Source organism: Flavobacterium chungangensis (genome assembly GCF_042654045.1).
GTDB lineage: Bacteria > Bacteroidota > Bacteroidia > Flavobacteriales > Flavobacteriaceae > Flavobacterium > Flavobacterium chungangensis.
On the sequence record NZ_JBHSFY010000014.1, the window covers coordinates 1 to 57,671 of the forward strand.

60 protein-coding genes (1 of these 60 running past the window's edge) are annotated in these 57,671 nt (G+C 32.9%); 18 read left to right on the plus strand and 42 right to left on the minus strand.

Annotation, left to right across the window (positions count from 1 at the left end):
- Positions 1-4 precede the first annotated feature (4 nt).
- Positions 5-91, plus strand: coding sequence for an IS3 family transposase (locus ACFO3N_RS19240; RefSeq protein ID WP_379798166.1), 87 nt, complete (start codon positions 5-7; stop codon positions 89-91).
- Between the two features lie 70 nt (positions 92-161).
- Here ACFO3N_RS19240 and ACFO3N_RS19245 read toward each other — a convergent pair whose 3' ends face one another.
- The 7 genes from ACFO3N_RS19245 to clpB all read right to left on the minus strand — a co-directional run bounded on the left by ACFO3N_RS19245 (position 162) and on the right by clpB (position 8,246).
- Positions 162-1,052 (minus strand): carbon-nitrogen hydrolase, encoded by an 891-nt coding sequence (locus ACFO3N_RS19245; RefSeq protein ID WP_095927649.1) that lies wholly within the window; start codon positions 1,050-1,052, stop codon positions 162-164.
- A gap of 77 nt (positions 1,053-1,129) precedes the next feature.
- Positions 1,130-1,603: a DUF6169 family protein gene (locus ACFO3N_RS19250; RefSeq protein ID WP_379800487.1), complete on the minus strand. Its 474-nt coding sequence runs from the start codon at positions 1,601-1,603 to the stop codon at positions 1,130-1,132.
- Between the two features lie 316 nt (positions 1,604-1,919).
- On the minus strand, positions 1,920-2,330 hold the full coding sequence (locus ACFO3N_RS19255) for a hypothetical protein (RefSeq protein WP_379800489.1): 411 nt from the start codon (positions 2,328-2,330) through the stop codon (positions 1,920-1,922).
- Positions 2,331-2,669: 339 nt separating this feature from the next.
- On the minus strand, positions 2,670-3,554 hold the full coding sequence (locus ACFO3N_RS19260; RefSeq protein WP_379800491.1) for a DUF808 domain-containing protein: 885 nt from the start codon (positions 3,552-3,554) through the stop codon (positions 2,670-2,672).
- 395 nt (positions 3,555-3,949) lie between these two features.
- Complete coding sequence (locus tag ACFO3N_RS19265; RefSeq protein ID WP_379800493.1) at positions 3,950-4,990, minus strand: hypothetical protein; 1,041 nt, start codon at positions 4,988-4,990, stop codon at positions 3,950-3,952.
- Positions 4,991-5,013: 23 nt separating this feature from the next.
- Positions 5,014-5,505, minus strand: a complete 492-nt coding sequence (locus tag ACFO3N_RS19270; RefSeq protein ID WP_379800495.1) for a T9SS type A sorting domain-containing protein — start codon at positions 5,503-5,505, stop codon at positions 5,014-5,016.
- Positions 5,506-5,648: 143 nt separating this feature from the next.
- The gene (gene clpB, locus ACFO3N_RS19275) at positions 5,649-8,246 is read right to left on the minus strand and encodes an ATP-dependent chaperone ClpB (protein WP_320492669.1); all 2,598 of its coding nucleotides are present in this window, start codon (positions 8,244-8,246) and stop codon (positions 5,649-5,651) included.
- A gap of 202 nt (positions 8,247-8,448) precedes the next feature.
- Here clpB and ytxJ point away from each other — a divergent pair, with 202 nt between their 5' ends.
- Entirely contained in the window at positions 8,449-8,838 is a 390-nt protein-coding gene (gene ytxJ / locus ACFO3N_RS19280; protein ID WP_379800497.1) for a bacillithiol system redox-active protein YtxJ, read from the plus strand.
- Positions 8,839-9,030: 192 nt separating this feature from the next.
- Here the strand turns inward: ytxJ and ACFO3N_RS19285 are convergent, their stop codons facing one another.
- Positions 9,031-10,194 carry a hypothetical protein gene (locus tag ACFO3N_RS19285; protein ID WP_379800499.1) on the minus strand — a complete coding sequence of 388 codons (1,164 nt, stop codon included), beginning with the start codon at positions 10,192-10,194 and terminating at the stop codon, positions 9,031-9,033.
- Positions 10,191-11,192 (minus strand): DUF2157 domain-containing protein, encoded by a 1,002-nt coding sequence (locus ACFO3N_RS19290; protein WP_379800501.1) that lies wholly within the window; start codon positions 11,190-11,192, stop codon positions 10,191-10,193. The genes ACFO3N_RS19285 and ACFO3N_RS19290 overlap by 4 nt, the downstream gene beginning before the upstream one ends.
- A 257-nt stretch (positions 11,193-11,449) precedes the next feature.
- On the opposite strand from ACFO3N_RS19290, the gene ACFO3N_RS19295 reads away from it, so the two are divergent.
- Positions 11,450-12,766 (plus strand): pectate lyase family protein, encoded by a 1,317-nt coding sequence (locus ACFO3N_RS19295; protein WP_379800503.1) that lies wholly within the window; start codon positions 11,450-11,452, stop codon positions 12,764-12,766.
- A 75-nt stretch (positions 12,767-12,841) separates the two neighbouring features.
- Here the strand turns inward: ACFO3N_RS19295 and argH are convergent, their stop codons facing one another.
- The 12 genes from argH to ACFO3N_RS19355 form a co-directional block, all read right to left on the minus strand.
- Positions 12,842-14,122, minus strand: coding sequence for an argininosuccinate lyase (argH, locus tag ACFO3N_RS19300; protein ID WP_379800505.1), 1,281 nt, complete (start codon positions 14,120-14,122; stop codon positions 12,842-12,844).
- Positions 14,123-14,153: 31 nt separating this feature from the next.
- On the minus strand, positions 14,154-15,155 hold the full coding sequence (locus tag ACFO3N_RS19305) for a virulence RhuM family protein (protein WP_379800507.1): 1,002 nt from the start codon (positions 15,153-15,155) through the stop codon (positions 14,154-14,156).
- 12 nt (positions 15,156-15,167) lie between these two features.
- Positions 15,168-16,238 carry a M20 family metallo-hydrolase gene (locus ACFO3N_RS19310; RefSeq protein ID WP_379800509.1) on the minus strand — a complete coding sequence of 357 codons (1,071 nt, stop codon included), beginning with the start codon at positions 16,236-16,238 and terminating at the stop codon, positions 15,168-15,170.
- A gap of 256 nt (positions 16,239-16,494) precedes the next feature.
- Positions 16,495-17,268: an acetylglutamate kinase gene (gene argB / locus ACFO3N_RS19315; protein ID WP_379800511.1), complete on the minus strand. Its 774-nt coding sequence runs from the start codon at positions 17,266-17,268 to the stop codon at positions 16,495-16,497.
- Between the two features lie 95 nt (positions 17,269-17,363).
- Positions 17,364-18,317 (minus strand): N-acetylornithine carbamoyltransferase, encoded by a 954-nt coding sequence (locus tag ACFO3N_RS19320; protein WP_379800513.1) that lies wholly within the window; start codon positions 18,315-18,317, stop codon positions 17,364-17,366.
- Between the two features lie 93 nt (positions 18,318-18,410).
- Positions 18,411-18,800, minus strand: coding sequence for a GxxExxY protein (locus tag ACFO3N_RS19325; RefSeq protein WP_379800515.1), 390 nt, complete (start codon positions 18,798-18,800; stop codon positions 18,411-18,413).
- A gap of 108 nt (positions 18,801-18,908) precedes the next feature.
- Positions 18,909-19,670, minus strand: coding sequence for a glutamate 5-kinase (gene proB, locus ACFO3N_RS19330; RefSeq protein ID WP_379800517.1), 762 nt, complete (start codon positions 19,668-19,670; stop codon positions 18,909-18,911).
- A gap of 210 nt (positions 19,671-19,880) precedes the next feature.
- On the minus strand, positions 19,881-21,074 hold the full coding sequence (locus ACFO3N_RS19335) for a glutamate-5-semialdehyde dehydrogenase (RefSeq protein WP_379800519.1): 1,194 nt from the start codon (positions 21,072-21,074) through the stop codon (positions 19,881-19,883).
- 96 nt (positions 21,075-21,170) lie between these two features.
- Positions 21,171-22,310 (minus strand): aspartate aminotransferase family protein, encoded by a 1,140-nt coding sequence (locus tag ACFO3N_RS19340; RefSeq protein ID WP_379800521.1) that lies wholly within the window; start codon positions 22,308-22,310, stop codon positions 21,171-21,173.
- 165 nt (positions 22,311-22,475) lie between these two features.
- Complete coding sequence (gene argC / locus ACFO3N_RS19345; protein ID WP_379800523.1) at positions 22,476-23,453, minus strand: N-acetyl-gamma-glutamyl-phosphate reductase; 978 nt, start codon at positions 23,451-23,453, stop codon at positions 22,476-22,478.
- Positions 23,446-24,639: an argininosuccinate synthase gene (locus tag ACFO3N_RS19350; RefSeq protein WP_248726407.1), complete on the minus strand. Its 1,194-nt coding sequence runs from the start codon at positions 24,637-24,639 to the stop codon at positions 23,446-23,448. Before ACFO3N_RS19350 ends, argC begins: the two co-directional genes overlap by 8 nt.
- Positions 24,640-24,694: 55 nt before the next feature.
- Positions 24,695-25,342: a GNAT family N-acetyltransferase gene (locus ACFO3N_RS19355; protein WP_248726406.1), complete on the minus strand. Its 648-nt coding sequence runs from the start codon at positions 25,340-25,342 to the stop codon at positions 24,695-24,697.
- Positions 25,343-25,543: 201 nt separating this feature from the next.
- Between ACFO3N_RS19355 and ACFO3N_RS19360 the strand changes: the two genes are divergently transcribed.
- Entirely contained in the window at positions 25,544-25,711 is a 168-nt protein-coding gene (locus ACFO3N_RS19360; protein WP_162615021.1) for a hypothetical protein, read from the plus strand.
- Between the two features lie 101 nt (positions 25,712-25,812).
- Here the strand turns inward: ACFO3N_RS19360 and ACFO3N_RS19365 are convergent, their stop codons facing one another.
- Positions 25,813-28,083, minus strand: coding sequence for a M1 family metallopeptidase (locus ACFO3N_RS19365; RefSeq protein WP_379800526.1), 2,271 nt, complete (start codon positions 28,081-28,083; stop codon positions 25,813-25,815).
- Positions 28,084-28,269: 186 nt separating this feature from the next.
- Between ACFO3N_RS19365 and ACFO3N_RS19370 the strand changes: the two genes are divergently transcribed.
- The 3 genes from ACFO3N_RS19370 to ACFO3N_RS19380 all read left to right on the plus strand — a co-directional run bounded on the left by ACFO3N_RS19370 (position 28,270) and on the right by ACFO3N_RS19380 (position 30,341).
- Complete coding sequence (locus ACFO3N_RS19370; protein ID WP_379800528.1) at positions 28,270-29,121, plus strand: aldose 1-epimerase family protein; 852 nt, start codon at positions 28,270-28,272, stop codon at positions 29,119-29,121.
- A gap of 8 nt (positions 29,122-29,129) precedes the next feature.
- Positions 29,130-29,678, plus strand: a complete 549-nt coding sequence (locus tag ACFO3N_RS19375) for a GNAT family N-acetyltransferase (protein ID WP_379800530.1) — start codon at positions 29,130-29,132, stop codon at positions 29,676-29,678.
- 108 nt (positions 29,679-29,786) lie between these two features.
- Entirely contained in the window at positions 29,787-30,341 is a 555-nt protein-coding gene (locus ACFO3N_RS19380) for a DUF3575 domain-containing protein (RefSeq protein ID WP_379800533.1), read from the plus strand.
- Between the two features lie 2 nt (positions 30,342-30,343).
- Here the strand turns inward: ACFO3N_RS19380 and ACFO3N_RS19385 are convergent, their stop codons facing one another.
- Together ACFO3N_RS19385 and ACFO3N_RS19390 are read right to left on the minus strand one after the other, a co-directional pair.
- On the minus strand, positions 30,344-30,568 hold the full coding sequence (locus tag ACFO3N_RS19385; RefSeq protein ID WP_320492653.1) for a VF530 family protein: 225 nt from the start codon (positions 30,566-30,568) through the stop codon (positions 30,344-30,346).
- Between the two features lie 110 nt (positions 30,569-30,678).
- Positions 30,679-31,317 (minus strand): hypothetical protein, encoded by a 639-nt coding sequence (locus tag ACFO3N_RS19390; RefSeq protein WP_379800535.1) that lies wholly within the window; start codon positions 31,315-31,317, stop codon positions 30,679-30,681.
- A gap of 141 nt (positions 31,318-31,458) precedes the next feature.
- On the opposite strand from ACFO3N_RS19390, the gene smpB reads away from it, so the two are divergent.
- From smpB to ACFO3N_RS19405, 3 genes are all read left to right on the plus strand, one after another.
- Positions 31,459-31,914, plus strand: a complete 456-nt coding sequence (gene smpB / locus ACFO3N_RS19395) for an SsrA-binding protein SmpB (RefSeq protein WP_095927676.1) — start codon at positions 31,459-31,461, stop codon at positions 31,912-31,914.
- An 82-nt stretch (positions 31,915-31,996) separates the two neighbouring features.
- Positions 31,997-32,635 carry a putative periplasmic lipoprotein gene (locus ACFO3N_RS19400; protein ID WP_250835699.1) on the plus strand — a complete coding sequence of 213 codons (639 nt, stop codon included), beginning with the start codon at positions 31,997-31,999 and terminating at the stop codon, positions 32,633-32,635.
- A gap of 86 nt (positions 32,636-32,721) precedes the next feature.
- Positions 32,722-33,771: a Fic family protein gene (locus tag ACFO3N_RS19405; RefSeq protein ID WP_379800537.1), complete on the plus strand. Its 1,050-nt coding sequence runs from the start codon at positions 32,722-32,724 to the stop codon at positions 33,769-33,771.
- 30 nt (positions 33,772-33,801) lie between these two features.
- Here the strand turns inward: ACFO3N_RS19405 and ACFO3N_RS19410 are convergent, their stop codons facing one another.
- Positions 33,802-34,443, minus strand: a complete 642-nt coding sequence (locus tag ACFO3N_RS19410) for a protein-L-isoaspartate(D-aspartate) O-methyltransferase (protein ID WP_250835697.1) — start codon at positions 34,441-34,443, stop codon at positions 33,802-33,804.
- A 293-nt stretch (positions 34,444-34,736) separates the two neighbouring features.
- On the opposite strand from ACFO3N_RS19410, the gene ACFO3N_RS19415 reads away from it, so the two are divergent.
- The 8 genes from ACFO3N_RS19415 to ACFO3N_RS19450 all read left to right on the plus strand — a co-directional run bounded on the left by ACFO3N_RS19415 (position 34,737) and on the right by ACFO3N_RS19450 (position 42,080).
- Positions 34,737-35,702 (plus strand): Gfo/Idh/MocA family protein, encoded by a 966-nt coding sequence (locus ACFO3N_RS19415; protein ID WP_379800539.1) that lies wholly within the window; start codon positions 34,737-34,739, stop codon positions 35,700-35,702.
- A 93-nt stretch (positions 35,703-35,795) separates the two neighbouring features.
- Positions 35,796-36,683, plus strand: coding sequence for a 3-hydroxyacyl-CoA dehydrogenase family protein (locus tag ACFO3N_RS19420; RefSeq protein WP_095927681.1), 888 nt, complete (start codon positions 35,796-35,798; stop codon positions 36,681-36,683).
- Between the two features lie 15 nt (positions 36,684-36,698).
- Positions 36,699-37,193: a hypothetical protein gene (locus ACFO3N_RS19425; protein ID WP_379800541.1), complete on the plus strand. Its 495-nt coding sequence runs from the start codon at positions 36,699-36,701 to the stop codon at positions 37,191-37,193.
- Positions 37,194-37,198: 5 nt separating this feature from the next.
- A complete protein-coding gene (locus ACFO3N_RS19430) occupies positions 37,199-37,852 on the plus strand; it encodes a YggS family pyridoxal phosphate-dependent enzyme (protein WP_379800543.1) in 654 nt (217 codons plus the stop codon).
- A gap of 98 nt (positions 37,853-37,950) precedes the next feature.
- Positions 37,951-39,312, plus strand: coding sequence for an exonuclease domain-containing protein (locus ACFO3N_RS19435; protein WP_379800545.1), 1,362 nt, complete (start codon positions 37,951-37,953; stop codon positions 39,310-39,312).
- Between the two features lie 30 nt (positions 39,313-39,342).
- Complete coding sequence (locus tag ACFO3N_RS19440; protein WP_379800547.1) at positions 39,343-40,182, plus strand: ion transporter; 840 nt, start codon at positions 39,343-39,345, stop codon at positions 40,180-40,182.
- A gap of 152 nt (positions 40,183-40,334) precedes the next feature.
- Positions 40,335-41,255 (plus strand): tRNA (adenosine(37)-N6)-dimethylallyltransferase MiaA, encoded by a 921-nt coding sequence (gene miaA / locus ACFO3N_RS19445; RefSeq protein WP_379800549.1) that lies wholly within the window; start codon positions 40,335-40,337, stop codon positions 41,253-41,255.
- A 78-nt stretch (positions 41,256-41,333) separates the two neighbouring features.
- Positions 41,334-42,080, plus strand: coding sequence for an acyl-[acyl-carrier-protein] thioesterase (locus ACFO3N_RS19450; RefSeq protein WP_379800551.1), 747 nt, complete (start codon positions 41,334-41,336; stop codon positions 42,078-42,080).
- A gap of 96 nt (positions 42,081-42,176) precedes the next feature.
- On the opposite strand, the gene ACFO3N_RS19455 is transcribed toward ACFO3N_RS19450, so the two are convergent.
- The 17 genes from ACFO3N_RS19455 to dapA form a co-directional block, all read right to left on the minus strand.
- Positions 42,177-42,719 (minus strand): hypothetical protein, encoded by a 543-nt coding sequence (locus ACFO3N_RS19455; protein ID WP_379800553.1) that lies wholly within the window; start codon positions 42,717-42,719, stop codon positions 42,177-42,179.
- Positions 42,706-43,395 (minus strand): peptide chain release factor H, encoded by a 690-nt coding sequence (prfH, locus tag ACFO3N_RS19460; protein ID WP_379800555.1) that lies wholly within the window; start codon positions 43,393-43,395, stop codon positions 42,706-42,708. The genes ACFO3N_RS19455 and prfH overlap by 14 nt, the downstream gene beginning before the upstream one ends.
- Positions 43,383-43,988, minus strand: coding sequence for a hypothetical protein (locus ACFO3N_RS19465; RefSeq protein ID WP_379800557.1), 606 nt, complete (start codon positions 43,986-43,988; stop codon positions 43,383-43,385). The genes prfH and ACFO3N_RS19465 overlap by 13 nt, the downstream gene beginning before the upstream one ends.
- A gap of 12 nt (positions 43,989-44,000) precedes the next feature.
- On the minus strand, positions 44,001-45,392 hold the full coding sequence (locus tag ACFO3N_RS19470; RefSeq protein ID WP_379800559.1) for an RtcB family protein: 1,392 nt from the start codon (positions 45,390-45,392) through the stop codon (positions 44,001-44,003).
- A complete protein-coding gene (locus ACFO3N_RS19475; RefSeq protein WP_379800561.1) occupies positions 45,382-46,143 on the minus strand; it encodes a hypothetical protein in 762 nt (253 codons plus the stop codon). Before ACFO3N_RS19475 ends, ACFO3N_RS19470 begins: the two co-directional genes overlap by 11 nt.
- A 514-nt stretch (positions 46,144-46,657) precedes the next feature.
- A complete protein-coding gene (locus tag ACFO3N_RS19480) occupies positions 46,658-47,374 on the minus strand; it encodes a response regulator transcription factor (RefSeq protein WP_095927693.1) in 717 nt (238 codons plus the stop codon).
- A gap of 3 nt (positions 47,375-47,377) precedes the next feature.
- Entirely contained in the window at positions 47,378-48,964 is a 1,587-nt protein-coding gene (locus ACFO3N_RS19485; RefSeq protein WP_379800564.1) for a sensor histidine kinase, read from the minus strand.
- Between the two features lie 59 nt (positions 48,965-49,023).
- Complete coding sequence (gene coaE, locus ACFO3N_RS19490) at positions 49,024-49,620, minus strand: dephospho-CoA kinase (protein WP_379800566.1); 597 nt, start codon at positions 49,618-49,620, stop codon at positions 49,024-49,026.
- A 2-nt stretch (positions 49,621-49,622) separates the two neighbouring features.
- A complete protein-coding gene (locus tag ACFO3N_RS19495; protein WP_379800568.1) occupies positions 49,623-50,621 on the minus strand; it encodes a glycosyltransferase family 2 protein in 999 nt (332 codons plus the stop codon).
- Positions 50,622-50,747: 126 nt separating this feature from the next.
- Positions 50,748-51,938: an enoyl-ACP reductase FabV gene (gene fabV / locus ACFO3N_RS19500; protein ID WP_379800570.1), complete on the minus strand. Its 1,191-nt coding sequence runs from the start codon at positions 51,936-51,938 to the stop codon at positions 50,748-50,750.
- Between the two features lie 21 nt (positions 51,939-51,959).
- Entirely contained in the window at positions 51,960-52,481 is a 522-nt protein-coding gene (locus ACFO3N_RS19505) for a tetratricopeptide repeat protein (RefSeq protein WP_379800572.1), read from the minus strand.
- A gap of 8 nt (positions 52,482-52,489) precedes the next feature.
- Positions 52,490-54,142 carry a DNA repair protein RecN gene (recN, locus tag ACFO3N_RS19510; protein WP_379800574.1) on the minus strand — a complete coding sequence of 551 codons (1,653 nt, stop codon included), beginning with the start codon at positions 54,140-54,142 and terminating at the stop codon, positions 52,490-52,492.
- Between the two features lie 59 nt (positions 54,143-54,201).
- The gene (porD, locus tag ACFO3N_RS19515; protein ID WP_379800576.1) at positions 54,202-55,086 is read right to left on the minus strand and encodes a type IX secretion system protein PorD; all 885 of its coding nucleotides are present in this window, start codon (positions 55,084-55,086) and stop codon (positions 54,202-54,204) included.
- A gap of 69 nt (positions 55,087-55,155) precedes the next feature.
- Positions 55,156-56,370, minus strand: coding sequence for a bifunctional phosphopantothenoylcysteine decarboxylase/phosphopantothenate--cysteine ligase CoaBC (coaBC, locus tag ACFO3N_RS19520; RefSeq protein ID WP_379800578.1), 1,215 nt, complete (start codon positions 56,368-56,370; stop codon positions 55,156-55,158).
- 7 nt (positions 56,371-56,377) lie between these two features.
- Positions 56,378-56,695 (minus strand): DNA-directed RNA polymerase subunit omega, encoded by a 318-nt coding sequence (locus tag ACFO3N_RS19525; RefSeq protein WP_008463064.1) that lies wholly within the window; start codon positions 56,693-56,695, stop codon positions 56,378-56,380.
- A gap of 9 nt (positions 56,696-56,704) precedes the next feature.
- Positions 56,705-57,499 carry an outer membrane protein assembly factor BamD gene (locus ACFO3N_RS19530; protein ID WP_095927702.1) on the minus strand — a complete coding sequence of 265 codons (795 nt, stop codon included), beginning with the start codon at positions 57,497-57,499 and terminating at the stop codon, positions 56,705-56,707.
- Between the two features lie 141 nt (positions 57,500-57,640).
- Positions 57,641-57,671, minus strand: partial view of a 4-hydroxy-tetrahydrodipicolinate synthase gene (dapA, locus tag ACFO3N_RS19535; protein ID WP_250835676.1) — the 3' end only. 851 nt of this gene lie beyond the right edge of the window; 31 of the gene's 882 nt are visible here — the last part of the coding sequence; the start codon falls outside the window, past its right edge — the gene reads right to left on this strand; the stop codon is at positions 57,641-57,643.

Genomic DNA, 57,671 nt, shown 5'->3' on the forward strand with positions numbered 1-57,671 from the left:
GTATATAAATTATTATAACAATGACAGAATTAAACTTAATCTAAAAGGAATGAGCCCGATACAATATCGAGCTCATTATTATAAAACTTAATTATTAATTTGTCTAAACTTTTGGGTGCAGTCTATTGAGACAGCTCTTTTTTTATATAATTTTAATCTAATTATTTATCAATTGCTCTTTTTGTAATATCTCCAAAAGCATCGATTCTTCTGTCTCTGAAGAACGGCCAGTTTTGACGAACGTTTTCTTGCAAGTCCAAATCAACTTCAGCAATTAAAATTTCTTCTTTATCATGAGAAGCTTGAGCTAAAATTTCTCCTTGTGGTCCAGCAATAAAAGAAGCTCCCCAGAACTGAATTCCTTCTGTTCCTTCAAGATATTTTTCTAAACCAATTCGGTTAGCTGCTGCCACGAAAACACCATTTGCTACTGCATGTCCTTTCATAACATTCATCCAAGCACCATATTGGTTTTCTCCGTATTGTTCTTTTTCTTTAGGATGCCATCCAATTGCTGTTGGGTAAAATAAAACCTCAGCACCTTTAAGCGCTGTAATACGAGCTGCTTCTGGATACCATTGATCCCAACAAATTAAAGTCCCGACAGTACCTTTTTTAGTTTCGATTGCTTGGAAACCTAAATCACCTGGAGTGAAATAGAATTTTTCGTAAAAATGAGGATCGTCTGGAATATGCATTTTTCGATACAAACCAGCTTCTGTTCCATCAGTATCAATGATATAAGCACTGTTATGATAGATTCCCGCCATTCTTTTCTCAAAGAAAGGAACAATAATTACTACTCCTAATTCTTTTGCCAATTCGCTGAATGCAATAAATGAAGTGCTGTAAAGTGGTTCTGCTAATGCAAAATTGTCTACATCTTCGCTTTGGCAGAAATAATGACTGCTATATAATTCAGGAAGTAAGATTACCTCAGCACCTTGACTTGCAGCATCTCTTACCCAGCTGATACATTTTTTAAGATTGTTTTCGGCAACATCATTCAGATTTAACTGAATAACCGATATTTTATACTTTCTTTTCGCCATGACATAAAATTTAGAGTGCAAAAATAATACTTTTTAAAGGAATGGCAAAGTGTTGGTAATTGATCCTTACTTTAAGATTATTTGTAACTTGTAAATGCTTCTAATTTCAAATTTACCTCGTCAATAATATTATCCATTTTATAAAAATCCGTTTTAAATATAAAGCTTAAATGATAAATCATTTTTTCATTTGGAATATGATATTGAAAGTTCACTTTTGAAAATTCATCGCTTTTAATGTTATGATACCATTTATCAAATAATTTTTGTCTAAAATCTTGCTTAAAATCTACACTATCACAAACATAATTTAAAATAATATCTGGATTATCTTTAAAATATTGATTTATGATGCTGGTGATTGTAATTTCTATTGATGGATCATTAAAAAATTTTTGATTATTTGCTTCGTAAAAGTCGATGCTATAAAGTTTATTAAAGAAGGCATTTTCAAAATTCATTTTCTGAAAACTGACAAAATATTGCAAACCATGCTTTGTTGTAAAATAAAAAAGAGGGTACAAACCCTCTTCTGAAATATATTGATACATAAAGAAATATTATTTTTTCTTTAATCTTCCTAAAACTTCTTTTCGATGTTGTTCTTTTAAATCAACCATTTTTTTTAGAACAGAAACTGTCTTCTCATTTGGTTTTATGATTATCGTTTTTTCCATAAGTGTTTTTGAATTGCATTGCAAATGTAAGAAAAAAACTTGTATTCATTTAATTTAATGGAATTAAAAATCTTAAAGCCTTTAATAATTCTTACAATTTCATCAATACAAAAAAACCATTTCACATCCATTTAAAATAAACTTCTGCAAAATGGTCTATCAACCTAAAAAAATTCAACTAAGCTTATTACTATTCGATCACTACTTTTTGAGTAAGGAATTCTGTTTCTGATTTTTTAAATTTGATTTCGAAAGTTCCTTTTACTTTAGATGAAAATTTGTAAACTGTTTTCTTAGGATCTGGAACTTGTTGCGTGCAAACTTCTGATGGGTATTTTGCAATTACTTGAAGACCTTTTTCAGTTCCGATAGTTACTTCCGAGATCTTATCAAATTCAGCACAAGCGTTATCTACTACATAAGTTACATCATAGCTTAATTCATCGTTTACTTTCCCTGTTGCCGGCCCTTTAATTTCGGTTACCAAAGCTGCTTTTGTTGTTGGAGCTTGTGTGTTGTTATCATCATCGTTACTGCATGAAATAAATCCAATTGATAAAAATAATACTACTAAAACTGATTTAAATCTAAAACTTTTCATATAAAATAATAATTAATTGTTAATTACTATGAAGACGTGAGAAAATTGCTTTGGTTGCTTTCATAAAATGTTAAAAGTTCTCATTAAAACATTAAACATTTGTAAATCAAAAACTTATTTATTAAAAAAAAGATTAAAAAACACCATTCTTTCTTATGAAAATAAAAATTTCTAGACTAGTCAAGATCAAAATAATATCCTTTTCCATGCTGTCACAAGCCGAAAAAGAAGTAATCTAGAGGACAAAATGTTGTTCAAAATATAATTTGATTTGTCCCCTAAAAACAAAAAAACACCAGTGCTAACTGATGTTTTCTTTAATGTATGTTTTGAATTTTATTAAGCTGCTTTCTTCTTAAAAATCTTTTTGATAAGATTTACAAAAACTAAAACAACAAATCCTAGAGCTAATCCAACTGTAAATTCTTTGATGATAGAAGGGATTTTAATTTCTTCTGATAAATGATGGAAATAAGGAATATAATGAACAAAGATTCCTCCTGCCACCAAAAGCAATGCAATTGTACCCACTACAGTTAAACCTTTTATAACAAGTGGTAACGCTTTTACTAATAAATTTCCAATAAAACGTGATGGACTTTTTTCGCTTTTGCTATATTTTATAAGTTTGTAACCAGCTTCATCCATACGAACAATAAGCGCTACAATTCCGTAAACTCCTATTGTCGCAACTAATGCGATTATAGAAGTTACAAGTATCTGCTGTGTCAGCGGTTCTTCTATAACAGTCCCCAATGCTATAATCACGATTTCTACAGACAAAATAAAATCGGTAACAATTGCTGATTTTATTTTTCCTTTTTCCATTACTAGAATTTGCTCTTCTGTTAAATCCTCATTGGTAATTCCTTCTGATTCATCGTGCTTGTGAGGAAAGGCAAATTCGTAAATTTTTTCAGCTCCTTCGTAAGCTAAAAACAATCCCCCAAGTACTAAAATTATTATAATTGCAATTGGTAAAAAAGCACTTAGTAAAAATGCAATTGGAAGAATAATGATTTTATTTAATAACGAACCTTTGCTTATTGCCCATAAAACTGGTAACTCTCTTGATGAAGCAAATCCAGAAGCTTTTTCGGCATTTACTGCCAAATCATCTCCTAGAATTCCAGCTGTTTTTTTTGCAGCAACCTTACTCATTACTGCAACATCATCCATAATTGCTGCGATATCATCTAATAGAACAAAAAAACCTGAAGCCATTTTTAAAAATTTATTTTTTAGTGATGCGAATCTAGACATTTTGACTTAATCTTCCCAATAATCTTACATCAAAATTTGTGTTTTTTATTCATAATTTCTGTATTGTGATTTTAGCTACATTGTCCTAAAAGAACCCACAAAATGATGAAAACGATAATAGTTCCAAAACATCCTCCACCAAGCTTTTTAGCTCCGTAACCTGCCAATAGTCCTCTAAATATATTGTTCATAATTTCTAATTTTAATTAATAATTTGCTGATTTTTATTTGTTTAAAATTCATCCTTTTTTGAGAATATCTTGTTATATGAAATAGGTTAAAAGTTTCAAAATTTTGGGCAAAAAAAAGCATCAGCTAAAAAACTGATGCTTTATTATAATTACTTTTTTTTTAAATTAATCGGTAGAAATACTGTAACCTTTGTTTATTAAAGTTGCTTTATCAAGAATTCCTTGCCCTGTAGGAGGAGCAGGAGGATTTTGATCTTGCAACTGAACATAGCTTTTTGCATTAGGAGAAAGATTAAGAAGTCGCTGTAAAATTAAATTAACTTGTGAACTAGAAAGCGCATTTTTATTAAAATTAAGCGATAAACTTTCATCTGTAATCTTTGTTAACAATGGCAAGTCAATGGAAGTAAGAATTGAATTATTTTGAAAATAAAGCCCTTTGCTTGACGTCAAAATAGGAAATGAAATCGATGTTAAAGATGGATTATTTAAGATTCCAGTGTCGTATGAATGCAATATTTTTAATGCAGGAAATGCAACAGAAGCTAATACTTCATTGTTTCCAACATCTAAATCATTATATACTTCAATAAGATTACTTAAATTAAAGTTTACTAATTTTAAATTATTTTGAATCTTTAAGTTTACCAGCTTTTTTATTGCGCTTAAGTCTATAGTTGTAAGATTTGTTGTACTGGTAATGTAGATATTTTCTGTATAAGGGCCAAATTCGGCGGTTATTTGTGCCGCTGCCTGTGCATCTGTAATATCTCCTGTTATTATAATGCTCGTTTTTCCTTGACTTTGACTACTTCCGGCGTACAAAGCATAAGGCACACTTAAAAGCTGACTTGTTCCGCTAATTGTATAATTGGTTCCTCCTTCTGGATCAATTTCTGTTTTTATAAAATGAGTACCTGCACCCCAATTTATTCCTGCAAAAGTTCCTGTAACTGGCGTTCCTCCACCAATTACTATTGTTGCTAATCCGTTAGGGTTTGTTGTGGTAGTTTGAGTTTCGACATAAGATGCTGTTCCTGTTTCAGAGCCGAATAAAACACTTGTTCTGATCCCAATTAAGGTATTGGAGAGCAATGTTCCATCTGTTTTACGAATCACAGATTGATAATTCATTTTCTGTGGTGCTTGCGCAAATAAAATGGTAAAAGAACTTAATAATAAAAACGCTAGAGTAATTTTTCTCATATACTTTTCTGCTGTTTAAAATTTTATTTTTTAATGATTTTAAAAGTTTTGATTGCTTTCGAATTGTTATTTACTGAAAGAAAATAAACTCCTTGCGCCAATCCCTGCATAGGTACTTTCGTTTCTGAAGAAGTTATATTAGAAGCTTTTGATAGTATTCGCCCGTTAATCTCAAATAAATTATAAGACAAGTCTTCAAATTTATTGTTTACAACTATAAGATTTAGTTCATCAATAACAGGATTTGGAAAGGCTGTCATGACTAAACTAATTTCATCGAATTTGTCATTACTTAGAGTGGCTATTTCGTAAGGTTGCTGAATGCCTTGTTGTGCAGAACCTCCGCTTCCTTTCAATTGTATATCTGCAATTTGCCCAACCGAATAACTTGCTGCTCCGCCAGAGCCAGTGCCTTTGCCTCCAGTAACAACAATGCTTTCTTGTGCGTACGAATTAGTTACAAATGAAATACTGGCAAGAAATAAAATTAGAATTGCCCTTTGGTTTCTTTTCATATATTTGATTTAATAGTTGCGAATCAAATATATACTATTTCTTACATAGAATAAAAGCCTAAAAGGATTAAAACCAATTAAATATTAACAAAAAAAAGCACCAGTTAAAAACTGATGCTTTTTTAAGATTAACATTAAAAAAATTAATTAGCGGTCTGGTTTCTAAAAACCAATTGGCCATCGAAAGCATCTAACAAAATGATGCTATCTGTTGTTATATTTCCTGCCAGAATTTCTTTTGACAGTTGATTTAAAACTTCTCTCTGCACGACACGTTTTACAGGTCTTGCTCCAAAATGAGGATCATAACCTTTATCTGCCAAATAAGCAATTGCTTCTGGTGTTGCATCCATTGTAATACCTTGCAATGCCAGCATTTTTGTAACGCTTTTTAACTGCAGCCCTACAATTCTTGAAATATTCTCTACTGTAAGCGGTGTAAACATTACAATTTCGTCAATACGGTTGATAAACTCCGGACGGACAGTTTGCTTCAACAATCCTAAAACTTCGTTTTTCGCTGCTTCTGTTGCGGCTTCCACTCCACCTTTTAGATTTTCAAATTTCTCCTGAATAATATTACTTCCCATATTTGAGGTCATAATAATAATCGTATTTCTGAAATCAGCCAAACGTCCTTTGTTATCCGTCAATCGACCTTCGTCTAAAACCTGCAATAAGATATTAAACGTATCTGGATGTGCTTTTTCGATCTCATCTAACAGCACGACAGAATATGGTTTTCTACGAACAGCTTCTGTTAACTGACCTCCTTCATCATAACCTACATATCCTGGAGGTGCACCAACTAGACGGCTCACGCTGTGACGTTCTTGATACTCACTCATATCAATACGCGTCATGGCATTTTCGTCATCAAAAAGATATTCGGCCAAAGCTTTTGCCAATTCGGTTTTACCAACTCCGGTTGTTCCTAAGAATAAGAATGATCCAACAGGTTTTTTCATATCCTGTAAACCAGCACGGCTTCGACGAACAGCATCACTCACGGCTTCTATCGCTTCTTCCTGACCTACTACACGCTTGTGCAATTCGTCTTCTAAATGCAATAGTTTTTCTCTTTCTGTCTGAAGCATTTTGGTTACTGGAATTCCAGTCCATTTTGCTACAACTTCTGCAATGTCTTCTCTGGTAACTTCTTCTTTAATTAAAGAATTTCCAGATTGAAATTCCTGCAATTGTTTTTGCAAAGTTTCCTGACGTTCCTGCGCTTCTTTTATTTTTCCGTAACGTATCTCCGCTACTTTTCCGTAATCACCATCACGTTCTGCACGTTCTGCTTCGTATTTAAAGTCTTCTATTTCATGTTTTACAGCCTGAATTCCGTCAACGATATCTTTTTCCTGTTTCCATTTCGCATAGATTTCGTTGCGTTCTTCTTTCAGGTTAGCCAATTCCATACCCAAAATTTTCAGCTTGCTTTCTTCTTTTTCACGTTTAATAGCTTCAATCTCAATTTCCAACTGCATGATTTTACGATCCAAAACATCTAATTCTTCAGGTTTTGAATTGATCTCCATACGCAATTTAGAAGCCGCTTCGTCCATTAAGTCAATCGCTTTATCTGGTAAGAAACGATTGGTAATGTAACGTTGTGAAAGTTCAACTGCTGCAATAATTGCCTCATCTTTAATTTGAACTTTATGATGCGTTTCATATTTTTCTTTAATTCCACGAAGAATCGAAACTGCACTTTCTGTATCCGGTTCGTCAATAAGAACTTTTTGGAAACGTCTTTCAAGTGCTTTGTCTTTTTCAAAATATTTTTGATATTCATCCAAAGTGGTAGCGCCAATTGCTCTCAATTCTCCACGAGCCAAAGCTGGTTTCAAGATATTCGCCGCATCCATTGCGCCTTCACCTCCACCCGCTCCAACAAGCGTATGAATTTCATCAATAAACAAAACAATATCTCCGTCTGCAGCTGTAACCTCTTTTACAACCGATTTTAAACGTTCTTCAAATTCTCCTTTATACTTCGCTCCGGCAATCAAAGCTCCCATATCAAGAGAAAAAACGATTTTATCTTTTAAGTTTTCTGGAACGTCTCCGTCCACAATTCTATGCGCTAGACCTTCTGCAATAGCGGTTTTACCAACTCCAGGTTCACCAATAAGCATTGGATTGTTTTTGGTTCTTCGAGTTAGAATCTGTAATACGCGACGAATTTCTTCATCACGCCCAATAACTGGATCTAATTTTCCTGTACGGGCTAATTCATTTAGGTTCTTAGCAAATTTATTTAGCGAATTATAGGTTTCTTCTGCCGAAGCCGAAGTTACTCTTTCGCCTTTTCTTAGTTCCTCAATAGCAGCTTTCAAGCCTTTTCCTGTAACTCCCTGATCTTTTAGAATCTGAGAAACTTTACTTTTTGAGTCAAAAATGGCTAAAATTAAATGCTCGATCGAAACATATTCGTCGTTCATTTTTTGTGCAATGATTTCTGCTTCATTCAAAGCTTTGTTTGCGTCTCTAGAAAGCATAACATCTCCTCCAGAAACTTTTGGAAAACTTTGAATTGTGCTATCTAAAATTTGTAAAAACAACGGCACATTTACATTTAATTTTTTTAGAATAAATGGCGCCACGTTTTCGTCAACTTCAAAAATAGCTTTAAAAATATGCTCATTTTCAATTTGTTGCTGACCATTTCGTTGCGCTAATTGCTGCGACAACTGAATGGCTTCCTGCGATTTGATTGTAAATTTATTTATATTCATATCTTTTGATTTGATTGATTTAACTGTTTAAAATATATAGGATTAAAGTTACGATTTATTGAGGTAAATAGTTCGCTCAAATAATTTAACTTTGTATTCGAATAGACAAATTATATTCCACAGTAAAAAAACAGACAAAAAGACAGTTAAAATCAGTTTTTAATGCTTTTAACACGTCAAAAAGTCATAAAACAAGCCAAATATGAGTTTTTTTAATTCAATCTTCGGAAGTTCAGAGAACTCAGAAGCATCAAAAAGTAAAGTAAACTGGACTGAATTAACAGATATGCTTCAATTAATGGAAATAGAAGCAATCTCAAATGAAAAACCAGTTGTCATTTTTAAGCATAGCACCAGATGCAGCATCAGCCGAATGGCTCTAAAACAATTTGAAAGAGAATATGATCTTGAAGGTGTTGTCGATGCTTATTTTTTAGACTTGATAGCACACAGAGATATTTCAAATGAAATTGCAAGCAAATTTGGAGTCTATCATGAATCTCCACAATTGATATTGATCAAAAACGGAAAAGCAGTTTACGATGTTTCGCACAGCGATATTGATGCAGAAGCATTGAAAACTAAGGTATAGTTTTTTTCTTGCCACAGATTAAAAGGATTAAAAAGATTTAAAGTCTTTATATACGCACTTTGAGTACAAATAATTAAAATAAAAATAAAAATTAATTAGTGGAAATTCGTGAAATTGCTTCGCCTGTTCGCTATAGCTCGCGTCGTGGCGAAAAAAAATCTTTCTAATCCTTTTAATCTGTGGCCAAATAATTTAAAAACTTCCATCAGAGCCTCCACCGCTGAAACCTCCTCCTCCAAATTCCATCGGAGAAGCTGTCTTAACTCCCGGCTTCATTCCAAAAGTTGAAGCTACAACTAAAGCTTCTGCATTCAATAAACTATCTGAATGGTTTATTCTATCTGGTTTAAAAGTCAGACCGCTTTCTTTTTCCTTTAATTTTCTAATTGAAAAATATGCTATTGCAAATAAAACTACACCACCAAGCGTAAGCGCTACTTCGATTGGTAAAACCGAATGATAGAATCGAATAGTATAGATTGAAAATGCAATCGCCAAAAAGCTCAACCAAAGCATTATTCGGTCTTTTGTTTTTAAAGCCTGTACCAAATAAACAATCGGTACAATAAAAGTAAACGCATAAAAGAAAAAAGCAAATGGAATATCTGTTCCTGGTTTTACTTCTGTTCCTAAAAGTTCTGCAGAAAGTTCTCTCACAACCAAATAATTACAAGAAAGATAAAACAAAACCAAGCAAAAACTATTTGCCAATAATAATCCGTTGTAATAGTAACCTTTGCTTTGATGATTCATTCTCTTTTTTGTCAAAAAATAAAACAATCCTGCAAAAATCATTGCTACAAATGGCAAAATAGCTTTTCCAATATCTCCAAATTTAAACATTCCGAAAAACAAAAAGGCGGTTGCCGAAATGCAAAATACAAGCATTGACAATACGTGTAGATACCTCAAAAACATAAAAAGTGATCCAATTGCTACAAAAAAAGCAATTACTATTTCATGACCTTCAGTTGTTATTGCTATTGCTACGCCCAAACATAAAAGCGCATTTAATATAAAAGCATCATCTAAACCATGATTATGATAATTTTGATTTGCAAGCAATTCTGCTCCTGCAAATCCAACTATAGTAAAAATATAGCAGCAGATTTGAAAAAACACATTTTCTGCGCTTAATCCAAATAAAGAAATTCCTCCACAAATTGAACCATACAACAAGCAACCAAGCAAAAAGAAGCCTATTCTAACCAGAACATTACTCTGACTTTTTAAAACGGGCAGTTCTTTTTCTATAAATTTCTTCTGTTCTTTACTAATAAAACCTCCCTTGTACAAAGAATCTGCTTCATCGACCAAAATTTCATTATCTAATAATTGTTTGCTGTATACTATCATTCTGCTATCTCTTTATGAAATTTTTTAATCAATTTAATGAACATTACAATCGAACCAACAAAATAAGCTGGCAGTAAGAAAATTAATAATTCCCAAATATCAGAGAAATCAACGTTTTCAAAAATTCTGAACAAAACAATATTTCCACCGATATAAGCATAAACAATCATAAATACATATAGCGACATTGCTTTATATTGGTAGCTCGCTTTATAAAAATAATAGGTTGAACCAGCTAAAACGAAAGCAAATATTACCCATATTAAGGTATCATAACCTGTTAAGTTACTAATCGCAACGATACTTACAATGTGCAATGCAAAAGTGAGAAAAACTAAACCAAAATGGGTTTTAAGCGAAATTCGACTACTGTAGATAGTCCATAAAATCAGTAAAACTCCCAACATTACTGCTGAATAGCTTAAATTTTGACTTGCATACAAATTATTGCTGTCATTAAATATATCTTGTGGCGTAACAGAAAGTCCCACATAAGCCGCCAGACCCGTAATTGCAATAGTTAAAACACTTCTATTATCAAAATAATAAGCGCAAAAGAAACTCACAACAGTGGGCACTAAAGTCGCTAATCCGTAATGTTCTCCAAATGGTTTATATTGAAACTGAAGATATCCAATAAAAATACAAGTCAAGATATTGCCCGCCAAAACCAGATATTCTAAAACAGGATGCTCAAAAGTTGTTTCTGCTTTCTGAAAACCTTTAGAATGCTTGAAACAATAAAAAAAGCAAACTACAATAACAATTAAAAGTAATGATAGAATAGCGATGTGTCCTATAGTGTCGATATTTTCATAAATCAAAACTCCAATTCCTGAAGTAAATAATAATACTGATAAATAAAGGAATAACTTTAATTCTGCATTTAACGAAAAGATATTTAGGCTTCGATAGGTTTTCACTTCTTCGAGCTGGTTTTGTGTAATTAAACCCTTCTCGAAAAGATGAAGCGCAGACTGATCTTTGAATTTTTCCATTGGTACGTTTTAAACTGGTACATCAAATATATGTATTTAGCATGAATTTTCTCCTTTTACTTTAAAACCTTTCCTATCTTCTAAAACATCTGTACAGATCGTATTACAATTAATAGTGTAAAAACAACACTTATAAATCTATAAATCAAAACTTTAAAAACATAAATATTTGCAAAATTAATTTGAAATTCTTTTAATTCTTTTACATTTGTGCAATCGATTACATTGACTATTAAACCACAAAAAACCACACTTAAATGAAAACAAAACTTATTGCATTGGCCTTACTTCTGCCTTGCTCCTTTCTGTTTGCACAAAACTATTTTATGAGTGCGCCAGAAGGATTTGGAGCTTCTGCCACTGGCGGAGGAAGTGCAACTCCTGTAACAGTAACTACTTTAACCGATTTAACGGCGAAATTAAAACTGACTACTCCACAAGTTATTTTGGTTTCAGGAACCATAAATTGTTCCTACACCAGCCTCCTAGTGAATGACAAAACCATTATTGGTCTTCCTGGTGCTAGATTAGTCAATCTGGATCAGACTGCTACGGGTTCTGGAATTTTAAGTTTAAAACCGGGATCAAATAATATTATCATTAGAAATCTAATTTTTGAAGGCCCAGGTGCGTATGATGTAGACGGACGTGACAATCTTACCTCAGAAGCTACTAATCTTTGGGTAGATCATTGCGAATTTCAGGACGGAATGGACGGAAATTTTGACAATAAAGGCGCTGCTGATAATATAACGGTTTCTTGGTGTAAATTTATTTATTTGAAAGCACCGAAAGCTGGAGGTTCTGGCGGAGCCGATGATCACCGTTTTTCTGATTTAGTTGGCTCTTCTAAAACTGATGCTCCCTCTGACGGACATTATAGCATCACTTTTAAAAACTGTTATTGGGCTGAAGGCTGTAAAGAAAGAATGCCTAGAGCAAGAAATGCCGAACTCCATATTTTAAACTGTTACTACAATACATCCGTTTCGGGTTCACTTGCAATTGGTTTAGGCGGTGGAAGCAACAACACAACTTGTTATGTAGAAGGAACTGATTTTGCCAAAATCGGAACAGCTTTTAAAAACTATGTGAGCACAGATGGCGGAACAATTGGAGTTGCTTTTACAGATTGTTTAAATGCTCCTGCAAGTTCAGGAACAACTATTGCAAAACCTTCTTATACTTATAGCGTTTTACCAATAGCCAATGTTGCTGGATTTATTTCAAACGCTTCTTGCGGAGCTGGAGCAACGCTTCAAGTTACTACTCAAGGCGCTGTATCTACGAGCTGCAACAATTTGGGCTTAAATGATAATGTAAACAATCTGGATTTAAAATATTATCCGTCAGTTATCAATCGTCTTTTGAATATTGATTTTTTAAGTTCAGATAATGGTTTGGCACATGTTGATCTTTTTTCTTCTAATGGCGCAAAAGTATATTCAAATTCCAAAAATATTGCTCCAGATGAGAAATTAGAATTAAGCGTCGGAAATCTTGCAAAAGGTATTTATGTATGCAAAGTTCAGATAGAAAACCGAAGCAAAACTTTTAAACTGGTAAAAAACTAAATTTGTACCATAAAAAAAGGTCATTGAAAAATCAATGACCTTTTTACATTTTATATCTTACTTTTCACATCTCACTTAAAAAGCAGCTTTCATTTTATCTTTAATCGCATCAAGACATAAATTATTAATACTGCCTTCGTGCGTATGTTTAGTTTCTTTTGGAGATTTGTATATTCCCGCTTCCAATTGTTCGGCAACAGCTTTGTAAGCATCTCTAAATGGCATTCCTGCAACAACCATTTCGTTTAATGTATCTACAGTAAACAAATAATCGTATTTTTTATCTTCTAAAATATGATCTTTTACTGTAATATCTTTAATTGAGAAAATTGCAATATCCAAACAAGCTTTCAGGTTTTGAATCGCTGGAAATAAACCTTCTTTCAAAAGCTGTAAATCTCTGTGATAACCGCTTGGGAGATTATTAGTAATTAAAGTGATTTCGTATGGAAGTGCCTGAATCTTATTGCATTTTCCTCTGATCAATTCGAAAACATCCGGATTCTTTTTATGAGGCATAATACTAGAACCCGTTGTAAGATGCGCCGGAAGACCAATAAAATCAAAGTTTTGGCTCATATACAAACAAACGTCCATCGCAAATTTTGATAATGTTCCCGCAACGCTTGTCATGGCAAAAGCAACTGTTTTCTCTGCTTTTCCACGGCTCATTTGTGCAGCTACGGCATTGTATTTTAAGGTTTCGAAACCTAATTCCTGAGTTGTAAATGTTCGGTTGATTGGAAAAGAACTTCCGTAACCCGCAGCAGAACCTAACGGATTCTGGTCTACAATTTTAGAAGCTGCATTCAACATTGTGATGTCATCAATCAAACTTTCGGCGTAAGCAGAAAACCACATTCCGAATGACGATGGCATCGCGATTTGCAAATGCGTATAACCTGGCAACAAAACGTTTTGGTGTTTTTCTGCCGATTCCATCAAAAGGTCAAACAAAGTTTTTACTTGTTCTTTTATTGCTTTTAATTCGTCTTTTAAATACAAATGAACATCTACCAAAACCTGATCGTTACGAGAACGCGCGGTGTGGATTTTCTTTCCTGCATCGCCTAGTTTTACGGTTAGAAGATATTCGATTTTAGAATGTACGTCTTCGAAACTGTCTTCGATTTCGAAATTCCCAACTACAATATCAGCAATGATTTCGTTTAATGCATCAACTAAAGATGTTGTTTCTTCTTGCGTTAATAAACCAATCTGTCCCAACATTTTCGCATGAGCAATTGAACCTAAAGCATCATATTTTGCTAAAACCAAATCCAGTTCACGATCGTTTCCTACCGTAAACTGTTCGATTTGTTTATCTGTTGGTATTCCTTTTTCCCAAAGTTTCATAGGTCATGTTTTTTACCGTCAGTTTTTTTATTTAATTAACTGACTTTTTTTTTACTTTTAAAATTTCTTTATCAAAATCCGAAATGTAATTTTTATCTTGAATTATCCTGAATTTTTCAAACTCAGATTCTGCTTTTATTTTTGCTTCTAATTGCGATATTTTTCCGTTATCCAATAAAATTGGGTAATTAGAAAGTTGAAGGAAATTATCTAAAAAATTACTCCAATCTTCCATTTTCATCAATAACTGCCTTTTAGCATTGTTTTCGGCTAAATCTAAATATGCAGAAACAATCCTATTTAATTCCTGAATATGATTTTCACTTAAATAATTCTTTGCTATTATAACATCTGTTCTTTGAATTTTTCCATGTGGAGCATCTTTCCAAGTAGACAAACCCATATGAATCTTTTCTGCATCTGCTTCTGTATAAATAATTTCAGCAGCAGTCTTACCAGAAATTGCCCAATGCAATTTATTTTGCACAGACGCGAAAAAGTTTTTTGTCGTTATTGCAGCATTATCATAATCTGCTGAAAGAGCATAGATATCGGTTATTTTCTGATAAAATCTTCTTTCAGATGATCTTATCTCTCTAATCTTACCTAGTAATTCCTCAAAATAATCTTTTCCAAATGATGAACCATTTTTTAGCATTTCATCGTTTAAGACAAAACCTTTTCTAATGAATTCATTTAAAGTCTTTGTTGCCCAAATCCTAAATTGAGTTGCTTGTTTTGAATTTACTCTATAACCAATAGCAATAATCGCATCGAGATTATAAAAATCAATTTCACGATTTACTTCACGATTTCCTTCTTTTTGAAGTACTCGAATTTTTCGAGTAGTTGAAATTTGCTCTAATTCCTCACTTTTAAAAATTTCCTTTAAATGATATGTAACAGTATTTGACTCAACGCCAAAAAGTTGCGCAATAGCTTTTTGATTCAACCAAAAGCTCTCATCAATATATGTTACTTCAACATTTATATTGCTGTCTGCTGTTTGATAAAGTAAAATAGGCTTTTGCATATTTAATTGTAATTATAATTTAAAGAAATCTGTTAGTATTTTGATATACAGGTCAACTCCTTCTTCTATTTCATTTACAAAAATAAATTCGTCTGCCGAATGCGAACGCAAAGTTTCTCCTGGCCCTAATTTTAAAGACTGACAGCTTAAAACGGATTGATCTGAAAGTGTTGGCGAACCATAAGTTGTTCTTCCTAAAGCAATTCCTGCTTGAACTAAACCGTGCGCAACTGGAATTGAAGATGCATTTAAATGCATAGATCTTGGCGTTACTTCGGCATTTACATTTGCTTTTACAACCTCCAAAATTTCAGCGTTTGTATAACGGTCTGTTACACGAATGTCAACCACCAAATCACATTCTGAAGGAACCACGTTATGCTGTTTTCCCGCATTAATCTGCGTTACGGTCATTTTCACAGGACCTAAAACGTCTGAGATTTTGTCGAATTTATAGTTTTTAAACCATTCCATTACCGGAATTGATTTGTATAATGCATTATCGTCGTTTTGATGTGCAGCATGGCTTGCGGTTCCTTTTACTTTTACATCCAAAACTAATAAACCTTTTTCAGCAACTGCCAATTGCATTAAAGTTGGCTCTCCCACAATAGCGCAATCTAATTCTGGCAAATGTTTTAAAACACTATTTAATCCATTTTTTCCACTGCTTTCTTCTTCTGCAGAAGCCACAATAACAATATTATGGGATAAGTTTTGATTTTCGTAAAAATGCACAAAAGTCGCCAGTAATGAAACCAGACATCCGCCTGCGTCATTACTTCCTAAACCAAATAATTTCCCGTCTTTTTCAATTGCTTTAAACGGATCGTTGGTATACGCTTGATTTGGTCGTACAGTATCGTGATGTGAGTTAAGTAAAAGTGTTGGTTTGTTTTCGTCGAAATATTTGTTGAAAGCCCACACATTATTGTTTTCTCTCTTGAAGGGAATTTCATTCTGATTGAACCAATTTTCGATTAAAAGAGCTGTTTGATCTTCTTCACTTGAAAATGAAGGGGTTTTGATTAAGCTTCTTAATAAACTAATTGCTTCTTGGGTAAGCGTATCTATACTTTTCATAGGTTTTGTTTCTTTGCCACGAAGGCGCGAAGTCACAAAGTTTAAGTTAAATCTGTGACATTTTTAATTGGCGCAAATTTCTAAAATTAATATTTAAAAGTACTGCGCAAATCTGTTTTTTTGCCACTAATTACACGAATTTTCGCAAATTATTCTTTTGTTGTAGATTTAAAATCAAAATGAACTTTTTAGTGTACATCTAAAATTATTTTCTCTTTTAACAACAAAAATTAGTGTCAATTCGTGGCAACATTTTTTATAATGTAATCGTTGTATGCAGAATATCTGAATTTTGGAGCATTTTGTGATGTCCGATTTTGATTTTCTGCACGCCTCTTGATAAACTATTGAAACAGTTATCCAATTTCGGAATCATTCCGGAATGGATTACTTTTTCTTCTTTTAGCTTTTTGTATAATACTTCGTTGATTTCTGTAATCACAGACGAATCGTCTTCTGAATCCTGTAAAACACCTTGTTTTTCAAAACAATAGGTTAGCGTAACATCAAAAACTTCTGATAATGCAATTGATAATTCGCTTGCAATGGTATCAGCATTGGTGTTTAACAATTGTCCGTTTTTGTCGTGTGTGATGGCACAGAAAACAGGAACAACTCCAGCTTCTAATAAAGTTGCCAGTAATTTGGTGTTGACTTGTTTTACATCGCCTACAAATCCGTAATTAATTGTTGGATGATTTCTTTTTGTGGACTGAATTAAATTCCCGTCTGCTCCAGAAAAACCAATTGCGTTATTGTCTTTTGCCTGCAATTGCGCCACAATATGTTTGTTGATTTGTCCAGCGTAAATCATTACGACAACATCAAGCATTGGAGCATCTGTAATTCGGCGTCCGTCAATCATCTGCGGAACCAAACCAATACTCTGCGCCATTTTTGTAGCCGATTTTCCACCGCCGTGAACTAAAACTTTATAGCCTTCTATTTTAGAAAAATCGGTTAAAAATTGCTCTAATTCTGCTGGATTGTCGATGATGTTTCCACCTATTTTTATTACTGATAATTGCATAAGATTCTAAGGTTCTGAGATTCTAAGATACTAAGTTTTTTGTGCAAAGTTTCTTAGCATCTTAGTAGCTCAGAATCTTAGCAACTTTAAAAAAATTACATTTTTTTAAGAATCTTTTGTAAAACTAATTGTGCTGAATACGTTCTGTTATTCGCTTGTTCGATTACGATTGAATTTTCTCCGTCTAAAACTTCGTCACTTACAATTACATTACGACGAACTGGAAGACAGTGCATAAATTTTCCGTTGTTGGTTAAAGCCATTTTTTCGGCTGTAACGGTCCAATTTGGATCGCTGTTGGTTACTTTTCCGTAATCGTTGAAATTACTCCAGTTTTTTACGTAAACGAAATCGGCATTTTCAAACGCTTTATTTTGATCGTATTCGATTTTACAGTCTTTTGTAATTTCTGGACTTAACTCGTAACCTTCTGGATGTGTGATTACAAAATCCATCTCTTTTTGCATCTGCATCATTTCTACAAAAGAATTTGCAACCGCCTGAGGCAACGCTTTTGGATGCGGAGCCCAAGAAAGAACTACCTTTGGTTTTTCTTTGTGTCTAGGTTTGAATTCTTCCATTGTAATCGCATCTGCTAATGACTGTAATGGGTGACGAATAGCACTTTCCATATTAACAATTGGCACTGTAGCGTATTTCAAAAATCCTGAAATAACAGTTTCCTGATAATCTTTTTCTTTATCCACTAAACCAGCAAAAGCACGGATTGCGATAATATCACAGTATTGCGAAACGACTTCTGCTGCTTCTTTAATATGTTCTGAAGCGCCCGAATTCATCACTGCTCCGTCTTCAAATTCTAAAGTCCATCCTTCGTTGGTAAAATTCATTACCATAACGTTCATTCCTAAATTCATTGCCGCTTTTTGAGTACTCAAACGCGTTCTTAAACTTGGGTTGAAAAATAACATTCCAAGAGTTTTATTCTTTCCTAAACTTTGATTTTTAAGCGGATTCTTTTTGATTTTTATCGCTTGTTTTACCCATTTTGATAATGAGTTGATGTCTTTTATTGAGATATAATTCATTTGTTTTGTTTTTGTTTTTATTTTGTAATGTCAAAATTAGACGCGGATTAAACTGATTCGCTATCGCGAAGACGCGGATTAACACAGATTTTTTTATATTCTTACTTTCTTGCTATTTTCAAAAATCTTTCTTCGAAACTCTGGTTTTGTTCCAAAATTCAGAAGTAAACCTACTTCACAATCCGTACCGCGCAAATAGTTTAAAATTTGATTTTCAAATTCCACTACTATACAATCTGCTGCTTTTAATTCTAAAATAATTAAATCCTCCACTACCAAATCTGTATAATATTCGCCTACTTTTATTCCTTTATAATATACGATGATTTTCTTCTGCGATTCAACGTTAAGTCCTTTTTTCTTTAATTCTAAATACAATGAATTTTGATAAACTCTTTCTAAAAATCCATATCCCAACTCATTATAAACTTCATAAAAAGTTTTGATAATTACTTCAGTTAACTCTTGATGCAATAATTTCATAAAAAACAAATTTGAATGAAATATACTACATAAATTTTAAAACTAAATATAAAATCCGTTTTTAATCTGCGTCTTCGCGATAGCGAATCCGTTTCATCCGCATTCTATTTACACAATCTTAGTAAATTCAATTTCATCTTTTAATGCCTTTAAAATAAAATTATCATTTAATCCATTTACAATCCAGGTTTCAATGTTGGCTGCTTTTGAAATTGCTGCGGCCTCTATTTTAGACTGCATTCCTCCTGTTCCGTGTGATGATTTTGATTCGCCAATTTCTTTCTCCAGCGACTTCAAATCATTTACCAATTTAATTGTTTGAGGAACTTCATCATGAATAGAATCTTTAGTGTAAATTCCGTTTGTATTGGTCGCAATAATTAGAATATCAACATTTAATAAAACCGCTGTTAAAGCTGCTAATTTGTCATTATCTCCAAACCGAATCTCATCTGTGGCAACGGTATCATTTTCATTGATAATCGGAATGTAATTATTTTTAACCAATACATTAATCGTATTTACAATGTTCTTTTTGGTCTGTTCTTTCTCGAAATCAGAATAAGAAAGTAAACACTGCGAAGTATTTAATCCTAAATCCTTAAAATTTTCATTGTAAATCCGCATTAAATGAGGCTGTCCAATTGAAGCCAAAGCCTGCTTTACAAAAACATCTTTATCTTGATTGTCCAGCTTCACAAACTGCTTTGCCGCCGCAATTGCTCCAGAACTCACTATGATAAATTCATAGTCGTCGTTTAAAGCTGCAATCTGTATTCCGAGGTCTTCAATCTTTCCCCGCGAAATATGATTAGTTTCTTTGGTTAAAGTATTACTTCCTATTTTTAATAAAATCCGTTTTTTTGCCATGTCTTTTGTTTTTGCCACGAAGGCGCTAAGGCACTAAGTTATTTTTAACGCAAAGAGCGCAAGGTTTTTTATATTGTTTGTGTTTACAAACGCTAAGTTCGCAAAGCTTCATCTATAGTTAAATTCCAAAAAATAAATTCTAAATTCCAATAATCTTAAATCAAAAATCGTCAATCATCAATCTAAAAATCTGAACTCCAAAATCTAAAATTACCTAATTTGTCCTTCTCCATACACGTACCACTTATTGGTTACAAGATGTTGTAAACCAATTGGCCCTCTTTGATGCAATTTATCGGTACTTATTGCTAATTCGCCACCAAGTCCGAATTGTCCTCCGTCTGTAAAACGGGTTGAGGCATTTTGGTATACTGCTGCAGCATCTATTGCTTCCATAAATTGTTGTGCTGTTTCGTCGTCTCTTGTTATAATTGCTGCAGAATGTCCTCCACAGTATTTATTAATCATATCGATTGCATGATCCTGAGAATCGATGGTTCCAATTACAATTTTATAATCTAAAAACTCTTCGTACCAAATATCTTCGTTTTGAAGTGTTTTCGTGTTTTCGAAATTCTCTAATGATTTATCTACAATAACTTCCACTTTTGCTTCTATTAAAGCCTCAATCAGCATTGCTGTGAAGCCTTCAAAATTAGGAAGTTTCGAATCTATTAAAACTTTATCCAAAGCATTACAAGCTGAAATTTTAGCTGTTTTAGCATTTAAAATCACTTTTAAAGCCAAATCTGTATCTGCTTTTTCATGAACGTAAACAAAATTATTTCCTCGTCCGCTTACAATTACAGGACACGTTGCATGTGCTTTTACAAACTCAATTAGTTTTTCGCCGCCTCTTGGAACTATTAAATCAACTTTTTGAGTTGGTTTTTCTAAAAATGCCTGAGTTTCAGTTCGGTTGTAATTCAGATATTCCACCCAGTCTTTTGAAACCCCGTTTTCTTCTAAAGCTTTGTGCCAAAGACTTACTATTTTCAAATTTGATTTTAAAGACTCTTTCCCTCCTTTTAATAAAATCTTATTTCCAGATTTAAAAGCGATTCCGCCCGCTTCGATTGTAACATCTGGACGAGATTCATAAATAATTAAAATCGTTCCAAAAGCGGCAGTTTTATTCACCACTTTTATTCCATTATCATGAGTAAAATGAAAACGCTCAACGCCAACAGGATCTTCCTGTGAAGCTAGTTGGTTTAATGATAAAATCATTTCGTCAACTTTTTTATCATCTACTTTTAAGCGTTCTTCCATCGCTAAATCTGAACCGTCGTAATCAGCAAGATCTTCTTGATTGGTCAAGATAATCTCATTCCGCTCCTGCTCTACCAGATTTGCCATAGTCCGCAAAACCGCATTGCGTGTTTCAATTGATAATGGTTTCATAATTTCAAGTTGGTTGGTTGTTTTTCGGTTGTTTCTTTTTATAGAAACTTATTAATACCTAACAGGTTTCTAAAACCTGTTAGGATAATTGTGTGCTTAGTTTTTTAATTCTTCTAAACTTTCTTTTAAAGCTTTTACAAACGTATCTATATCAGCTTTTTTCACAGTCAACGGCGGTAAAATTCTTAATAGATTTTTATTGTTGGCGCTTCCTGTAAAAATGTGTTTTTCGATGATTAATTTCTTTCTTAAAGCTGCAACATCAAAATCAAATTCTACTCCAAGCATTAATCCTTTTCCTTTTACTTGTTTGATTCCGTCAACTTCTTTGATTTTTTCTAAGAAATATGCATAAACTTCGTTTACGTTTTTCTGTAAATCTAGTTTCTCAATTACATCAAGAACTGCAATTCCAGCTGCACAAGACAAATGGCTTCCGCCGAAAGTTGTCCCTAATAATCCGAAACTTGCTTCGAATTTTGGAGAAATTAAGATCGCTCCAACAGGAAATCCGTTCCCCATTCCTTTCGCAACTGAAATTATATCAGCGTTGATTCCGTGATGTTGGAACGCGAAAAATTTCCCGCTTCTTCCGTATCCTGATTGTACTTCGTCTAAAATTAAAACAACATCGTGTTTTTTACAAGCTTTTTCTAAAGCCTGGAAAAACTCGGTTGTTCCTTGGTCTAAACCTCCAACTCCTTGAATTCCTTCGATAATTACTGCTGTAACATCTCCTTTAGCCAATTCAGCTTCAACTAATTCGATTTGGTTTAGAGGTAAAAAAGTAACTTCCTGCTGTGCGTTAATTGGTGCAACAATCTTTTTATTATCTGTAACTGCAACAGCTGCAGAAGTTCTTCCGTGAAAAGAATTATCAAAAGCTACCACTCTTGATTTTCCGTTATGGAAAGAAGCTAGTTTTAAAGCATTTTCATTGGCTTCAGCACCAGAACTGCATAAAAACAATTCGTAATCTTCAAGACCAGAAAGCTTTCCTAATTTCTGAGCCAATTCTACCTGTAAAGGATTCTGAATTGCATTCGAATAAAATCCTAAATGATCTAATTGATTTTTAAGTTTTGCTACATAATCCGGTTGTGTGTGACCGATAGAAATCACACCATGTCCGCTATATAAATCTAAATATTCTACTCCTTTGTCATCAATAATGGTACAATCTACTGCTTTTACTGGAGTTATGTCGTATAATGGGTAAACGTTGAATAAGTTCATTTTGTTTTGTTTATTTTGTTTCAGGTTTCATGTTTCATGTTTCAAGTTACTCACTGAACGTGAAAACTAAAACTTCAAACCTTAAAACTAGTTATGTTTCTTCGTATCCATTTCAAGTCACGCACAGAACGTGAAACTTGAAACTTTAAACTTGAAACTAAAAAATTAAAATCCGCTTGGTTTCAAATGTAAACCTGTGGTTTCTTCTAAACCGAACATTAAATTCATGTTTTGAATTGCTTGTCCTGAAGCACCTTTGGTTAAGTTATCGATAATTGATGTTATGAGAACCCGGTTTCCTTTTTTCAATAAACTAATAATACATTTATTCGTCTGCACCACTTGTTTCATGTTGATGTTTGTTGTGGTAACGGTTACAAAAGGCTCATTTTTATAAAACTCTTCGTATTTGGCAACCAATTGCTCCAAACTATCATCACATAATGTATATAAAGTTGCAAAAATTCCTCTTGGAAAATCTCCTCTGTTCGGAATAAAAAGCAATTCACTGTCAAAATCGTCTTGTAATTGAACCAAACTTTCTCCGATTTCTCCCAAGTGTTGGTGTTCAAAAGCTTTATAATGTGACATATTATTGTTTCTCCAGCTGAAATGTGAAGTTTCTGAAAGACTTACTCCTGCTCCAGTACTTCCGGTTGTGGCATTAATATGAACATCATTATTCAATAAATTATGTTCTGCTAAAGGTAATAAAGCCAATTGAATAGCAGTTGCGAAACAACCTGGATTTGCGATATAATTTGCTTTTTTGATTTCGGCTTTATTGATCTCAGGCAATCCGTAAACGAAATCTTTTCCTTCAAAATGAGCGTCTTTATTCAATCTGAAATCATTTCCTAAATCGATGATTTTGGTATGGCTTGCAAACTGATTTTCTTTCAAAAATGAAATCGATTTTCCGTGACCTAAACACAAGAAAACAACGTTCACATTTGGATTTATTTCAGCTGTGAAATTCATTTCGATATCGCCCATCAAATCTTGGTGCGCCACAGAAAGAGGCTTTCCTGCATTTGTTGTACTGTAAACAAAATCGATGTTTACTTTGGGGTGATACATTAAAATTCTGATGAGTTCTCCGGCCGTGTAGCCCGAACCACCAATAATTCCGACATTAATCATGATCTAATTTGTTTACAGATGAGAAAATATTTTGTGCATTTCCTAAAATCTTAATAAATCCTTTTGCATCGTCAGATGTCCAGGCATTGTTCATTTCTCCGTATTGACCGAAACCTGTGTTCATTAAATCGTTTTCAGATTCGATTCCGTCAAGTGAGAAATGGTATGGTTTTAATGAAACTGTTACGGTTCCATTTACTGTTTTTTGTGTGTCTTGCAAGAAAGTTTCGATGTTTCTCATCACTGGATCTAAGAACTGACCTTCGTGGAATAACATTCCATACCAGTTTCCTAATTGTTCTTTCCAATATTGTTGCCATTTTCCAAGAGTGTGTTTCTCCAATAAATGGTGCGCTTTGATGATAATTAACGGAGCTGCTGCTTCAAAACCAACTCTTCCTTTAATTCCAATAATCGTATCTCCAACGTGAATATCTCTACCAATCGCATAAGCACTTGCCAATTTTTCAAGAGCCACAATATTATTTGAAGGTTTATCCGTTTTTCCGTTTAAACCAACTAATTCCCCTTGTTCAAAATGAAGCGTTACTTTTTCTTCTCCTTCTTTTTGTAATTGCGAAGGATACGCTTCACTTGGCAATGGCTGACTAGAAGTTAAAGTTTCTTTTCCTCCAACGCTTGTTCCCCAAAGTCCTTTATTGATAGAATATTGTGCTTTTTCCCAAGAGTAGTGAACTCCGTTTTGCGCTAAATAATCAACTTCTTCTTGTCTTGAAAGTTTTAAATCTCTAATTGGAGTAATGATTTCGATTTCTGGAGCAATAGTCTGAAAAATCAAATCAAAACGAATTTGGTCGTTTCCTGCACCTGTACTTCCGTGAGCGATTGCTGTTGCGCCTACTTTTTTCGCATATTTTATAGCCTCAATTGCTTGAAAAACACGCTCTGCACTTACTGATAACGGGTATGTATTGTTCTTTAATACATTTCCGAAAATCAAATATTTTATAGCTTTATCGTAATATTTATCTAAAATTGTTAAGTTGGCGTGCTGTGCACTTCCTAACTCGTAAGCTCTTTTTTCAATAGCTGATAATTCTTCTGCACTAAATCCTCCTGTATCAACAAGAACGGTATGAACTTCATAACCCTTTTCGTTTTTTAAATATTTCAAACAATACGAGGTATCTAATCCTCCGCTATAAGCTAATACTACTTTTTTCATTTTTTATAATTTAGGCTAATACTTTCGTATATAGCAGTTTGAGATTTCTTTTTAATTAAATTTTGAATAAAAAAACAAATGACAATAATTTGTTTAAGAATAAAGCCTGTTTTATTTTTTTTAGTCTGCTTAAAACAGCCTCGTTAAAAGGATGTCTCGGTGGTGTTTTTTGTTTTTCTTTTGGATCGTATAACATTCCAGTACAAAGACACATTTTGTTTTCTTTGCTTTGCAAAATTGGGAAGTTAGTACAGGTTTTACAGCCCGCCCAGAAACTTGGATCGGTTGTCAATTCTGAGAAAGGAACTGGTTTATAGCCTAATTCAGAGTTAATTTTCATAACTGCCAAACCAGTTGTAATTCCAAATATCTTAGCATCTGGAAATCTTTTCAAAGAATAATCAAAAACTTTGGATTTTATTTTTTTTGCCAAACCATGACTTCTATAATCTGGATGTACAATTAATCCTGAATGAGCGACAAATTTTCCGTGCTGCCAGCTTTCTATGTAACAAAAACCAGCAAACTTTCCATCAGCCAAAGCAATCATTGCATCACCGTTTGCCATTTTTTTCTGAATGTACTCAGGAGTTCTTTTAGCAATCCCCGTACCTCTTAATAAGGCAGACGATTCTATCGTATCGCAGATTTCCTGCGCATACTTAAAATGTTCTTCTTGAGTTACAACAATAGAGATCTTCATTTCAATTATTGAAGTTAGAGTTAAAAATTAAAGCATATTGATTCGCTTGAAATCTAGAATTGAATCCAATAAAATTAAGCATAAAAGAAGTAACACCTTCAAAACCAAAACATTGATTAAGAAAATTTACAAAATAATAAATACTTTTAGGATGTGTTTGTCCAATGGACAAATTATGTGATTTCAAAATGAAAAATGGATATGAATAAATATACGGCTATAAAACTCAGTGAACACTATAGAGATAGTGTCCGTACTTCGGGAGAAGTAATCGGTGAGTTTGTCCGTGACAAAGAAGTTATATGTAAACTTATTTTATTCATCGGTGCAAAAGTACATTATTTTTTTATTTACAAAACAAAAAATTAAAATTCTAACATTTTTTTTAGGTTTTGTTAATATATACAAAAACAAAAACCCGATAATTATTTCTAATTATCGGGTTTTAAAAAGGTTACACCTCTATAATTTTACTTCTTAGTAAACTGCATTATTTGTCCATTATCTAAAATTGTCATGTCAAACGCATTTTTAGCTTCATTAAATTTAAATTTTAATCCCGCTCTTTTCGATTCAAATGTGTCTTTTTCGCCTGCTACAGGCTCTAATGTAAACTTAGGATAATTTGGAAGTTCTGCAACTAAAGCGCTGTTTTTTTCTGTCAGTTCAATAGTTAAAGGAGATTTTGCCGTAGCATATTTACCTAAATATCCATCTAAAATAATATCTTTTTCTAATTTACCTTTTGCTGCTGTCCAAACATTATTTGAGTCGTTGTTGTCTGGAAAAACATGATCAGGATCTAGCGTAATGCTTTCTATTTCTTCTGTAGAATTGTGTTTGAAAGACCAGCTGTTATTACGTTGCCATACTTCTACCGGAAGATTAACTCTAGTTACTTTTCCGCTTTTTGTTTTCACATCTAAAACAATTGGCATTGGCATTTTATCAAAATTTTCAACTGTGATAATAGCACCTTTAGCAGGATCATTTTTTACATATTTTACAGAATTAACGCCTTGATCAAAACGCCAATTATTTACGTACCAGCTTCTCCAGAACCAGCTTAAGTCTTCACCAGCCACATTTTCCATAGATCTAAAGAAATCATCTGGTTGTGGATGCTTATATGCCCAACGCTGAATATAGGTTCTAAAAGCAGTATCAAAACGCTCTTTTCCTAAAATCTGTTCTCTTAAAATCACTAAACCTGCGCTTGGTTTAAAGTAGCATAACATACCAATATTAGCTTCCTTCATGTTATCAGGAGAGCTCATAATTGTTTCTAAGTCGGGTCTAGTAAACGGTTCTGCTTGCTCGTGCAAATCTGTTGGCTGTTCTTTGTACTCTCCATTATTAAATGCAGCAGTGCTTAACGAGTTAATAAAAGTGTTAAATCCTTCATCCATCCAAGCAAATAATCTTTCATTTGAACCTACAATCATTGGGAACCAAATATGTCCAAATTCATGATCTGTAACTCCCCATAAATCTGCTCCTTTAGATTTCCATCCGCAGAAAACAATTCCAGGATATTCCATACCACCTTCGTTACCTGCAACGTTTGTAGCTGCTGGATAAGGATATTCGAACCATTGTTTAGAATAATGTTCGATTGAAGCTTTCACATATTCTGTAGAACGTCCATACGCACCTTGCCCATCACTTTCAACTGGATAAGCAGACAATGCTAATGATTTTTTACCACTTGGAAGGTTAATTTTAGCTCCGTCTAAGATAAAAGCTGGAGAAGATGCCCAAGAAAAATCACGTGCATTTTTGATTTTATAATGCCATGTTTTTTCAGTTCCTGAATTGCTATTTGCCGTTGCGTTAACTTCATCGGCAGTACGGATCATAACTGTTTTGTCACTGTTTGAAGCGTCTTTATATCTTTTTAATTGCTCAGCAGAAAATACTTCCTGACCGTTTAGCAATTCTCCTGAAGCTACAACATAGTGATTTCCTGGAACTGTAAGTTTCACATCAAAATCTCCATATTCTAAGTAGAACTCAGACGCACCTAAATAAGGAGCTGTATTCCATCCTCTAACATCATCATACACACACATACGTGGGTACCACTGTGCAATCGTAAAGATTTTTCCGTTTTTAGTTTCCAAAACTCCCATTCTATCAGATCCCTCGAAAGGCGCGATGAAAGAAAATTCGATTTTAACTTTTACAGAGCCTCCTTTTGCAGCTAATTCTTGTGGAAGAAAAATCTGCATTCTTGTGTCTGTAATTATATATTTAGCAACTGTTTCTGTTTTAGTTTTTCCACCAGTAATTACTTTTACAGATTTAATTTTATTTCCACCATCAAAAACTTGACCTTGGGCTCCGTTACGGCTTCCTGTCAAAGGCACGATAGCGTTTCCTCTAGAATCTTCTTTGAATAAGTTCTGATCTAAATTCAGCCAAAGAAATGATAATTTATTAGGGCTATTATTCGTATAAGTAATTTCATCTGTCCCTACAATCTCATTTGTAGTTCCGTTTAATTTTGCCGTAATCTGATAATCGGCTCTATTCTGCCAATACTCAACTCCTGGTTCACCACTTGCAGTACGAGTTGATGTAGCATTTTTAGTGTAAAAATGAGGTCCAAAGGCATCATGATAATTGTAATTGTTTACCGGATTTGCTGCTGTCGCTGACGGAGTTTGCTGCGCCCATACTGAAGAAATCCCAAAAAATAAAGCCGCGGTTAAAATGGCTCTTGCAGATTGCTTTTTCATATTTTTTAGCTGTTTATGTAGCAAATTAATGAAAAAAAAAGCTATTTACAGAGAAACTTTAAAACATAAATTCAATTTTAGCAAAATTTTATCAATAAAATAATTTAAGCCTTTTTCTTAAAAAACTAAATTTTATAAAATATATTTACATCTCTATAAAAAACATTCATTTTATATTTCAACATTGTGACTACAACTATTTCAAATTCAATATTAAAAGCTTCCATTAAACATGCTGGAGCTGAATTATTTTCATTAAAAGACAATCAAGAAAACGAATATATCTGGGAAGGCAATCCAGATTTTTGGGGCAAACATTCTCCCGTACTTTTTCCAATTGTAGGAACTTTAAAAAATAACAGCTATACAATCAATGAGAAAGAATACCATTTGCCACGACATGGTTTTGCTCGTGACATGGACTTTGAATTGATTGAAAAAACGGAAAACAAAGCCGTTTTCTCTCTTAAATCTTCTGAAGAAACATTACAGAAATATCCTTTTGAATTTGAATTACAGCTTATTTATACGCTTAATGAAAACGCATTGGAGCTTGAATACAAAGTCATTAATAAAGGAAAAGAAAAGATGCCTTTTTCTATTGGAGCGCACCCAGCAATTGCTCTTCCCGATCATTTTGAAAATTATGCGCTTCAATTTGAAAAAGAAGAAAGTTTAAAATATTACCTTCTTGAAAACGATTTGATTTCGTCTAAAACTAAAATTTTAGAAACAAAAAACAATTTAGTTCCTTTAAATTATGAGCTATTTAAGAACGATGCTTTAATCTTTAAAACACTAGAATCAAAATCTTTAACCATTTTAAACAATTCAAAACCTTATATAAAAGTTGATTATAAAGATTTTCCAAGTCTAGGAATCTGGACAAAAGAAAACGCACCTTTTATCTGCATTGAACCGTGGCTTGGATATTCTGATACTGATGAAAATACAGGTGATTTATACCACAAAGAAGGAATTTTGATATTGGAAGCAAACAAAGATTTCAGTGCAAAATTTAGTATAACAACATTATAATAAAGAAAATGTTAGATTTTAACTTTACTCCATTTCCTGCAATAGAAACAGAACGCATAATTCTAGACCGCCTTAACAACAAAGACGTACAGGAAGTTTTTGAACTACGTTCTAATCCTGAAATCATGAAATTTATTCCAAGACCTTTAGCAAAAAATCATGAAGATGCTTTGGAACACATCAAAATAATCAATGATAAAATTGACGATAACACTGGAATAAATTGGAGTATCAGACTAAAAGGAAATCCTAAATTGCTTGGAATTATTGGTTTTTACAGATTGCAACCTGAAAATTACCGAGCAGAAATAGGCTATATGCTTTCACCTGATTATCATGGAAAAGGAATTATTCCAGAAGCTGTAAACCGACTAATTAAATTTGGTTTTGAAGATTTAAAACTTCACTCCATAGAAGCTGTAATTGATCCAGAAAATTATGCCTCAGAAAAGGTATTACAAAAATGTGGATTTGTTAAAGAAGCTCATTTAAAAGAATCAGAATTTTGGGAAGGAAAATTTCTTGACAAGGTAATTTATTCATTATTAGAAAAGTAGAATTTTACCCTTGTTAAAATAATCTTATAGGCACTTGTTCTCTAGCATTATACGTTATATTTGCGCTCGAAATCAGCTAAAAAGCTGTTTGAAATCCAAAACCTTTTTATGAAAAAAATACCCGCCCTACTTGTTCTTTTATTTTGTATGCAATTACAAAGTCAGACATTTGTAAAATTTAACGGAGCAACTGCTTTGTTTTTAGTTCCTAATATTGGAATAGAAACTAGCATTGGAGAGAAAACAACTTTTAGTGCCGATGTAATGGCTTCTTTCTGGGAATCGTTTAACGGACACAATCCAATGAAATTTATTACTATTACTCCAGAAGTACGTTACCATTTTAAAGAAAAATATAACGGTTTTTATGTAGGAGGACATATTGGAGCTGATAAATACGAATTGCAAAAATGGAACTATTGGAACAGTAACCGTTATGAAGATGGTTTTGGATATAGACTTGGTGCTACTGTGGGTTACAACCTAAAACTAAGTGATAAGTTTTTACTTGACTTTTTTGTAGGCGGTGGATGGCACCAAGGTTTTTATAAAGGATATTATAATGATGGAACTCCGGGAAGATATGAAAAAGCCCCGAATTATAATAAAAGTGGTGAATGGCTTCCGTACCGTGGAGGTGTTATGATTTCATATAAATTATAAAATCAGCTTAACTTAGGAAGCGTTTTTACATAAAGCTCTTCTACTTTTTTACGAGCCCAATCTGTTTTTCTCAAGAATGTAAGACTCGATTTTACACTCGGATTCGAATTAAAGCATTTTACTGGAATTAATTCTCCTAAAGTATCAAATCCATAATGATTGACTAAAGTTTCGACAATTTTTTGAAGCGTAATTCCGTGAAGGGGATCTTTAGATTGATTTTGCATTTTATACTTTTTAGATAATAAATCAAAAAGACCGTACTAGGAAAAGTACGGTCTTTTCTTTTTGCAAAATTACTAAAATAGAATTTTACGATAATCAAATAAAGAATAAATTAGAATACGAATTTAAATCCTACAGAAACAGGAGAAGTCAAATTTGGGTTACTTCCTGCTAATGCTGTATTGTAAAACGGATCTACATTGGCAACATGTGCTAAACCAAAATTGGTAACTGTAGTTTTGTCTCCAGTTTTAGGATCAAGTGTAGTTGATGTAAAGTTGGCCAAATCATAAGAAAACTCCACAGAGAAATTTTTGGTTACGAAATAATCAAATCCACCTGATAAAGACAATCCAACTTGATTTACTTTTAACTCACTTTCTTTTTCTTTACCGGTAATAATAGGCACTGCCAATTGTCCGAAGAAATAAAGTGAGCCAGCAACATTCCAGTATTTTCTAACTAAAGGCTGCGCTACAAATAGATTTGTTTTTGCTGCAGTTCCAGCATCAGAATCTGCTTTAATGTTGATAAAACCAACTCCTGCACCTACAGCAACAGATGGCGTTACAAATGTTCCAACAATTGGCAATACAGATAATGTAGTGTTTTTTTCATCTGCCGTTTTCGTTTGTTGATAACCGAATTGAGAGGTTGCAAACCATGCTCCTTTTAGTCCTTGAGTTGAATCCTGGGCTTTAGCGGTTAAACCCATAATTACAACGCCGACTAGCGTTACAATTTTTTTCATTATTAAATTTGTTTTAGAAATTATGAGACAAACTTAAAAGGAAGCGTTTTTGTCCTAGATGATTAAAATCATAGATTAAAAAAAAACTTTAATTATCTTAGCCCTCATGAAATTTTTCAATTTTGTCTTACATTTGCAGCTATGATAAAATCAGTCAATATATTAAACAAAAGAGCCCGATTCGATTACGAAATAATCGATACATACACTGCTGGAATTGTTTTGGCAGGAACAGAAATTAAATCTATACGTTTAGGGAAAGCAAACATTACCGAAAGTTTTTGTGAATTCAGTGGTATGGAACTTTTTGCCATTAATACTTATATTGAAGAATATTCTTTTGGAAATCAATTCAATCATAAATCTAGAAGTGAGCGAAAATTACTTTTAAATAAAAAGGAGTTAAAAACGCTACATAAAAGTGTACAGGCAAAAGGACTTACTATTATCCCTTTGAAATTGTTTACAAATGAAAAAGGTTTAGCCAAATTACAGATTGGTCTTTGTAAAGGAAAGAAAAACTATGACAAACGAGAATCTCTAAAGGAGCAAGATACCAAACGAGATTTAGACCGCATTAAAAAAGCTTACAACTAGTAAGCTTTTTTATTTTTATACAAAACACTTATAATTAACATTTTATAGTTATTTTTACTTATAACCAATTTAACTGTAAAATATGAAAAAGTACTTAGTTTTGTTTTTCGCTATTGCAGCGTTTTCAAGTTGTAGCAGTAATACTTCTATTGTAAACAGCTGGAGAGATCCTGATGTAACGATTGCTCAGGAACAATTTAAAAAAGTTTTGGTTGTCGCTTTGGTCAAAGATGAAGCTTCGAGACGAATTACAGAAAACAGAATTGCTGCAAGCAATCCAGTATTTAAAACGTCGTATCAATACTTAAATGCAACTTCACAATTATCACAAGAACAAAAACTAAAGGTTTTACAAGACGAAAATTTTGACGGAGTAATCAGTATGCGATTAGTCAGCAAAGAAAAAGAAGTTAATTATGTTCCTGGCACTTATACAGGAATGTATTATGGCGGTTTTGACGGAATGTATACAGGAATGTACGGTTATGGATTTGGAAACTGGTACGGAATGTATTCTCCAAATTTTTACGATCCTGGATATTACCAAGAAACTACATCTTACATGGTAGAAACCAATGTTTTTTCGCTAAAACAAAACAAATTAATCTGGACAGGAACTACAGAATCGCAATATGTTACCGATTTAGGGCAAACCGTTGATGCAATAATGCAAGCTGTTGTAAAAGAAATGAGAAAGGACGGATCGCTTCCTCCAAAATAAAATATCGAAGCAGTATACTTTTGAAATACTGCTTTTCTTTCACTTAAAAAATTGACTAATTTTGTCAAGACTAAATATTTCATAAAATGAAATCGCTTTTAAAAAACGCTAGAGAACAAAAAGGTTTAAAAACTCGTGAATTAGCTCAGCTTGCTAATATTGATCAAGCTTTGATCAGTAAATTTGAATCTGGAACTCGAAGACCTACCAAAGACCAAGTCATTAAACTTTCTCAACTTTTAGAGATTGATTATGAGACTTTAATGGTTGCTTGGCTTAAAGAGAAAATTCTTTATGAAATTGGGGGTGATGATCTTGCTTTAAAGGCGCTAAAAGTTGCCGAAGACGAAATCAAATACAATAAAACGGTTTCGAATCTTAAGTTATCTACTTCGTTAGAGAAAATTCTAAAAGAGATTGATGCTTTAAAAGAAAAATTAGATTCTTATAGACAGTACGACAGTTTTAAGATCAAACAAGCTCTCGAATTAGAATATACTTTTGAAAGTAATAGGATTGAGGGAAACACAATGACTCTTCGTGAAACAGATATGGTTATCAATGAAGGCTTAACAATTTCTGGCAAAAGCATGCGCGAACATCTTGAAGCCATTAATCATCAGGAAGCTATTGGTTTTATAAAAGAGTTAATGAGCAAAAACAATTCATTAAACGAACGTGATCTTTTATCAATTCACAATTTAATTTTAAGAGGAATAATTCCTGAAGATGCTGGACGTTATAGAAAAGTTCAGGTCATGATTCAAGGAAGCAGTCACATGCCTCCTCAATCTTTAATGGTTCCACAAGAAATGGAAGAATATTTTAATTGGTATGAAATTAATAAAAATAAATTACACCCTATTATTCTTGCTGCTGAAATGCATGAAAGATTAGTTACAATTCATCCATTTATTGACGGAAACGGCAGAACTTCAAGATTAATTATGAATTTAATACTAATGCAAAAAGGTTATCCTATTGCTAACATTAAAGGTGATTATGAAACTCGAATGCAATATTATCAGTCTTTAGAAATTGCTCAAACCAAAAAAGACAAAGAAGATTTTTTTCTGTTTATAGCTCAAAAAGAAAAAGAAAGTCTGGAAAGATATATTTCAATTCTTACACAATAAAAAAAGCCCAGCTAAAAACTGGGCTTCGTATTAATTTTTATCTTCTAATAAAGGAACAAATCTAAACTCTCCAAACTCATGTTTTTCAAATTGAGTTTCATTCTTTCTGATTAATAAAGTCATAATCTGAACATCTTCTCCTAAAGGAATAACAAGCCTTCCTCCTATTTTTAACTGAGCCATTAAAGGCTGCGGAATAAAAGGCGCACCTGCTGTAACTATAATACTATCAAACGGAGCAAAATTTGGCAATCCTTTATAACCATCTCCAAAAGAAACATGCTTTGGACGGATATTTAACTTTGGGAACAAATTAGAAGTTGTTTTAAACAATTCACTTTGTCTTTCAACGGTAAATACTTTAGCGCCTAACATAAATAAAACGGCAGTCTGATAACCAGAACCTGTTCCTATTTCCAAAACTTTATGATCTTTCTTAACTTCAAGCAATTGCGACTGGAAAGCCACCGTATAAGGTTGAGAAATGGTTTGTCCTGCGCCAATAGGAAATGCCTTGTCTTGATAAGCGAAATCTTCAAAACTTGAATTTAAAAAAAGGTGTCTTGGGATTTTTTTAATGGCATCCAAAACCGCTCTATCAGTAATTCCTTTTTGTTCTAAAGTGGTTACTAATTGATTGCGAAGTCCTTGATGTTTGGCAGTGTCTTTCAAAATGGGTAGGTTTTATTTTCGCAAAAATAAGAAACAAAACAGGATTTCAAATATTGATTTTTAAATATTAAATTAATAAAGATAAAAGTTGAAAGTCAAAAGCCAATATTTGTCAGGCTAAGCGTAGTCAAAGCTCTTCGTGTTCTAAACTTTACGCCTTTCGACATCTCTCAAGACGATAAGCTAGAAGCCGAAACACTCAACCAATAAACTAATAGCTCACAACTCATAATTAGTTAAATTCATTTTCACGTTAAACAAATAAATTATATTTTTGTTTAAAATACATTCTCATGTTAAAAGTAGGAGTTTTAGGTGCTGGTCATCTTGGTAAAATACATTTACGCTTATTACAACAATCTGACAAATACGAATTAGTTGGATTTTACGACGAAAATCAAGAAAATGCCGAAAGAATCTCTAAAGAGTTTGGCTATAAAAACTTCAGCACAATTGCAAAACTTATTCACGCTGTCGACGTGATTGACATTGTAACTCCAACACTTTCACACTATAAATGTGCAAAAGTTGCCATCAAATCAGGAAAACACATCTTTATTGAAAAACCCATCGCTAATACGGTTGAAGAAGCCGAAGAAATTATTGCTTTGGCAAAAGAGTACAATATAAAAGGGCAAGTTGGTCACGTAGAGCGTTTTAATCCCGCTTTTATCGCTACAAAAAACATGATCGAAAACCCGATGTTTATAGAAACACATCGTTTGGCTGAATTTAATCCTCGTGGTACAGACGTCCCTGTGGTATTAGACTTAATGATTCATGATATTGATGCCATTTTAAGTGTAGTAAATTCAAAAGTAAAAGATATTCACGCCAGTGGTGTATCTGTAATTAGCGATACTCCAGATATTGCCAATGCCAGAATTGAATTCGAAAATGGTTGTGTAGCGAACTTAACAGCAAGCAGAATCTCATTAAAAAACATGCGTAAGTCACGTTTCTTCCAAAAAGATGCTTACATTTCTGTTGACTTCTTAGAAAAGAAATGCGAAGTGGTCCGTATGAAAGATGCGCCAGAAGTTCCTGGAGATTTTGACATGATTCTTCAAAACGCTGAAGGAGTAAAAAAACAAATCTATTTCACCAATCCAGATGTGGAGCAAAACAATGCAATTCTGGACGAATTAGAATCTTTTGCAAATGCAATCAATACAGATACTACACCAGTTGTAACATTGGAGCAAGCTACAGATGCTTTGCGCGTGGCTTATCAAATTATTGATTGTTTCGATAAATAATTTAAAGAATTTTAAAAATAAATTAGCCACGAAATTCGCGATCAAGTTGCGAATTCGTGGCTAAATCGTAAAATATAATATACTAAAGGTAATATGAAAACAATAGCTGTAATTGGAGCAGGAACAATGGGTAACGGAATTGCACATACTTTTGCGCAAAGCGGATTTACTGTAAAATTAATAGATGTTTCTGAAAAATCATTAGATAAAGGAATGGCAACCATTGCTGCTAACCTAGATCGTATGCTTTCTAAAGGAACAATTACTCAAGAAGATGTTGCTAAAACTATCACCAATATTATTACTTACACAGATATAAAAGACGGTGTTGTTGGTGTAGATTTAGTAGTTGAAGCAGCAACTGAAAATGTTGAATTAAAACTAAATATCTTCAAACAATTAAACGAATATTGCTCGCACAATACCATTTTAGCAACCAATACTTCTTCTATTTCAATTACACAAATTGGAGCTGTTGTAGCACATCCTGAACGTGTTATAGGAATGCACTTTATGAATCCGGTGCCGATTATGAAATTAGTCGAAATCATCCGCGGATACAATACAAGCGATGAAGTAACTAAAATCATCATGACTTTATCTGAAAAATTAGGTAAAGTTCCTGTTGAAGTAAACGATTATCCAGGTTTCGTAGCAAACAGAATCTTAATGCCAATGCTAAATGAAGCAATAGAAACGTTATACAACAAAGTCGCAGGAGTTTACGAAATTGACACTGTAATGAAATTAGGAATGGGACATCCAATGGGACCACTTCAATTAGCTGATTTCATAGGTCTTGACGTTTGTCTAGCCATCTTAAATGTAATGTATGACGGATTCAAAAATCCAAAATATGCCCCTTGCCCACTTTTAGTAAACATGGTGAGAGCAGGTAAACTTGGAGTAAAATCTGGAGAAGGTTTTTACGATTACAGCGAAAGCAAAAAGGCTGAGAAAATCTCGAAGCAATTTTTGTAAAATCTGATTTGTTCAATGAAAAAAATAATCTTTCTAGTCATTCTAATAATTTTTAGTTTAATTACTCTTTATTATTACAAACCAGTGACTATTGATTATTTATTTGGAATAACTAGAACTTTAAAGCAAGAAAATGGATATCAACTGGATATCAACAACAAAAGGTATGACAATTGTGTCTTTAAAAGTACCGAGAGTTTTGATAAAAAGCGAAAACACAATTTTTTAATTTTATATTTAAGAGATTTAAATATAAAATCAGACTTTAAAATAATCGTTGTAAATCTTGATGATAAAGTAGTAGGCTATTTTTGTGGTTCTGATAAGTGCTATGACAAAGTATTTGGCACTCTTTTTCAAAGTGATATGGGTTCTTTTTATACTCCTTTAGAGGATGATGCAAAAGGGCCTGGATTCGATACTAAATTAAAAATGGAAAGTAAAAAAATAGATTTTTACATTCCATCAGAAAGAAATGAAAGCTTACATATTCAGCTTTCAAAAAAATAAATAAAATGTCAATAGCATCAAACTTAAATACAATCAAAGCAACTTTACCTGAACAGGTAACTCTTGTTGCCGTTTCTAAAACAAAACCTGTTTCAGACTTATTACAAGCGTACGAAGCAGGCCAACGCATTTTTGGAGAAAACAAAATTCAGGAAATGACGGAGAAATGGGAACAAATGCCAAAAGACACTCAATGGCATATGATTGGTCATGTTCAGTCGAATAAAGTCAAATTTATGGCTCCGTACGTGACTTTGATTCATGGTGTTGACAGTTTAAAATTATTACAGGAAATCAACAAGCAAGCTTTAAAAAATAAAAGAATTATAGATTGCCTTCTTCAAATTTATATTGCAGAAGAAGAATCTAAATTTGGTTTGGATGAAAACGAATTAAATGAACTTTTAACTTCTCCAGAGTTTAAAGAGTTAAAAAATATTCGTATCTTAGGTTTAATGGGAATGGCAACTTTTACCGAAGACCAAAACCAAATAAAGAAAGAATTCACACATTTAAAATCTATTTTTGATTCTATCCAAAAACTGCAAATTGTTGATTTAAAAACAATTTCAATGGGAATGTCTGGTGATTATCAATTGGCCATAGAATGCGGGAGCACAATGGTAAGAATTGGAAGCAGCATTTTTGGCGGACGTTAACATCAAAGACCACAATCGTAAGACGCCCTGCGGTGCGCCTCTACGGAAAAACTGAACACTAATTCGATAACATCGAAACTGAACACTGAAGAATAAATTTGTACGCAATACTAGACATAGAAACTACAGGAGGACAATTTAATGAAGAGGGAATTACTGAAATCGCCATCTACAAATTTGATGGGCATGAAGTAGTAGACCAATTCATCAGCCTTGTCAATCCTGAAATTCCGATTCAGCCCTTTGTGGTAAAACTAACTGGAATTAATAATGCGATGTTGCGTTCTGCTCCAAAGTTTTACGAAATTGCCAAACGCATTATCGAAATCACTTCAGACTCTGTAATTGTGGCTCACAATGCTTCTTTTGACTATAGAATCCTTAGAACAGAATTTCGCCGTTTAGGCTACGATTTCGAAGCCAGAACACTTTGTACAGTTGAATTAGCCAAAAAACTAATTCCAGAACAACCTTCATACAGTCTAGGCAAACTAGTGCGTGCACTCGGAATTCCTATGGCAGACAGGCATCGTGCAAGCGGAGACGCTATGGCAACGACAAAGCTGTTTAAAATGCTTTTGGAAAAAGACACCGAGAAAACAATTGTAAAAGATTTTATAAAACTTGAAGTCGAAAAAGGAATTTCTCCAAAACTCTTAGATATCTTAAATCAAATGCCAGCCAAAACAGGCGTTTATTATATTTATAACGAAGGGGGAACTTTGATCTATATTGGCAAAAGTCAAAATATCAAAAAAAGAGTCAATCAGCATTTTACTGGAGTTACAACCAAAAGCAAAAGAATTCAGACTGAAGTCTTTACCATAACTTACGATGAAACTGGAAGCGAATTAATCGCCCTTTTAAAAGAAAGTCAGGAAGTAAAAATAAATCGTCCGAGATACAATCGTTCGCAAAAGAAAACGGTTTTTCCTTTCGCCTTGTATGCCGAAAAAGATGAAAACGGATACATCAATTTAAAACTTGAAAAAGCAGACGGACGTAAAAAAGAAATAACCTCTTTTGCTTCTTTGCAAGAAGGTAAAAATGCACTTTTTAGGTTTACAGCAAAATATCATTTGTGCCAAAAACTAACTGGTTTATATCAAACCAAAAAAGAGTGTTTTCAATATAAAATCAAAGAATGTGACGGCGCTTGCATTGGCGAAGTTACACCAGAAGTTTACAATTTAAGAGTACAGCAGTTTATCTCAGAAAATAGTTTCGATAATAAAAGCATGATATTAATAGACAGAGGCCGAAATGTAAACGAAAGAAGTGCTATTTTAATAGAAAACGGAACCTATCAAGGTTATGCTTATTACGATTTGAATCATCAAATCACCAATATTGATATCCTGAAAAACATTCTGATTCCAATGCAGCATAATCGTGATGTGAAAAATATCATTCAGAATTACATCCGAAAAAGCAAATCATTAAAGATACTTCATTTTTAACAAAACAAAACTTTCATTATCTTTAATGATATGAAAAATAAAAAATCACAATACGAAATCTTCAGGGAAAAAGTCAAAATTATTCTATATGGTACCAATACCATTTTAGGACGAATGTTCGATTTAGTATTGCTGGGTTTAATCCTACTGAGTGTTCTCCTAATAATGCTTGATACTGTTGAAGGAGTCAGCTCTAAATATCATGAACAATTATTGATATGCGAATGGATAATTACAGTTTTTTTTACTATCGAATATATACTGAGAATTATTTCTATACAAAAACCAGTTAAATACGTTTTCAGCTTTTACGGAATCATCGATTTGCTTGCCGTATTACCCATGTATTTATCGATCTTTTTTCCTGGTGCGAGTATTTTATCCATTGTAAGAGCACTGCGTTTTCTTCGATTGTTCAAGATTTTGCATATTCCGCAAATTAATCATCAATCTTTACAATTAAAAGAAGCTATAGAAGCCAGTAAAGAAAAAATTCTGGTTTTCATTTATTTTGTCTTAATCAGCACCGTTATAATCGGTACAGTCATGTATTTGGTTGAAGGCAAAGAATCAGGATTTACAAGTATTCCGATGGGAATTTACTGGACAATTGTTACTTTAACAACCGTTGGTTATGGCGACATTTCTCCTCAAACTCCTTTAGGACAATTTATTGCAGCATTTGTAATGATTTTAGGTTACGGAATAATTGCTGTTCCAACAGGAATTGTTACAGCCGAATTTGCAAAAAGCAGCCTAAGAAACAATTCCGTAAGCGGAAAAAAAACATGCCGAAAATGTCAGTCGCAAGTTCATTTTGACAATGCAAAATATTGTTACGAATGCGGAACAGAATTGCCAAATAATTAATTTTAGAAGCTAATCCAGCTGTACATTGCAACTCCTCCTTATATTTGTAATTTTTTAAGGCATAAAAGGAGCTTCCGCTGGTCGCTCTTTTACACCAAAAAAATACAACAAATATAAGTCCGGGGTTTCCATTTCCATCTGGGCTAAAAAATATGAAGTACCTTATAACCATTGTCGGACCAACAGCTATCGGGAAAACAGCCCTAAGCATTGCTTTGGCACAGCATTTTAAATGCGAAATTGTTTCTTGCGACAGCCGTCAGTTTTTTAAAGAAATGACCATTGGAACCGCTGTTCCAAGTCAGGAAGAATTAAGTGCTGCAAAACACCATTTTATTCAAAACAAATCCATTTTCGAGAATTATACCGTTGGCGATTACGAAAAAGAAGCACTTTTAAAACTAGAAGAATTATATCAAAATAATGACTTCGCCATTTTAATTGGCGGATCAGGTTTATACGTTGATGCCATATTAAAAGGTTTTGACGAATTTCCAGAAATTCCTTCAGAAATTCGTGCCGAAGTAAATTCAAACTATAAAAAATTCGGAATCGAATATCTTCAAGAACAATTACAAAATTTAGATCCAGATTATTATCAAAAAATAACGATCGAAAATCCGCAGACCTTACAAAATCCGCAACGAATGATGCGTTTTGTAGAAGTTTGTATTGGATCTCAAAAACCCTATTCTTCATTCTTAAATTTAAAGAAAAACAACAGAAACTTCACTCTTATTTTAATTGGTTTAGATGCCGACAGAGAAATCATTTATAACAGAATCAACCAACGTGTCGATATTATGATGGATATGGGATTATTGGAAGAAGCCAAATCACTTTATCCTAACAAAGAGTTAAATGCTTTACAAACGGTCGGTTATAGAGAATTATTTAGTTATTTTGACGGAGATTTCACTTTGCCATTCGCAATTGAAGAAATAAAAAAGAACACACGCCGATTTTCTAAAAGACAATTAACGTGGTTTAAACGAAATGAAAACACCAAATGGTTTGATTATTCGACTGATAGAAATGAGATTATAAATTACATAGAAAACCTTCTAAAATAGAAGTCTTTTCTCTTTCATCTTTATTCTATTTTCCGCAGGAAAAATCTAAAATCAACAATCTAAAATCTAAAATTAGCAATGCCTATATCACCAAATTTCACATCAGTTTTGAGTAAAGATTGGGAAATTAATTTTACACAATGTACGCCAAATGGCTACTTAAAATACACCGATTTATGCAATCTTTTACAGCTTACAGCTGCTGCACATTCAGAAGTTGGCGGAATCAGTTTTACAGATATGCAAGAATTTGATCAGGCTTGGGTTTTAAGCAGAATGCGTGTAGAAATTACTGAATTACCAAAATGGCAAGATGTTGTAACAGTAAAAACTTGGATTAATAGTCTTGAAAATTCACGTTCGGTTCGTGCGCTTGAAATGTATGTAAATGGGAAAAAGATTGTTGGAAGCGAAACCTATTGGGCCGTTTTTAATACCAAAGCACGTCGCCCAGAAGCTTTAGCTTTGCCTTATGAACATTTCGAATTGTTCCCAGAAAAAAGAGCAACAACAGAAGGTTTTTCTAAAATAAATATCAACCACGAAAAAGAAGCTGTTTTCGAAAAAACAGTTTATTTGTCAGATCTAGATATTGTAAACCACGTCAATAACGTAAAATACTTAGAGTGGTGTCTGGACCATGTCGATCCAAGAAGAATTATAAAACAAGAAGTAAAAAGCTTTGAAATGAATTTCATGAAAGAGCTTTCATTGCAAGACAATGTAGTAATTCACGAAAGCGAAGACGACGATCATACAACAGCAACATTCAGCATTACGAAAGACGATAAAACTTGTTTTGCTTTAGAATTGCATTGGAAATAAAATAGAAATTCCATTCCTACAAGGTTTTTAAAACCTTGCAGGAGCTTATAGCTAATAAAAAAACGATGCTAAATTGCATCGTTTTTTGTTTAAAAATTACTTTGATTTCTTTTTAGAGCCTTTCTTAGATTTATCCTCTTTCTTCTCTTTCTTCTTTTTCAACAAATCAACTTTAACTTTAATTCTTTTCTCCACTTCACTAATTCCAGAGTCATAATCATGCTGAATAGAATATAATTTTGCTTGCTTAATTTCTTTTAAAGCTTCTTTAAATTTGTGCTGTACTTCTAACAGAATTGTTTTTTTGATGTAAATTTCAGACTTGTTTATTCCTTTTACAGTTAAAGCAAAATCAATTAGCTTTTGAGCATCTTCATAATCTTCATTCACAATCAAGGTTTGCAAATAATACGGATATACTTCAAGAGCATGAATATTAATAGATAAAGCTTGCTGAAAATAAGATTTTGCCTCTTCATAATTCATTAACTGTTCTGCCTGAATTCTTCCGTATAAACATAAAACCATTGTATTTTTTGAATCATAAGAAAAAGCATAATCCAAAGATTCTATAGTTTCTTCAAGCGAATAAGGATAATTATCCAAGGCTTGAAAAAGGTATTTATCAATTGTTTTCATTTCGTAAATCATTTTTTAATTTCTGACGAGTCCCTTTGTAACTTTTCTCCACTTTATTCTTTTTAAAATCACTTCCAGTAAAAACTCTCACTGGATTACCTCGCTCTACATTGAGCTGATTTTCCCACTGTTTTCCCACATGATTTTTAAGCTGAATCAGTTTCTCGTCTTCTAGTTTTTTAATCAATCTCTCGGTTGCCAGTTTTTTGTTTTGATGCTGCGAACGGCTGTCCATAGAAACTACTGCAATTCCGGTTGGAATATGCGTTGCTCTGATTGCAGAACTTACTTTATTTACGTGCTGACCACCTGCGCCCGAGCTTCTCATGGCCTGATATTGAATATCGTTTTCAGAAAATAAGTTGTTTTTCTGTTGTTCAATTTCAAAGATTCCAATAAACCAGTTTTTACGCTTGTGCATTTTCCTAAACTGACTTTGACCAATCCACTGAACTGTTCCTATCCAAGAATTCACAAACTGATCAGCATTCTTTCCTTTTATAGCAATTGAAGCTGTTTCTACAGTTCCGTTTTCAGTTCCTGCTTCTCTTTGCAGCAAAACAGTTTCCAATTGCTGTTCTTGTGCTTCTTCAAGTACTTTTTTAAGCACTTGGGCAACCACCCAAGTACATTCTGCAGGTCCGCGACCCGCTGTTATCTGAATTATTCTTTCCATTTTTCTAATATCTTAAGAAGCTTTTCTCTGTTTTTTGCTTCTTTAATAAATTTTGGAAGTCTTGAAACCATTGTTCCATTGCCGCTTCCATTATTATTTCTTTCTCTTAAGTCGGCTTTAATATATTTTTCCAAGTACATTATGTGTTCATAATTATAAACCCAAAAAATATTTCCTTTGATTTCTTTTTGAAACCAAAGAAGCAAATTATGCCATGGCTCTCTTACTAAACCGTCTTTCTTAGCTTCTTTTCTAATTCTAGAAACCCCTGGCTTTATTTCTTCCTGAAAACTGCAATACGGGCATTTAACCTGATAGGTTTCTGGAATCTCTTTAAGAATCTGAGATTCGTAATCGAATTTTTCATAACAATTGCCACAATAATGCTTGCCATATGCTTTGTATTGATAAACAGGTTCATCAATCTTATAAAAACACGTTTTGCATTCGAAAGCCATTGTAGTACATTTTCCGCATTCACAATTTTCAGGCACTTCTTTTAAAACTCCTTTAGATTCACATTTGGGGCATCTTACGAAAATCTCGTTATAAAAATTTCCCAACCATTTATTTTCGTCTTGAAATCTTTCCATAATTTTTAATTTTTAGCGGTCCATCCTAACAATTTTAGGCGTAAATGTTCCTAAAACTTCAACTAATTCTGTTTGGTTTGCCATTACTTTTGTAATGTCTTTATAAGCCATTGGCGCTTCATCAATATTTCCACCAATCAAGGTTACATTGTTGGCTTTCAAAACCTTTTTAATCTCACTTTGCGTAAAAGTACTTTTGCATTTAGCTCTCGAAAACAAACGTCCCGCACCATGCGAAGCAGAGTTTAAACTTTCTGCATTTCCTTTTCCTTTTACAATAAAACCTGGCGCTGTCATAGAACCTGGAATAATTCCCAATTGTCCTTCATCCGCAGGTGTAGCTCCTTTTCTATGTACAATACATTCTTGACCGTTTACCATTTCTTTCCAAGCAAAATTGTGGTGATTTTCTATTGTTACCACTACTCTTTTTCCAATCGCTTTAGCAATTCTTCTATGAATATCATCGTGACAAGCTTTTGCATATTCTCCAGCCAAATTCATAGCCAGCCAATATTCCTGACCATCATGTGTATTCAAATCTAGCCAAGCTAAATGCTGTACATTTTTTGGCAACGGACATTGTTTTGTGGCCAAATAAGTATAATGTTTCGCAATATTAGCACCCAATCCGCGGGAACCGCTATGCGAAAGAACAGCAAAATATTCTCCTTTATCCAACTTCCATTCATTCTCAGGATTATCGATTTTTGCAATTCCGAATTCTACAAAATGATTTCCTCCTCCTGAAGTTCCCAGTTGTTTGTAAGCTTTTGGTAAAAGATTCTTTAACAACGGAATATCCTTGAATTCACTTTTATAAAATACTTCATGATCTACTCTTGAAGCATGCGTCTCATACATTCCAAACTTCGTATTGTCTTTCAAAATAGCTTCTAACTGATGTTCTTTTCCTTTAAAATGAGAAGCTGGCAAATCAAAAATAGAAAGACTCATTCTGCATCCAATATCAACACCAACTCCATACGGAATAACGGCATTGTCTGTTGCTAAAACGCCTCCAATAGGCAATCCGTAGCCTGAGTGCGCATCTGGCATTAAAGCTCCAGCAACTGATACCGGAAGTTTCAACGAATCGTACAATTGAAATTTAGCCTGTTCGTCTATTTCATTCTCACCAAAAATCTTAAAAGGCGCTCTTGTATTTTTAAGCTGATGCATTCTTACCTGAACGGGTTTGATTAAACCTTCGGCTACTTTACCCCAAGTTCCATTTCCTTCATATTTTTCAGGATTTAACAATACATCCTTTGCTTCTGTTAGAATAGATTCCTTTTTTTCTCTTTTTCTATATCTGTTTATCTGCCCTAAGGCGATATTTATTGAATTGTTTTTTGGAAAACCTAATTTAATAAGGTCTTTTCCAGATAATTTATTTCCCATGATTTTCTATCATTTCGTCTGCATATTGCTGATACAAAGCATGCAAACTTTTATTTTTAATTGGGCTTATCTCTTTTGGATTCTCCTTTTCATAGTAACTCCATTTATGAGAACTGCCGTGTATTAATCTATTTATTTTATCTCTCAGATTATGATTAACAATATAATTGTCAAGAAGCTGAATTTGGCTTTCCAAATCTGAATCGACCATTCTAGTATGTGTTATCATATAAGGGCTAACTCGAAAAACATATCGCCAAGGTTCGTTAAATACATAATGAATTTTGTATCGTTTAAAATTGCTGCACCAACGTTCCCTTTTGTAAAAATGTGCTTTTTCTTTTTCGGTCAATTCTAATTTTGAACTTCTCCATTCCCATTCCGAAAATTCTTTTACAGTCTGGAGTTTTTCAACATACAGATGTCTTCTTTTTCTTTTTTTCTTTCTTTTAAAAGATTTTTCAGGAGAAAACTGCCATGTATTTATTTTTTCCAATAATTCTCTGTAAAATGGTGCTTCACTTGATCTAGCAATATCATCTCTTAATTTAAAATTACGTTGCCAGCCTTTTTGATACGGAATTTCCAAAGGAACCAATGGTAAGTCTTTACGCTTTTTCCAAAGGTCGATTTCAATTTTTCTTAACTGGATTAATTGTTTTTCAAAATCTTCTTTTACTAATCTTTTCTTTTTTCTTTTACTTTTAAAACGAGTACATAATGCATACTCGTTTACCGTATAATTTTCCATAAAAAAAATTATCGTGCATTAAATTAACAGCCAAAAAGGCCAAACTATTTATCCTGATGGATAAATTCTAAAAATCGATTTTCGGGAAAATTTTGAAGAGTCTAGAATAAAAAAAAGCCCGAAACTTATTGTCTTCGAGCTTTTTTTATATATCTAAAAATATATTTCTAAGATTGAAATAAGCCACGAAGAATTGCTTCACCAAATACGTTTGGTGTAAAGCTCTGAGATGTCAATGTAAGTACAAACATTTTTTCTTCGTTTTAAAGGGTTATTAATTTTTTCGTGTGCAAATATTCAGAATACTTTTTTGATTTTCCAAATTTATTTAAAGAAAATTCCTCAAAACAAATTCCACCATTATATTTTAAACTTTTAAAACCTACACTATTGTTTTTAGAATCAAACAATTAAAAGCAAATCTATATCACAAAAAATAAATCAAAATATTTTAATTTCATGCACAAAAAAAGCCCTGATTTCTCAGAGCTTATCTATTTTTTTTGCTGAATGATTATTCAGAAACTTTGCTTTTTATTACCAATCTGAAACCTTCACCGTGAATGTTTAAGATTTCAACATCTTCATCTGCTTTTAGATATTTTCTCAATTTAGCGATGTAAACGTCCATACTTCTTGATGTAAAGTAATTATCATCTCTCCAGATTTTGGTTAAAGCTAATTCTCTTGGCATTAAATCATTTTCATGAAGAATAAGCATTTTTAACAATTCATTTTCTTTTGGAGACAATTTAATAGGCTCTTCATCTTGGAAAGTCAAGAATCTTAGTTTTGAATTTAAGTGGAATTTTCCAATATTAAACTCAAACTGTACTTGTTCTGCTTTTGTATCAGCTGATTTTCTCTGAATGATTGCTTTAATCTTCATCAAAAGCACTTCTGAATCAAAAGGTTTATTTAAATAGTCGTCTGCACCAGCTTTATACCCTTTTAACACATCTTCTTTCATAGATTTTGCTGTTAAAAAGATAATTGGCACTTCACTGTTCTTCTCTCTAATTTCTTTGGCCAAAGTATAACCATCTTTATAAGGCATCATTACGTCAAGAATACATAAATCGTACACATCTTTCTTGAACTTCTCGAAACCTTCCATACCGTTTTTAGCTAAAGTAACTTCAAAGTCATTTAACATTAGATAATCTTTAAGAACCGCCCCAAAATTTAGGTCATCTTCTACTAAAAGTATTCTTTTGTTAGTATTTTCCATATTTTAATTTATTAATGGTATTTTTATTATAAAGGTGCTACCTTTTCCTTTTTCGCTTTCTACATATACTTGACCATTGTGATCCTCTACTATTCTTTTTACGTAAGCAAGTCCTAAACCGTGTCCTTTTACATTATGAAGATCCCCTGTGTGTTCTCTGTAAAATTTCTCAAACACTCGTTTTTGAGCTATCTTACTCATTCCCAGTCCATGATCTCTCACTTTTATCAGGATCATATCTTTAATGTTTTCAGTAAAGATTTCGATCTCTGGTGCGTCTGGAGAATATTTAATGGCATTTTCCAAAATATTAACCAGCACGTTTGTAAAGTGAACTTCATTAATCAAACAAGTTGTTCTTGCTGCGTTATAATGCTTTACTACAGAACCATTTCTGTCTTCTAAAATAAGATTAACATGCTCAATAGCATCGTCAATTATATCTGTAACAACAGTTGGCTCTTTTGTTATGTCAAGTTCTCTTTTTTCTAATTTTGAAATACGGAGAACATTCTCAACTTGAGCGTGCATTCTTTTGTTTTCATCTCGAATCATTTGAAGATAACGATACACTTTTTCTTTATCTTCAATAACTTTCGGACTTCTAATAGCATCTAATGCTAGGTTTATAGTTGCAATAGGAGTTTTAAACTCATGCGTCATGTTATTAATAAAATCGGTCTTGATTTCAGAAATGTGTTTCTGACGCAATAATTGATTTAACGCACTTGTATATGCAACTATTATAATTAATGTAAAAACTATTGACAAAATAGTAATACTTAATAATTCAGATAATAAGAATTTCTTTTTGTGCGGAAAAGTAACTGATAATTCATATTTGCTATTCCCTTCATTATCTGTATAAATTGGAATATCATATGTGGATTCTTTATCAAAATGAAATCCATCGGATTTAATCTTTGTTGGAACGCCACTGCTGTATATTCCGAATTCAAATTTGGTTTTTACACCATATTCTTCCAGTTCTTTTTTCAATAATTTAAAAAGCCTTTCCTTTGTAACTCTCCCTTCAATTGGAGTTAGAGAAGCAATATCTTTGTATTGAATCTGCTGTTGAACTTTATTTAAAATATCTAAACTTCCTGATTTTTCAAATCTTTGATCAGGAATTATACTTTGACCTAAATTATTATTATCAATTCCGTTGTGGTTATTATAAACTTCAGTTATTCTTTTTGAACTAAAATTTTTAAAACGCTCGCTACTGAATTTTTTGTTAAAAACAGAGCCATTAATATCGTAATCTTCCGATGTCAATGTGCTTGAATAAACGATTGTTTTATTCGTTTTTGTGTTTCTTTGTACATAAAGTACTTCTAGTAAATCTTCTTTTTTTGGAATTTTACCCGTACTGTCTTTAATACGGTTGTATTTGTCGTAGAAACTGTACTCTTCTTGTTGTTCCAGCTTGTCTGCAACATTTCCAATTACTTGAGTAACGTGGTATTTAAATTGCTCTTCATTATTTTTGAACGAAGAATTGAACCAAAACACTTGCACCAGAATTATCCCTATCAAGGACAAACTCATCAATAAAACAAGTATTCTAAAAAATAATTTATTCATCGAAACAAAATTAATATTTTAACAATATACTAAATAATACATTAACCAAATATTAACATTTAAGACTGTTTTTGTTTTATATTTAAAATTTTAAGAATTTTAACAACTTCTTCTTTAGCATTTTTAAGATTATTGTTATTAATCACGAAATTGCTCTTAGAAATTCGTTTTTCATCATTCCACTGCATTTTCATTCTACTTAAAACTTCTTCTCGGGTGGTTTTATCTCGTTTTATAACCCTATCAATTCTTACCTCTTCGGGAGCTGTTACGGTTATAATTACGTCACAATCTTTATATCGGCCGCTTTCAAATAAAATAGCTGCTTCATACATTACATAATCATTATTCTTGTGCTCTTTTACCCAATCATCAAAATCTAATTTTACAGCTGGATGCACAATCGCATTTAATTTTGCCAATTGTTCTTTATCATTAAAAACAATTTGTGCTAGTTTAGCACGATTTAAAACTTCACCATCAAAAATATTGCCACCAAATGCAGCTTTTACTTCTGACAAAATGTTTTTTGACTGCATTACTCTTTTAGCACCGTCATCGGCAATATAAACAGGAACACCCATTTCTTGAAAATAGTTGGCAACAGTCGTTTTCCCGCTGCCAATTCCTCCTGTAAGACCAATAACTTTTGTCATTCTTATAATTTAAAAAACATACGCGGAAAAGCCTCTTGTGGTTTTTTCTTTAATAAAATTACTTTAATGTAGGATTTTAAAAATCCTGTTCCGTAACCAAAAAACTGTTTCCACACTGCAATTACAGACAGGTATCCAATTTTGATACTTTTATTTTGAATACTGGCTGTAAGAAAAATTATAACGAAATATACGAAATATAATTGTAATAAAATATCGTTATTAAAAATTAACAATAAAAAAGCTAATAATAATCCGAGTATAAATAAAGTCGGAAAGAAGAAAGTTAATTTATTATGCTCTGGATACCAACTATTTAAAATAGGTCGAGCAATCCCAAATTTATTTACTTGGATCGAGAATTTTTCCCAATCAATTCTTCTTTTATGATACACATAAGCTTCTTTAAAAAGCCTTGTCTCGAAGCCTAAATTCCATAAACGAATTGATAAATCTGGATCTTCACCCGGGTGAATGTTTCCAAATCCTTTTGATGCCTCAAAAGCTTTCTTAGAAATCCCCATATTAAAACTGCGTGGCTGAAACTTGTTTATCTTCTCCGAACCACCTCTAATTCCACCTGTAGTCAAGAAAGAAGTCATAGCAAAATTGATGGCTTTTTGGATATCAGAAAAACTATCTAATGCTTTATCAGGACCTCCAAAACAGTCTACATAATTTGCATCTAATTCTTTACGAACTTCGGTTAAATATTGTGACGGTATAATGCAATCTGAATCAAAAATGATAAAATAATCACCTCTAGCTCTCTGCATCCCAAAATTTCTAGAATCTCCAGGACCAGAGTTTTCTTTAAAGTAGTATGATATATTTAATTTTCCTTGATAATTCATCACCACATCCCGACATGGAATAGAAGATCCATCTTCGACAAGAACAATTTCAAAAGCTTCATTATAATCAGATTTTGAGAGACTTTCCAAAAGCTCATCAACTTCATCAGGACGATTATACACGGGTATAATTAAAGAAAAAATCATAGCAGAATGTGCGTTATTAAAGGGTATATTTTTATTGTTGTAAAATTTTAACAAAGATATGGTATATTCACAAAAAAACCATCAACTTTTGGTTGATGGTTTTTCGTTTTACCAAGTAAAAATATATTATTTGATACTTTCAATCTCAACAACTTCGTTAGTATCTGCGTTGTAATCAACACCAGGAACTTCGAATCCGAATAAATTTAAGAAATCACTTCTGTAACCCGCTAAATCACCAATTTCTGGCAATGTTTCAGTTGTAGCTTCCAACCAAAGTTTAGCCACTTTTTCTTGAACATCTTCACGCATTTCCCAATCATCAATTCTGATTCTTCCTTTTTCATCAACAGGAACTTCAGAACCATTATACAATCTGTCTTGGAATAAACGCTGAATTTGCTCAATACAACCTTCGTGAATCCCTTCTTCTTTCATTATTTTATATAAAAGAGAAATATACAATGGAATTACTGGAATTGCAGAACTTGCTTGAGTAACTAAAGCTTTATTTACAGAAACAAAAGCTCTTCCTCCGATAGATTTTAAAGAATCTTCGATAGTAAATGCAGTAGCCTCTAGGTGATCTTTTGCACGACCAATTGTTCCTTTTCTGTAAACTGCTTCTGTTAAAGCTGGCCCGATATACGAATAAGCAACTGTTGTAGCTCCTTCAGCTAATAAATTTTCAGCTTTCAAAGCATCAATCCACATTGCCCAATCTTCACCTCCCATTACCGCTACAGTATTTTCAATATCTTCCTCATTTGCAGGAGCGATAGAAACATCTGAAACTTTTCCTGTGTGAAAATCAACAGTTTTATTCGTAAAAGTTTGTCCTATTGGTTTTAAAACTGAACGATGCGTAACTCCTGTATTTGGATTTGTACGTACTGGAGACGCTAAACTATAAATTATAAGATCTACTTGTCCTAAATCTGCTTTAATCAAATCTAAAGTTTCTCTTTTGATTTCGTTTGAGAACGCATCACCATTGATACTTTTTGCATATAAACCTGCTTTATGAGCTTCTTTTTCGAATGCTGCAGAATTATACCATCCTGGAGAAGCTGTTTTTCCTTCAACTGGCGGTTTTTCAAAAAATACTCCAATTGTTGATGCACCAGAACCAAAAGCACTAGTAATTCTTGAAGCCAATCCGAAACCTGTAGAAGCACCGATTACTAAAACTTTTTTAGCACCAGCAATTTCTCCTTTAGATTTTACGTATTCGATTTGATTTTTTACATTTTGCTCAGCTCCCGTTGGATGGGCAGTCAAACAAATAAATCCTCTCATTCTAGGTTCTATAATCATCTTGCAATTATTTTTTTTGTATTATTTCAATTTCAGTTTTAATTTTTCAAAAATAGACATTTTATCCTTAACCCTTTTCATATTGGCCTTCATATTGTCAATAAAATTTGGGTTTAATGCATTCCTCTTTGCTTCTTTATAAAAATTGAATGCCTTAGTATATTGGCTTTCATACTCCGCCATCCTTCCTAATTCACTGTTATAAGTAGAGTTATCTGCATTTTCTAAATTAACCAATGTAAAATTAATATGCTCTTTTGCTTCTGCATATCTCCCTATATCAATTAGCAGATAGGTGTAATTTAAATATGGAGCTGGATATTTAGAATCAAACTTCATGGCCAATTTATAATGATAGATTCCTCTTTCGAAGTCACTTAATTTATTATAGTAAATCCATCCCAAATGATTATGAGCTTTACCAAAATCAGGATACTGAGATAAAATTTCTTCCAGCAGCTCTTTTGCATCTGCAGAATTTCCTTCAGAAATTAATGCGTCTGCCTTAATAAATTGATTTTCGTAAAAACTCAAACTTTCCATTGCGTATTTTAATTCAATAATTCTTTTGCGTGATTTAATGCTGAGTCAGAGATGTTTGCTCCTGATAACATTTGGGCTATTTCTATAATTCGGTCTTCTTGCGATAAAAGTTTCAATTCAGATTGTGTATCATCTCCAACTGTAGACTTAGAAACTTTAAAATGAGAATCTCCTTTTGCCGCAATTTGAGGTAAATGCGTAATGGCAAATATCTGCATTGTTGCACTCATTTCTTTCATAATTTCTCCCATTCTGATGGCAATTTCTCCCGAAACCCCTGTATCAATTTCATCAAAAATCAAAGTTGGTAGTTTTGAATATTTAGCTAAAATTGCTTTCACAGCTAGCATAATACGAGACATCTCTCCGCCTGACGCTACTTTTTTCAGTAAGCCAAAATCGGTTCCTTTATTTGCTGAAAATAAGAATTGCAATTCGTCTTTTCCGTTTTGAAAATACGTTTCAGAAGGCTGTAATTCCATATTAAAACGTGCATTAGGCATTCCTAAAGTCTCGAGAATTGAAACCAATTGCGCAGATAGCGTCGGAATTGCATCTAATCTATTTTGATGTATTTTTGATGCGTAAATATCAAGCTCTGTTGCTTTTTCCTCGATAATTTTAGTCAGTAAAGCTATTTCTTCATCCATATTATCAAGCTCAAGCAAAGAATTTCCTAAATCTGACTGAATTTGCAATAACTCATCTACAGTACTTACTTGATGTTTTTTCTGCAAATTATAAATCGACTGCAGTTTTTGGTTGATCAATTCTAATTGTGCAGGATCATTCAATAATTTTTCTGAGCAATTTTCCAATTCTTTAGAAACATCATCAAAATCTATAGTCAAACTTGTTACTCTTTCAAACAAATTTTGATATTCTACAGAGAAAGGAGCTACTTTTTGCAAGGCATTTTTGATTTCATTCAGACTATGAAAAACACCAAATTGCTCTTCATTGGCAATTGTCAAAGATTTATCTAGAGATTCTTTAATTATCTCAACATTATTCAGTTTCTCGTAGTCTGCTTCTAACTCTTCCTGCTCTCCAGATTTCAATTGAGCCGCAACAAGTTCATTCAATAAAAATGTATGGTATTCTTGTTCTTTCCCAGCATCACTTTGTTTTTTAAGCAAAGCATTTAACTTTGATTTATCTGACTTATAAGACTTAAGCAGTTTCTGATATTCAGCAATTATGTCATTATTGTTTGCAATGGCATCAATAATTTTAAACTGAACATTTTCATCTGACAATTCTTGAGTTTGCTGCTGCGAATGAATATCAATCAAATATAAACTCAAATCTTGCAATTCTTGAAGATTTACCGGACTATCATTTATAAAAGCACGAGATTTTCCAGAAGGCAAAATTTCCCTCCTAATGATCGTTTCATCTTCATAATCCAAATCATTAGCTTCAAAAAACTCCTTTAAATTATATTTTCCAATTTCAAATTGTGCCTCAATAACACATTTTTCTTCTTTATTTTTTAATGAAGTCAGATCTGCCCTTTTACCCAAAACAAGACCAATAGCCCCTAAAATAATTGACTTTCCCGCACCTGTCTCACCTGTAATTATAGAAAAACCTTTAGAAAAATCTATAGCCAGTTTTTCGATAAGAGCATAATTTTTAATTGACAGTGATGTAATCATAGGTCGATTTGTAAAAATATAAGGTTAAAAAGTAGCGAAGATAAAAATGAAAAACGAGATTAGTATTTAATCTGTGACCATTTTGTAGAATTTAACGGCGAAACTTTATTTAAGACATCGGTTAAATCTGTAATTGTGATACTTGGGCCTCCAGAAAAAATAGAAACAATTTCATCTGATTTTGCATCAAAGAAAACTCGGGTTATAAAAGCATTTGGCTTAACAGAGTTTAACTTACCAATAAGCATTAATGCATTTTTGATTTTTTCCTTAGCTCCTTTTGTATCCAATGTCATTGCATCCAATCCTGTATGATATGCATAAGTAGTCTGACGCAAATCACTATAGGTTGGAGCAATCATATCATTAATTAAATAGTATCGATTTTGAAGTCCGTCAGATTGGTTCCATCCTTTAAAACCTCCCTGTTGTGCAACATTGGCAATATTTTGCGCGGTTTGAAGATATGGATTTCCTGCTCCCATCTGGAAGGTATCGGCATCCATTCCTAAAATCACATAACAGTAGAAAGATATTACAGAAACTAAATTTGAATCGTAAGTGCTAGGATTAAACAACAATGGTTCGTACTCTGTATATCTAAAATTAAAATCTTTATCGTTGTAATTTAAAACTGGAGAAGAATAGGTTGAATTAAAAATCAATCTCGAAGACTGAACTTGAATGGTTCCCGTGAATTGATCTGAACTGTTAGATGATAAAGTAATATACATTGAACAGTTTATTCTCTCATTTTGTTTTAAAACAGAACCTGTCCAGTCTGTTTTATTAACAAACTCAGCCAAAGAAGTCTGAAGCGTTTTAAAAACCTGATTATTTGGGTTTGTTAATCGTTCTGTATTAATAGTTACTGTACAATTTAACTGTTGAGCTTGTACAAAACCAAAGCTTAAAAATACTAATAGCGTAACTATCTTCTTCATAATCGTCTAGATATTTAATTTTATAACATAAGTTGTTTCCAATTTATGTTTTCGGCGTATATTCTAAATTTATGATTTTGAAAAATGCAGAATAACTTTATTCAAAATATCAGCCGCAACAGATTCTTTTGATTTTAATTCCGTAGGTTCGATCTCAAAATTTTTATCAATAAAAGTAACTTTATTGGTTTCTTTTTTAAAACCCGCACCTTTATCTTGTAAGGAATTTAAAACAATCAAATCTAAGTTTTTTTTCTGAATTTTCAGCTTAGCATTTTCAATTTCATTTTCAGTTTCTAATGCAAACCCGATTAAAAACTGATTTTTTTTGATAGCACCCAAAGAAGACAAGATATCTTTTGTTTTCTCTAAATCTATCGAAAATTCGACAGTATTCTTTTTAATCTTTTGATCTGCAACAAATTTAGGTCTGTAATCTGCAACAGCAGCAGCAGCGATTGCCGCATCAACTTCATTAAAATACAAATGACAAGCATCGTACATTTCTTGAGCCGAAACAACATCTACCACTTTTATCAGACTATTTTTTGCTTTTAAATGAGTTGGCCCTGCAATTAAGAACACTTCTGCTCCTAAGCTTGCCGCTTCATTAGCAATATCAAATCCCATTTTTCCTGACGAATGATTTCCTATAAAACGTACAGGGTCTATCGCTTCGTATGTCGGTCCTGCGGTAACTAGTATTTTTTTTCCTTTTAAAGGCAATTTACTTTCTAAATCAGCTTCTAGAAAAGCTACAATGTTCTCAGGTTCAGCCATTCGGCCCTCACCTGACAAACCACTTGCCAATTCTCCGCTTTCAGCAGGAATCATAATATTTCCGTACTGTTTTAATGCTGTAAAACTTGATAAAGTCGAAGGATGTTTGTACATATCCAAGTCCATTGCTGGTGCAAAATAAACTGGACATTTTGCCGATAAATAGGTCGCTATTAAAAGGTTATCACAATTCCCTGTAGCCATTTTAGACAAAGTATTTGCAGTAGCAGGTGCAATCAACATAAAATCTGCCCAAAGAGCCAATTCTACGTGATTGTTCCAAACTGCCTCTTCATCATCCTGATTAAAGAAACTTGAATGTACTGGATTTTTTGATAATGTAGATAATGTAAGTGGGGTTACAAAATCCTTAGAAGCAGGTGTCATGATCACTTGGACATGTGCACCTGCTTTTATAAAAAGTCGTACTAAAGTGGCTGTTTTATACGCTGCGATTCCACCGGAAACACCCAGTAAAATCTTTTTCCCGTTTAAAACTGACATTGTACTATTATTTGTTTGAACTTCTGTGGTAAGTTTTACCGTCTAACCATTCTTGAACAGCTAAAGCGTGTGGTTTTGGTAATTTTTCGTAAAATTTAGAAACTTCAATTTGTTCTTTATTTTCAAAAACTTCTTCTAGACTATCATTGTAAGTAGCAAACTCTTCTAATTTTTCAGTCAATTCTTTTTTAATCTCTGAATTAATTTGATTTGCTCTTTTAGCCATAATGGTAATTGCCTCATACACATTTCCTGTTGGCTCTTCAATAACTGTTTTATTGTAAGTTATTGTGTTTACAGGAGCATTCGTCTTTTTTAAATCCATGACTTTATTTTATTTAGTAAATTTTTGTAAATCTGTTTCAACTCTGGCATTCATTTCTTCTGCCTCTTTTTTATATTTCGTATCGCTTTTAAACTTCAATAAGTTAGCATAGCATGTTTGTGCAACATGTAAACGATCTTCCATTTTTGAAGGAACACTGTTAATTGCCAATTTATATGCAGAATCGTATTTATAGAAAAGCGCATCTTCTTTAAATGGTGTACCAGGAAAATCAGCAATAAAGTTATCAAAAGCTATTAAAGCCGATTTGTAATCTGATATTGTATTGTATCCTTTAGCGTTCTCGTAAGCTTTTTTCTCCAATTTACCATTTAGCTTCTGTACAGTCTCATTTGCCTGAGGAATGTATTCAGAATTTGGGTAATTTTCAATAAAAGTCTGTAATTTCTCTAATGCCTTTACCGTATCTGCTTGATCCAAGCTATAAACTGGTGACAACTTAGAATAACTATAAGCTCCTAAAAACGCAGCTTCCTGCACTTTTTCACTTCTTGGATACCCCGAAACAAAAGCTTCAAACTGATATCCAGCTAAATAATATTGTTTTGTTTTATAATACGATTGCGAAAACATGTAAAACAGTTTTTCTGCTTGTGGTTTTCCTCTGTATGAAGTTGCTAGTTGCTCAAAAAGACGAATCGCCTTTGTGTATTTACCAGCATCATACATTTTTGTTGCCACTTCAAATTTTGCTGCAACATCATCATTTTTCAACGCTTTTTGATATTCTCCACAAGAATAAAAAAGAGTTACAACAATTAATAGCGATACTATTTTTTTCATTTTCTTACTGTTATTACAATCTCTCAGACAATTAATTATGCCAAAGTGAAATCGCACCGAAGTTTCGGTGGCAAATTTAGTTATTAATTTAGCTACTGCAAAATAATTTTTTAGTATCTTAAAATACTAGCACTTTAACAATTATTTAATGCTGTTTTTTACAAAGTCATTT

What these genes read in the sequence shown, in the direction of transcription:
- ACFO3N_RS19245 (WP_095927649.1), bottom strand. Translation starts at nt 1,052, where the DNA reads ATGGCGAAAAGAAAGTATAAAATATCGGTTATTCAGTTAAATCTGAAT.
- ACFO3N_RS19250 (WP_379800487.1), bottom strand. Translation starts at nt 1,603, where the DNA reads ATGTATCAATATATTTCAGAAGAGGGTTTGTACCCTCTTTTTTATTTT.
- ACFO3N_RS19255 (WP_379800489.1), bottom strand. Translation starts at nt 2,330, where the DNA reads ATGAAAAGTTTTAGATTTAAATCAGTTTTAGTAGTATTATTTTTATCA.
- ACFO3N_RS19260 (WP_379800491.1), bottom strand. Translation starts at nt 3,554, where the DNA reads ATGGCTTCAGGTTTTTTTGTTCTATTAGATGATATCGCAGCAATTATG.
- ACFO3N_RS19265 (WP_379800493.1), bottom strand. Translation starts at nt 4,990, where the DNA reads ATGAGAAAAATTACTCTAGCGTTTTTATTATTAAGTTCTTTTACCATT.
- ACFO3N_RS19270 (WP_379800495.1), bottom strand. Translation starts at nt 5,505, where the DNA reads ATGAAAAGAAACCAAAGGGCAATTCTAATTTTATTTCTTGCCAGTATT.
- clpB (WP_320492669.1), bottom strand. Translation starts at nt 8,246, where the DNA reads ATGAATATAAATAAATTTACAATCAAATCGCAGGAAGCCATTCAGTTG.
- ytxJ (WP_379800497.1), top strand. Translation starts at nt 8,449, where the DNA reads ATGAGTTTTTTTAATTCAATCTTCGGAAGTTCAGAGAACTCAGAAGCA.
- ACFO3N_RS19285 (WP_379800499.1), bottom strand. Translation starts at nt 10,194, where the DNA reads ATGATAGTATACAGCAAACAATTATTAGATAATGAAATTTTGGTCGAT.
- ACFO3N_RS19290 (WP_379800501.1), bottom strand. Translation starts at nt 11,192, where the DNA reads ATGGAAAAATTCAAAGATCAGTCTGCGCTTCATCTTTTCGAGAAGGGT.
- ACFO3N_RS19295 (WP_379800503.1), top strand. Translation starts at nt 11,450, where the DNA reads ATGAAAACAAAACTTATTGCATTGGCCTTACTTCTGCCTTGCTCCTTT.
- argH (WP_379800505.1), bottom strand. Translation starts at nt 14,122, where the DNA reads ATGAAACTTTGGGAAAAAGGAATACCAACAGATAAACAAATCGAACAG.
- ACFO3N_RS19305 (WP_379800507.1), bottom strand. Translation starts at nt 15,155, where the DNA reads ATGCAAAAGCCTATTTTACTTTATCAAACAGCAGACAGCAATATAAAT.
- ACFO3N_RS19310 (WP_379800509.1), bottom strand. Translation starts at nt 16,238, where the DNA reads ATGAAAAGTATAGATACGCTTACCCAAGAAGCAATTAGTTTATTAAGA.
- argB (WP_379800511.1), bottom strand. Translation starts at nt 17,268, where the DNA reads ATGCAATTATCAGTAATAAAAATAGGTGGAAACATCATCGACAATCCA.
- ACFO3N_RS19320 (WP_379800513.1), bottom strand. Translation starts at nt 18,317, where the DNA reads ATGAATTATATCTCAATAAAAGACATCAACTCATTATCAAAATGGGTA.
- ACFO3N_RS19325 (WP_379800515.1), bottom strand. Translation starts at nt 18,800, where the DNA reads ATGAAATTATTGCATCAAGAGTTAACTGAAGTAATTATCAAAACTTTT.
- proB (WP_379800517.1), bottom strand. Translation starts at nt 19,670, where the DNA reads ATGGCAAAAAAACGGATTTTATTAAAAATAGGAAGTAATACTTTAACC.
- ACFO3N_RS19335 (WP_379800519.1), bottom strand. Translation starts at nt 21,074, where the DNA reads ATGAAACCATTATCAATTGAAACACGCAATGCGGTTTTGCGGACTATG.
- ACFO3N_RS19340 (WP_379800521.1), bottom strand. Translation starts at nt 22,310, where the DNA reads ATGAACTTATTCAACGTTTACCCATTATACGACATAACTCCAGTAAAA.
- argC (WP_379800523.1), bottom strand. Translation starts at nt 23,453, where the DNA reads ATGATTAATGTCGGAATTATTGGTGGTTCGGGCTACACGGCCGGAGAA.
- ACFO3N_RS19350 (WP_248726407.1), bottom strand. Translation starts at nt 24,639, where the DNA reads ATGAAAAAAGTAGTATTAGCTTATAGCGGAGGATTAGATACCTCGTAT.
- ACFO3N_RS19355 (WP_248726406.1), bottom strand. Translation starts at nt 25,342, where the DNA reads ATGAAGATCTCTATTGTTGTAACTCAAGAAGAACATTTTAAGTATGCG.
- ACFO3N_RS19360 (WP_162615021.1), top strand. Translation starts at nt 25,544, where the DNA reads ATGAATAAATATACGGCTATAAAACTCAGTGAACACTATAGAGATAGT.
- ACFO3N_RS19365 (WP_379800526.1), bottom strand. Translation starts at nt 28,083, where the DNA reads ATGAAAAAGCAATCTGCAAGAGCCATTTTAACCGCGGCTTTATTTTTT.
- ACFO3N_RS19375 (WP_379800530.1), top strand. Translation starts at nt 29,130, where the DNA reads ATGTTAGATTTTAACTTTACTCCATTTCCTGCAATAGAAACAGAACGC.
- ACFO3N_RS19380 (WP_379800533.1), top strand. Translation starts at nt 29,787, where the DNA reads ATGAAAAAAATACCCGCCCTACTTGTTCTTTTATTTTGTATGCAATTA.
- ACFO3N_RS19385 (WP_320492653.1), bottom strand. Translation starts at nt 30,568, where the DNA reads ATGCAAAATCAATCTAAAGATCCCCTTCACGGAATTACGCTTCAAAAA.
- ACFO3N_RS19390 (WP_379800535.1), bottom strand. Translation starts at nt 31,317, where the DNA reads ATGAAAAAAATTGTAACGCTAGTCGGCGTTGTAATTATGGGTTTAACC.
- smpB (WP_095927676.1), top strand. Translation starts at nt 31,459, where the DNA reads ATGATAAAATCAGTCAATATATTAAACAAAAGAGCCCGATTCGATTAC.
- ACFO3N_RS19400 (WP_250835699.1), top strand. Translation starts at nt 31,997, where the DNA reads ATGAAAAAGTACTTAGTTTTGTTTTTCGCTATTGCAGCGTTTTCAAGT.
- ACFO3N_RS19405 (WP_379800537.1), top strand. Translation starts at nt 32,722, where the DNA reads ATGAAATCGCTTTTAAAAAACGCTAGAGAACAAAAAGGTTTAAAAACT.
- ACFO3N_RS19415 (WP_379800539.1), top strand. Translation starts at nt 34,737, where the DNA reads ATGTTAAAAGTAGGAGTTTTAGGTGCTGGTCATCTTGGTAAAATACAT.
- ACFO3N_RS19420 (WP_095927681.1), top strand. Translation starts at nt 35,796, where the DNA reads ATGAAAACAATAGCTGTAATTGGAGCAGGAACAATGGGTAACGGAATT.
- ACFO3N_RS19425 (WP_379800541.1), top strand. Translation starts at nt 36,699, where the DNA reads ATGAAAAAAATAATCTTTCTAGTCATTCTAATAATTTTTAGTTTAATT.
- ACFO3N_RS19430 (WP_379800543.1), top strand. Translation starts at nt 37,199, where the DNA reads ATGTCAATAGCATCAAACTTAAATACAATCAAAGCAACTTTACCTGAA.
- ACFO3N_RS19440 (WP_379800547.1), top strand. Translation starts at nt 39,343, where the DNA reads ATGAAAAATAAAAAATCACAATACGAAATCTTCAGGGAAAAAGTCAAA.
- miaA (WP_379800549.1), top strand. Translation starts at nt 40,335, where the DNA reads ATGAAGTACCTTATAACCATTGTCGGACCAACAGCTATCGGGAAAACA.
- ACFO3N_RS19450 (WP_379800551.1), top strand. Translation starts at nt 41,334, where the DNA reads ATGCCTATATCACCAAATTTCACATCAGTTTTGAGTAAAGATTGGGAA.
- ACFO3N_RS19455 (WP_379800553.1), bottom strand. Translation starts at nt 42,719, where the DNA reads ATGAAAACAATTGATAAATACCTTTTTCAAGCCTTGGATAATTATCCT.
- prfH (WP_379800555.1), bottom strand. Translation starts at nt 43,395, where the DNA reads ATGGAAAGAATAATTCAGATAACAGCGGGTCGCGGACCTGCAGAATGT.
- ACFO3N_RS19465 (WP_379800557.1), bottom strand. Translation starts at nt 43,988, where the DNA reads ATGGAAAGATTTCAAGACGAAAATAAATGGTTGGGAAATTTTTATAAC.
- ACFO3N_RS19470 (WP_379800559.1), bottom strand. Translation starts at nt 45,392, where the DNA reads ATGGGAAATAAATTATCTGGAAAAGACCTTATTAAATTAGGTTTTCCA.
- ACFO3N_RS19475 (WP_379800561.1), bottom strand. Translation starts at nt 46,143, where the DNA reads ATGGAAAATTATACGGTAAACGAGTATGCATTATGTACTCGTTTTAAA.
- ACFO3N_RS19480 (WP_095927693.1), bottom strand. Translation starts at nt 47,374, where the DNA reads ATGGAAAATACTAACAAAAGAATACTTTTAGTAGAAGATGACCTAAAT.
- ACFO3N_RS19485 (WP_379800564.1), bottom strand. Translation starts at nt 48,964, where the DNA reads ATGAATAAATTATTTTTTAGAATACTTGTTTTATTGATGAGTTTGTCC.
- coaE (WP_379800566.1), bottom strand. Translation starts at nt 49,620, where the DNA reads ATGACAAAAGTTATTGGTCTTACAGGAGGAATTGGCAGCGGGAAAACG.
- ACFO3N_RS19495 (WP_379800568.1), bottom strand. Translation starts at nt 50,621, where the DNA reads ATGATTTTTTCTTTAATTATACCCGTGTATAATCGTCCTGATGAAGTT.
- fabV (WP_379800570.1), bottom strand. Translation starts at nt 51,938, where the DNA reads ATGATTATAGAACCTAGAATGAGAGGATTTATTTGTTTGACTGCCCAT.
- ACFO3N_RS19505 (WP_379800572.1), bottom strand. Translation starts at nt 52,481, where the DNA reads ATGGAAAGTTTGAGTTTTTACGAAAATCAATTTATTAAGGCAGACGCA.
- recN (WP_379800574.1), bottom strand. Translation starts at nt 54,142, where the DNA reads ATGATTACATCACTGTCAATTAAAAATTATGCTCTTATCGAAAAACTG.
- porD (WP_379800576.1), bottom strand. Translation starts at nt 55,086, where the DNA reads ATGAAGAAGATAGTTACGCTATTAGTATTTTTAAGCTTTGGTTTTGTA.
- coaBC (WP_379800578.1), bottom strand. Translation starts at nt 56,370, where the DNA reads ATGTCAGTTTTAAACGGGAAAAAGATTTTACTGGGTGTTTCCGGTGGA.
- ACFO3N_RS19525 (WP_008463064.1), bottom strand. Translation starts at nt 56,695, where the DNA reads ATGGATTTAAAAAAGACGAATGCTCCTGTAAACACAATAACTTACAAT.
- ACFO3N_RS19530 (WP_095927702.1), bottom strand. Translation starts at nt 57,499, where the DNA reads ATGAAAAAAATAGTATCGCTATTAATTGTTGTAACTCTTTTTTATTCT.